General features: G+C 57.0%; 50 protein-coding genes. 20 read left to right on the top strand and 30 right to left on the bottom strand.

Going from position 1 to position 53,381, the window contains the following annotated elements:
- Positions 1 to 638 precede the first annotated feature (638 nt).
- Positions 639 to 959 (top strand): hypothetical protein, encoded by a 321-nt coding sequence (locus tag BM395_RS22455; protein ID WP_090515795.1) that lies wholly within the window; start codon positions 639 to 641, stop codon positions 957 to 959.
- Positions 960 to 1,067: 108 nt separating this feature from the next.
- Here BM395_RS22455 and BM395_RS22450 read toward each other — a convergent pair whose 3' ends face one another.
- Positions 1,068 to 2,666 (bottom strand): GMC family oxidoreductase, encoded by a 1,599-nt coding sequence (locus BM395_RS22450; protein WP_090515793.1) that lies wholly within the window; start codon positions 2,664 to 2,666, stop codon positions 1,068 to 1,070.
- 125 nt (positions 2,667 to 2,791) lie between these two features.
- On the opposite strand from BM395_RS22450, the gene BM395_RS22445 reads away from it, so the two are divergent.
- Positions 2,792 to 3,820: an AraC family transcriptional regulator gene (locus tag BM395_RS22445; protein ID WP_090515797.1), complete on the top strand. Its 1,029-nt coding sequence runs from the start codon at positions 2,792 to 2,794 to the stop codon at positions 3,818 to 3,820.
- A 19-nt stretch (positions 3,821 to 3,839) separates the two neighbouring features.
- Here the strand turns inward: BM395_RS22445 and BM395_RS22440 are convergent, their stop codons facing one another.
- The 4 genes from BM395_RS22440 to BM395_RS22425 form a co-directional block, all read right to left on the bottom strand.
- Positions 3,840 to 4,925 carry a GGDEF domain-containing protein gene (locus BM395_RS22440; RefSeq protein ID WP_090515790.1) on the bottom strand — a complete coding sequence of 362 codons (1,086 nt, stop codon included), beginning with the start codon at positions 4,923 to 4,925 and terminating at the stop codon, positions 3,840 to 3,842.
- Positions 4,926 to 5,080: 155 nt separating this feature from the next.
- Positions 5,081 to 6,376 carry a TRAP transporter large permease gene (locus tag BM395_RS22435; protein WP_069902585.1) on the bottom strand — a complete coding sequence of 432 codons (1,296 nt, stop codon included), beginning with the start codon at positions 6,374 to 6,376 and terminating at the stop codon, positions 5,081 to 5,083.
- Positions 6,366 to 6,842, bottom strand: a complete 477-nt coding sequence (locus BM395_RS22430) for a TRAP transporter small permease (RefSeq protein ID WP_069902584.1) — start codon at positions 6,840 to 6,842, stop codon at positions 6,366 to 6,368. Before BM395_RS22430 ends, BM395_RS22435 begins: the two co-directional genes overlap by 11 nt.
- A gap of 96 nt (positions 6,843 to 6,938) precedes the next feature.
- On the bottom strand, positions 6,939 to 7,934 hold the full coding sequence (locus BM395_RS22425; RefSeq protein WP_069902583.1) for a DctP family TRAP transporter solute-binding subunit: 996 nt from the start codon (positions 7,932 to 7,934) through the stop codon (positions 6,939 to 6,941).
- 337 nt (positions 7,935 to 8,271) lie between these two features.
- Here BM395_RS22425 and BM395_RS22420 point away from each other — a divergent pair, with 337 nt between their 5' ends.
- The 3 genes from BM395_RS22420 (at position 8,272) to BM395_RS22410 (ending at position 13,107) form a co-directional block, all read left to right on the top strand.
- Positions 8,272 to 9,738, top strand: coding sequence for a sigma-54 interaction domain-containing protein (locus BM395_RS22420; RefSeq protein ID WP_090515788.1), 1,467 nt, complete (start codon positions 8,272 to 8,274; stop codon positions 9,736 to 9,738).
- A 307-nt stretch (positions 9,739 to 10,045) separates the two neighbouring features.
- Positions 10,046 to 11,431 carry a GntP family permease gene (locus tag BM395_RS22415; protein WP_090515786.1) on the top strand — a complete coding sequence of 462 codons (1,386 nt, stop codon included), beginning with the start codon at positions 10,046 to 10,048 and terminating at the stop codon, positions 11,429 to 11,431.
- 113 nt (positions 11,432 to 11,544) lie between these two features.
- Positions 11,545 to 13,107: an acyl CoA:acetate/3-ketoacid CoA transferase gene (locus tag BM395_RS22410; protein WP_090515784.1), complete on the top strand. Its 1,563-nt coding sequence runs from the start codon at positions 11,545 to 11,547 to the stop codon at positions 13,105 to 13,107.
- Positions 13,108 to 13,125: 18 nt separating this feature from the next.
- On the opposite strand, the gene BM395_RS22405 is transcribed toward BM395_RS22410, so the two are convergent.
- The 7 genes from BM395_RS22405 to BM395_RS22375 form a co-directional block, all read right to left on the bottom strand.
- Complete coding sequence (locus tag BM395_RS22405) at positions 13,126 to 13,437, bottom strand: hypothetical protein (RefSeq protein WP_090515781.1); 312 nt, start codon at positions 13,435 to 13,437, stop codon at positions 13,126 to 13,128.
- 109 nt (positions 13,438 to 13,546) lie between these two features.
- Positions 13,547 to 15,541, bottom strand: coding sequence for a beta strand repeat-containing protein (locus tag BM395_RS22400; protein WP_170860640.1), 1,995 nt, complete (start codon positions 15,539 to 15,541; stop codon positions 13,547 to 13,549).
- A gap of 51 nt (positions 15,542 to 15,592) precedes the next feature.
- A complete protein-coding gene (locus BM395_RS22395; RefSeq protein WP_090515775.1) occupies positions 15,593 to 16,123 on the bottom strand; it encodes a hypothetical protein in 531 nt (176 codons plus the stop codon).
- Between the two features lie 320 nt (positions 16,124 to 16,443).
- Positions 16,444 to 17,292: a CsgG/HfaB family protein gene (locus tag BM395_RS22390; RefSeq protein WP_069902576.1), complete on the bottom strand. Its 849-nt coding sequence runs from the start codon at positions 17,290 to 17,292 to the stop codon at positions 16,444 to 16,446.
- Between the two features lie 24 nt (positions 17,293 to 17,316).
- Positions 17,317 to 17,730 (bottom strand): curli assembly protein CsgF, encoded by a 414-nt coding sequence (locus BM395_RS22385; protein WP_069902575.1) that lies wholly within the window; start codon positions 17,728 to 17,730, stop codon positions 17,317 to 17,319.
- On the bottom strand, positions 17,727 to 18,116 hold the full coding sequence (csgE, locus tag BM395_RS22380) for a curli production assembly/transport protein CsgE (RefSeq protein ID WP_090515773.1): 390 nt from the start codon (positions 18,114 to 18,116) through the stop codon (positions 17,727 to 17,729). The genes BM395_RS22385 and csgE overlap by 4 nt, the downstream gene beginning before the upstream one ends.
- Before the next feature lie 5 nt (positions 18,117 to 18,121).
- Positions 18,122 to 18,757, bottom strand: a complete 636-nt coding sequence (locus BM395_RS22375) for a helix-turn-helix transcriptional regulator (RefSeq protein WP_090515771.1) — start codon at positions 18,755 to 18,757, stop codon at positions 18,122 to 18,124.
- Between the two features lie 117 nt (positions 18,758 to 18,874).
- On the opposite strand from BM395_RS22375, the gene BM395_RS22370 reads away from it, so the two are divergent.
- From BM395_RS22370 to BM395_RS22350, 4 genes are all read left to right on the top strand, one after another.
- The gene (locus BM395_RS22370; RefSeq protein ID WP_090515769.1) at positions 18,875 to 19,147 is read left to right on the top strand and encodes a hypothetical protein; all 273 of its coding nucleotides are present in this window, start codon (positions 18,875 to 18,877) and stop codon (positions 19,145 to 19,147) included.
- A 500-nt stretch (positions 19,148 to 19,647) separates the two neighbouring features.
- On the top strand, positions 19,648 to 20,211 hold the full coding sequence (locus tag BM395_RS22360; RefSeq protein WP_090515765.1) for an NADPH-dependent FMN reductase: 564 nt from the start codon (positions 19,648 to 19,650) through the stop codon (positions 20,209 to 20,211).
- A gap of 445 nt (positions 20,212 to 20,656) precedes the next feature.
- Entirely contained in the window at positions 20,657 to 21,250 is a 594-nt protein-coding gene (locus BM395_RS22355) for a c-type cytochrome (RefSeq protein WP_090515763.1), read from the top strand.
- 11 nt (positions 21,251 to 21,261) lie between these two features.
- Positions 21,262 to 22,320, top strand: a complete 1,059-nt coding sequence (locus BM395_RS22350) for a c-type cytochrome (RefSeq protein WP_090515761.1) — start codon at positions 21,262 to 21,264, stop codon at positions 22,318 to 22,320.
- Between the two features lie 138 nt (positions 22,321 to 22,458).
- On the opposite strand, the gene BM395_RS22345 is transcribed toward BM395_RS22350, so the two are convergent.
- The 3 genes from BM395_RS22345 to ettA all read right to left on the bottom strand — a co-directional run bounded on the left by BM395_RS22345 (position 22,459) and on the right by ettA (position 26,128).
- Positions 22,459 to 22,800, bottom strand: a complete 342-nt coding sequence (locus BM395_RS22345; protein ID WP_090515759.1) for a cupin domain-containing protein — start codon at positions 22,798 to 22,800, stop codon at positions 22,459 to 22,461.
- A gap of 38 nt (positions 22,801 to 22,838) precedes the next feature.
- The gene (locus BM395_RS22340) at positions 22,839 to 24,245 is read right to left on the bottom strand and encodes an NAD(P)/FAD-dependent oxidoreductase (protein ID WP_090515757.1); all 1,407 of its coding nucleotides are present in this window, start codon (positions 24,243 to 24,245) and stop codon (positions 22,839 to 22,841) included.
- Between the two features lie 215 nt (positions 24,246 to 24,460).
- Positions 24,461 to 26,128 (bottom strand): energy-dependent translational throttle protein EttA, encoded by a 1,668-nt coding sequence (ettA, locus tag BM395_RS22335; RefSeq protein ID WP_069902567.1) that lies wholly within the window; start codon positions 26,126 to 26,128, stop codon positions 24,461 to 24,463.
- Positions 26,129 to 26,564: 436 nt separating this feature from the next.
- Between ettA and glyA the strand changes: the two genes are divergently transcribed.
- The gene (gene glyA, locus BM395_RS22325) at positions 26,565 to 27,818 is read left to right on the top strand and encodes a serine hydroxymethyltransferase (RefSeq protein ID WP_069902565.1); all 1,254 of its coding nucleotides are present in this window, start codon (positions 26,565 to 26,567) and stop codon (positions 27,816 to 27,818) included.
- 63 nt (positions 27,819 to 27,881) lie between these two features.
- Here the strand turns inward: glyA and BM395_RS22320 are convergent, their stop codons facing one another.
- The gene (locus tag BM395_RS22320) at positions 27,882 to 28,388 is read right to left on the bottom strand and encodes a DUF3015 domain-containing protein (protein ID WP_069902564.1); all 507 of its coding nucleotides are present in this window, start codon (positions 28,386 to 28,388) and stop codon (positions 27,882 to 27,884) included.
- Positions 28,389 to 28,588: 200 nt separating this feature from the next.
- On the opposite strand from BM395_RS22320, the gene BM395_RS22315 reads away from it, so the two are divergent.
- Positions 28,589 to 28,960: a PilZ domain-containing protein gene (locus tag BM395_RS22315; RefSeq protein WP_090515755.1), complete on the top strand. Its 372-nt coding sequence runs from the start codon at positions 28,589 to 28,591 to the stop codon at positions 28,958 to 28,960.
- 16 nt (positions 28,961 to 28,976) lie between these two features.
- Here the strand turns inward: BM395_RS22315 and radA are convergent, their stop codons facing one another.
- The 3 genes from radA to BM395_RS22300 all read right to left on the bottom strand — a co-directional run bounded on the left by radA (position 28,977) and on the right by BM395_RS22300 (position 31,012).
- Entirely contained in the window at positions 28,977 to 30,350 is a 1,374-nt protein-coding gene (gene radA / locus BM395_RS22310; RefSeq protein ID WP_069902562.1) for a DNA repair protein RadA, read from the bottom strand.
- A gap of 62 nt (positions 30,351 to 30,412) precedes the next feature.
- Entirely contained in the window at positions 30,413 to 30,682 is a 270-nt protein-coding gene (locus BM395_RS22305; protein ID WP_090515753.1) for an HP1242/YdcH family protein, read from the bottom strand.
- An 81-nt stretch (positions 30,683 to 30,763) separates the two neighbouring features.
- A complete protein-coding gene (locus tag BM395_RS22300; RefSeq protein WP_069902560.1) occupies positions 30,764 to 31,012 on the bottom strand; it encodes an HP1242/YdcH family protein in 249 nt (82 codons plus the stop codon).
- 239 nt (positions 31,013 to 31,251) lie between these two features.
- Here BM395_RS22300 and mscL point away from each other — a divergent pair, with 239 nt between their 5' ends.
- Positions 31,252 to 31,662: a large-conductance mechanosensitive channel protein MscL gene (gene mscL, locus BM395_RS22295; protein ID WP_090515751.1), complete on the top strand. Its 411-nt coding sequence runs from the start codon at positions 31,252 to 31,254 to the stop codon at positions 31,660 to 31,662.
- Positions 31,663 to 31,739: 77 nt separating this feature from the next.
- Here mscL and BM395_RS22290 read toward each other — a convergent pair whose 3' ends face one another.
- Entirely contained in the window at positions 31,740 to 32,516 is a 777-nt protein-coding gene (locus BM395_RS22290) for a ferredoxin--NADP reductase (RefSeq protein ID WP_090515749.1), read from the bottom strand.
- Positions 32,517 to 32,693: 177 nt separating this feature from the next.
- On the opposite strand from BM395_RS22290, the gene BM395_RS22285 reads away from it, so the two are divergent.
- The 4 genes from BM395_RS22285 (at position 32,694) to BM395_RS22270 (ending at position 36,545) form a co-directional block, all read left to right on the top strand.
- Positions 32,694 to 33,818 (top strand): methyltransferase, encoded by a 1,125-nt coding sequence (locus tag BM395_RS22285; protein ID WP_090515747.1) that lies wholly within the window; start codon positions 32,694 to 32,696, stop codon positions 33,816 to 33,818.
- A gap of 151 nt (positions 33,819 to 33,969) precedes the next feature.
- Positions 33,970 to 34,767, top strand: coding sequence for a transporter substrate-binding domain-containing protein (locus tag BM395_RS22280; protein ID WP_069902556.1), 798 nt, complete (start codon positions 33,970 to 33,972; stop codon positions 34,765 to 34,767).
- A 148-nt stretch (positions 34,768 to 34,915) separates the two neighbouring features.
- Positions 34,916 to 35,800, top strand: coding sequence for an amino acid ABC transporter permease (locus BM395_RS22275; protein ID WP_239655581.1), 885 nt, complete (start codon positions 34,916 to 34,918; stop codon positions 35,798 to 35,800).
- 19 nt (positions 35,801 to 35,819) lie between these two features.
- The gene (locus tag BM395_RS22270) at positions 35,820 to 36,545 is read left to right on the top strand and encodes an amino acid ABC transporter ATP-binding protein (protein WP_170860641.1); all 726 of its coding nucleotides are present in this window, start codon (positions 35,820 to 35,822) and stop codon (positions 36,543 to 36,545) included.
- A gap of 143 nt (positions 36,546 to 36,688) precedes the next feature.
- On the opposite strand, the gene BM395_RS22265 is transcribed toward BM395_RS22270, so the two are convergent.
- Genes BM395_RS22265 through BM395_RS22255 form a run of 3 tightly spaced genes read right to left on the bottom strand, consistent with a single transcriptional unit; the run spans position 36,689 to position 39,284 of the window.
- On the bottom strand, positions 36,689 to 36,829 hold the full coding sequence (locus tag BM395_RS22265) for a DUF2474 domain-containing protein (RefSeq protein ID WP_069902554.1): 141 nt from the start codon (positions 36,827 to 36,829) through the stop codon (positions 36,689 to 36,691).
- Positions 36,830 to 36,840: 11 nt separating this feature from the next.
- Positions 36,841 to 37,848 carry a cytochrome d ubiquinol oxidase subunit II gene (gene cydB / locus BM395_RS22260; protein WP_069902553.1) on the bottom strand — a complete coding sequence of 336 codons (1,008 nt, stop codon included), beginning with the start codon at positions 37,846 to 37,848 and terminating at the stop codon, positions 36,841 to 36,843.
- 2 nt (positions 37,849 to 37,850) lie between these two features.
- Positions 37,851 to 39,284: a cytochrome ubiquinol oxidase subunit I gene (locus BM395_RS22255; protein ID WP_090515743.1), complete on the bottom strand. Its 1,434-nt coding sequence runs from the start codon at positions 39,282 to 39,284 to the stop codon at positions 37,851 to 37,853.
- 267 nt (positions 39,285 to 39,551) lie between these two features.
- On the opposite strand from BM395_RS22255, the gene BM395_RS22250 reads away from it, so the two are divergent.
- Positions 39,552 to 40,811, top strand: coding sequence for an MFS transporter (locus BM395_RS22250; protein ID WP_090515741.1), 1,260 nt, complete (start codon positions 39,552 to 39,554; stop codon positions 40,809 to 40,811).
- 6 nt (positions 40,812 to 40,817) lie between these two features.
- Here BM395_RS22250 and BM395_RS22245 read toward each other — a convergent pair whose 3' ends face one another.
- On the bottom strand, positions 40,818 to 41,372 hold the full coding sequence (locus BM395_RS22245) for a DJ-1 family glyoxalase III (RefSeq protein ID WP_090515739.1): 555 nt from the start codon (positions 41,370 to 41,372) through the stop codon (positions 40,818 to 40,820).
- Between the two features lie 179 nt (positions 41,373 to 41,551).
- On the opposite strand from BM395_RS22245, the gene BM395_RS22240 reads away from it, so the two are divergent.
- Both BM395_RS22240 and trmA read left to right on the top strand, forming a co-directional pair.
- Positions 41,552 to 42,847, top strand: a complete 1,296-nt coding sequence (locus BM395_RS22240) for an NCS2 family permease (RefSeq protein ID WP_069902549.1) — start codon at positions 41,552 to 41,554, stop codon at positions 42,845 to 42,847.
- A gap of 78 nt (positions 42,848 to 42,925) precedes the next feature.
- The gene (trmA, locus tag BM395_RS22235) at positions 42,926 to 44,020 is read left to right on the top strand and encodes a tRNA (uridine(54)-C5)-methyltransferase TrmA (protein WP_090515737.1); all 1,095 of its coding nucleotides are present in this window, start codon (positions 42,926 to 42,928) and stop codon (positions 44,018 to 44,020) included.
- Here the strand turns inward: trmA and BM395_RS22230 are convergent.
- The 4 genes from BM395_RS22230 to BM395_RS22215 all read right to left on the bottom strand — a co-directional run bounded on the left by BM395_RS22230 (position 43,988) and on the right by BM395_RS22215 (position 51,011).
- Positions 43,988 to 45,199 carry an EAL domain-containing response regulator gene (locus BM395_RS22230; protein WP_090515735.1) on the bottom strand — a complete coding sequence of 404 codons (1,212 nt, stop codon included), beginning with the start codon at positions 45,197 to 45,199 and terminating at the stop codon, positions 43,988 to 43,990. The genes trmA and BM395_RS22230 overlap by 33 nt on opposite strands.
- Before the next feature lie 142 nt (positions 45,200 to 45,341).
- A complete protein-coding gene (locus BM395_RS22225; RefSeq protein ID WP_090515733.1) occupies positions 45,342 to 48,974 on the bottom strand; it encodes a transporter substrate-binding domain-containing protein in 3,633 nt (1,210 codons plus the stop codon).
- 8 nt (positions 48,975 to 48,982) lie between these two features.
- Positions 48,983 to 49,609: a response regulator transcription factor gene (locus BM395_RS22220; RefSeq protein ID WP_069902545.1), complete on the bottom strand. Its 627-nt coding sequence runs from the start codon at positions 49,607 to 49,609 to the stop codon at positions 48,983 to 48,985.
- A 190-nt stretch (positions 49,610 to 49,799) separates the two neighbouring features.
- The gene (locus BM395_RS22215) at positions 49,800 to 51,011 is read right to left on the bottom strand and encodes an EAL domain-containing response regulator (RefSeq protein WP_170860639.1); all 1,212 of its coding nucleotides are present in this window, start codon (positions 51,009 to 51,011) and stop codon (positions 49,800 to 49,802) included.
- Between the two features lie 207 nt (positions 51,012 to 51,218).
- Between BM395_RS22215 and ypfJ the strand changes: the two genes are divergently transcribed.
- A complete protein-coding gene (gene ypfJ / locus BM395_RS22210) occupies positions 51,219 to 52,082 on the top strand; it encodes a KPN_02809 family neutral zinc metallopeptidase (RefSeq protein ID WP_090515730.1) in 864 nt (287 codons plus the stop codon).
- Between the two features lie 48 nt (positions 52,083 to 52,130).
- Here ypfJ and BM395_RS22205 read toward each other — a convergent pair whose 3' ends face one another.
- Both BM395_RS22205 and BM395_RS22200 read right to left on the bottom strand, forming a co-directional pair.
- A complete protein-coding gene (locus BM395_RS22205; RefSeq protein WP_090515728.1) occupies positions 52,131 to 53,018 on the bottom strand; it encodes a PA4780 family RIO1-like protein kinase in 888 nt (295 codons plus the stop codon).
- A 159-nt stretch (positions 53,019 to 53,177) separates the two neighbouring features.
- On the bottom strand, positions 53,178 to 53,381 hold a 204-nt coding region (locus tag BM395_RS22200), incomplete at its 5' end, for a transposase (protein WP_141124126.1).

Raw genomic sequence — 53,381 nt, 5'->3', positions numbered from 1 at the left:
CGTCGGCGAAGGTCATCTGCTTCATCGGAAAACTCGGCGGGTGGAGTCCGGGCATTTTGCCAAAATAAGGAAGTCTTCTTCAGAGTTTCCTTAGCTATATGACTCATTGATTTGGGAGGCATTACTGCAATGCCTCCCAGCATGACCTGTGCGTGTACTGCTTTACAGCTTGGACAACAGAAAATTCATGCCACGCCGAAACGACTATACCCAGCAAGCTCGAAATGAGATTGGTGCAAACCTACGTGCTGCGCTGACGCGCCGCTCATATCACGCCAAAGGTACAACAGCGGTACAGCGCCCAGCTTTTGCAGATTTCGCAAAATTACGCTTAACCCGCTCTACAGCGCTACTTCCAGCTCACTGTACCTGCGCTAAGCTACGCCCGATTTCACTGGGCTTGCAGCGTTTCTAGGCAACTAATAATCCTTTGTTCCACGGTTCTAGTCCGTGTAGGCCCAAAAGCAACACAAAGCAACACAACCCAAACGACCAGCCTAAGCGCTGGTCGTTTTCGTTACCCCAAAACATCCCCATCCCAATTCCCCCCCCCAACAACCTTTCGTCCCATTTCCAGACGCACACTCGCCACTAGATATGTAAAATCGCCGGCTTTGTTAAAAGCTGGAGATGTAACGTTGGCTATTCACTACTCGCCCTCCCCTGACGCTGTGGCTTGCGGCCGCACGGGTTCTAGCCTGAGCACTACCGGGGAAAAGGAGCAGGTTTCCTGCAAGCTTTGCCTGCGTTCTATTGAGAAGGAAGCGGCGCCTGCCGTGGCCCGCAGAACGCCTACGCTGGCTGAGTTGCGTGCGGCAGCCAAAGCTGAGAAAGCGGCGGCGGAACAGGTTAAGGCCAAGCCTGCGATGAGCGTTAAGGCTGCATGGCAACAGCGCCTGCAGGAGCTGCCGGGGCGTAATCGTCTGCCGCGTGGTGCTGCGCGCCAGAACTTCGTTTGATTTGATGTCTAAACGCGCTGTGGGGTTGTGCAATCGTTGATTGCCATTGCACAACCCCACAACCTTGCTGCAAAGCACCAACGGCTAGCGTTCAGCCGTGCTCTGTTGCTAGGCGTTCGTAGCTTGATCCTGCAATATCCACTCGGCTGCACGTTCGGCGATCATGATGGTTGGCGCGTTGGTGTTGCCGCCGATCAGCGTTGGCATCACCGAGGCGTCGACCACGCGCAGGCCTTGAATGCCGTGCACACGCAGTTTGCTGTCGACCACGGCCATTTCATCTGAACCCATTTTGCAGGTGCCTACCGGGTGGTAGATGGTGTCTGTGCGATCACGAATCAGCTTGATCAGTTGTTCGTCCTGATCCTGATTGATGCCGTACATTTCCTTTAGCTGCAGATGCGCCATCGGCGACTGGGCGATGATTTCGCGGGTCATCCTGAAACCCTTGAGCATGGTCTCGACGTCGTGATCGTCACCGAGGATATTCGGGTCGATACGCGGCGCGTCTTTCGGGTCTGGCGAATTCAGGCCCATGCTGCCGACGCTCTTCGGCCGCAATACGCAGATGTGTGCGCTGAAACCATGGCCCCAATGCAGCTTGCGGTTGTGGTTATCAATCAAGCCCACCACCGAATGCAGCTGGATATCGGGGCGGTCGAGGGTGGCGTCGGTTTTCAGGAAGGCGCCGGCTTCGGCAAGGTTGCTCGCCAATGGGCCTTTCTTGGTTCGGCTGTAGTCGTAAAGGTCTTTGGTCAGGCGTGGCGAAGCCCGCAGAGAGACGCCCATGAGTGAGCGGTCGGTGCTCTTGTAGCACTGCACCACATCGGGGTGATCCTTGAGGTTTTCGCCAACGCCCGGCAGTTCATGCTGGACCGGAATACCGTGCTTTTTCAGTTCGGCTTCCGGGCCGATACCCGAAAGCATCATCAGTTGCGGCGTGCCGAACACGCCACCGCAGAGCAATACCTCTTTGCGCGCGCTGATTATTTGTCGATTGCCTTTAACGCTCAGTTCGATACCCACTGCCTGCTTGCCTTGCAGCAGGACTCGTTCAGCCAGCGCACCGCTGATTACGGTCAGGTTTTTGCGCGCTTCACGCACCGGCTTGAGGAATGCGGTGGCTGCGCTCCAGCGACGGCCGTCGCGGATGTTGACGTCGAAGTAACCAACGCCTTCCTGTTCTTTGCCATTGAAGTCGGCATTGAAGGAGTGGCCGGCATCGGTGCCGGCTTTGACGAAGTCGTGCGTGGCTTGTTGCACATCGGCGCGGCCCACATACAGCTCACCGCCGGCGCCGTGATACTCACACTCGCCGCCGTAGTAGTTTTCACTTTTGCGGAAATACGGCAGCACATCATCGTAAGACCAGCCTTCATTGCCCAGGGCATGCCAGTCATCGAAGTCGGTTTTATGGCCACGGATGTAGATCATGCCGTTGATCGAGCTGCTGCCGCCCAGCGTCTTGCCACGCGGCTGATAGCCCAGACGACCATTGAGGCCCGGCTGCGGGACGGTATTGAAGGCCCAGTTGACATGCTTGGTCGGCAGGATGACTGCGATCCCGGCTGGCATGTGGATAAACGGAGAGGAGTCTTGTGGTCCGGCTTCGAGCAGGCAAACGCTAACGGCGGGATCGGCACTCAGGCGGTTGGCAAGTACGCAGCCAGCCGAGCCGGCACCTACGATGATGTAATCGAATGTCATCTGGCACTCCAATTGTTATTGTTTTATGCGCCATCGAACGCGACGCGAAAGCTACAGGTTCGATTTTCATCATTCAGTCTAGGTAATTATTGATCTTTGATGACTTTTATTTGATCTTTGGAACCATGACCGCACTGATCAGAACCACCTCATTCATCGGCTTTCGCGAATTGACCCGCGAACTGGGCGGCGACGCCGATGCAATGCTCGATCGCTTCCACATCAACCCCGCGCTGCTGGATGATGAAGACGCGCGCCTGCCGCTCAGCGCGCTGGTTGGCTTGCTTGAGCATGCCGCTAACAGCCTCGATTGCCCGGACTTTGGCCTGCGCATGGCCAAATATCAGGACATGCAAATTCTCGGGCCCATCGCGGTAATCGCCCTGAGCTGCGCCACTGTTGGTCAGGCGCTCACGGATATTGTGCGGTTTATCAGTTATCACAGCCCCGGCATCGAGCTTGAACTGAACACCCGCGATTCGCAGTTAACCCAATGGGTTATCACGCTCAATCTGCCGCAAGTTCGCTACAAGCGGCAGATGACCGAGCTGGCGTTGGGAGTGGCCTTGAATGCGATGAAGTTGTTGTGCGGCAGCAATTTCGCCCCGTATGCCGTCAGCCTGACCAGCTCCAGCACGCTGCCGCCCGCCACTTACCGGCGCTATTTCGCCAGCCGTGTCCTCACTGGCGAGGCGCACAATGCGCTGGTGATGACGGCTGAACAACTGGCCCGGCCGATTGAGCAGCAAAACTATAATCTGCACCGAACACTTGAAGATTATCTGCAGCAGCACAGCCTGCAAAACGGCTCTGATCTGGTGGCGCAGGTGAACAAGCTGATTAGCCGCTTGCTGCCCACTCATCGCTGCCGTCTGCCCACGGTAGCCGAACAACTGGGTCTGCACCCACGCGTGCTGCAGCGCCGGCTCGCGGAGCTGGATATGCATTTTGACGAGTTGCTTGAGGGCATTCGCAAGGAGCTGACTGAGCAGTATCTGGCCGAGCGGCACATGCCGATTTCGCAGATTGCCGGCCTGTTGGGTTACAGCGAACAGAGTGTGCTTAATCGGGCTTGTAAGCGTTGGTTCGGGCTAACGCCGCTGGCTTTCCGACGCAAACTGCTGAGCATGGAAGCGTCACACAATCAGCTTTAAGCGTAAAAGCTACGCCACGCTAGAGCGACGGATTTAATGAGTGCGCAGGCATTTCCGCCCCGCGATAATCGCGCCCGACCAACTGATTACGCCCGCGACTTTTGCCAAGATAAAGACGTTTGTCCGCACAACGATAAAGTTCGTTGGAGGTGCGGCCATCATGCGGCCATTCCGCCAGACCAAAAGTGGCAGACAGCGGCACGATATCTTCACCGTATTGCAAAGGCGTGCTGACGATTTGCACGCGCAACGCTTCAATCAGGTTGGCGGCACGGTCGCTGTCGGTATTGCGCAACAGCACGCCAAATTCCTCCCCGCCCAAACGGCCAACACTGTCAGTCACGCGCAGGCGCTGTTTAAGCAGCGTGCTCATGTGTCTCAAGGCCTGATCACCGGCATCGTGGCCCCAGTCATCGTTAACGCCCTTGAAGTGGTCGATGTCCATGATTACCAGTACCAGCGGCGCCTGGCTGCGCTCCGCTTCGGCAATGCTGCCATCGAGCACCTGCTGAAAACTGCCACGGCTCATTACCCCGGTTAATGCATCTGTCTGGGCGATGTGTTCAAGCTGCGCATGAGCCGCTGCGCGCAAGGTTTCGTAAATGTGCACAAAGGCAATGATCAGCAGGCCGCAGGCCACGGCGTTGCCAAGATCGATCAATCCCGCCGTATCCAAGGCCACCTTGTGTTGCTCAAAGTAGAGCACCGTCGGAATAATCATCAAAGGCGTGGAAAGCAGGAAGCCACGCGCCCGGCCCAGCAAGAGATACGACATCAGCGGAATGGTGTACACCCACACAAATGCCGCCTTGGAGGCGTCGGGCATGATAATGATGTACGTGATAAACGCCGATGTCGGGATGATGTACAGGTAGATCCAGGGCGTCATGTTGCGCACATGCACAATCCGCCATGCGCCGTATAACAGCACAGCGGTCATCACCACTTCGAGCAGCGCAAACAGGTGGTTGCCGGCCAGAAACTGCAACACAGAAAAGCCGCCCAGCGTGACACCCGTCGACGCCAGAATGACCCGCATCAACGTTCGTTTGCCAGTTTCAGCCAGCCCGCTATTCGAGCGTTTCTCAATACTGGAGGATGGCATCCATTTCCCTGCGCTTCGTAATCAGGAGGTCTGACAACATTGCGAACTCTGCAACGAGTCGTCAGCCCCTGAACAGCCTAACGCAACAATATAGCCTGATTACCGGCTTTTACACCGGCAATCTGAAAATACCTGACTACGGGTTCAACAATAGCTTAAACCGAGTAACCCAGCACACGCGGCAACCACAAGGCGATTTCAGGGAACACCGCTACCAGCACCAGCGCACTGCCCATGACCACGACAAACAGCAGCGCCCAGCCCACGGTTTGCTCCAGGCGGATTTTTGCCACCTCAGCAGTTACCATCAAGTTGATCGCGACTGGCGGTGTAAATTGGCCGATGGCAATGTTCATCGCCAGCAGAATACCGAACCAAACCGGGTTCCAGCCGAAGTGCTGCATCACCGGAATCAGGATCGGCATCAGAATCAGATAGATCGAGATGGCATCCAGCAGCATGCCCGCCAGCAGCACCGCGACCATGACCAGTATCAGCAACACCGTGCCGTTATCCGACAACGAAATCAGCCACTCGGCCAAATGGCGGAATGTGCCGAGCATGGTGCCGGCCCAGGCAAAAATGCCTGCCAGCGCGATAATCAGCATGACCACGCCCGAGATCACCGCTGCTTCACCACACAAGCGCCACAAACTGCGCAAGTCCAGCTCGCGGGTTAGCCACAAGCCAACCAGTACGCCGTAAGTCACACCGGCCACTGCCGCTTCGGTTGGGGTGAACAGGCCGCTGCGCAGACCACCGAGAATGATCACCGGGGCAAACAGTGCCGGTAACGCCTGCTTGAAACTTTCCCAAACCGCCGGGCGCTCGACCTCATCGGGCGACTCCCAGCCGTAATGGCGTGACAGCAACCACGCGGGCAGCAGCAAGACCAGCCCGGCGATGATTCCCGGAAACAGGCCAGCGGCAAACAGCGCGCGCAGATCTACACCGGGCACCACAATCGAGTAGAGAATCAGCGCGATTGAAGGCGGGATCAAAATCGCGGTGGAGGCCGACGCCGCAATCAGCGTTGCCGAGAAGGGTTTGGGGTAGCCGGCCTTGGTCATGCTGGGCAGCATCACCATCGCCACCGCCGCCGCATCCGCCGGGCCGGAACCACTCATGCCGCCCATGATCAGGCACACGAGAATCGCTACCAGCGCTAAGCCACCGTGACGCGGGCCGATCAGCGCTTGGGCAAAGCGCACCAAGCGCAGCGCAACACCGGCTTTTTCAAACACCAAGCCGGTGAGGATGAACAGCGGAATGGCGATCAGCGGGTATTTGGCCACGCCGTTGTAGGTATTGGTGCCGAGTGTTGCGAGCATGTCCGGTGACAGCCCGGCGATGATGCCAATAGCACCCGACAATCCCAGCGCGAAAGCCACCGGCACACCCAGTATCAGCAGCGCCAGAAAGCTCAGAATCAACCACATATCAGGGCTCATCGCTGATCCTCCCGCGCAGACGGTCGAGGCTCATTTGAGTCACCCGCCACAGCATCAACAGGCCGAGCAACGGCAGCCAGATTACGTACCACCAGTTAGGCAACCCCAAGCCCGGTGACTCGGAGTCCCATTGGAATTCTTCCCAGGCGAATTGACCGCCATAAGCAACCACCAGGCCGAGCACCAGCACAGCTGCCAGCCATTGCACGATGATTAGCGGCGTGCGCAGACGCGGAAACATCCGCTCCAGCATGCCGATGCGAATGTGGCGGTTACTGCGCAGCGCAACCGATGCGCCGGCAAAGGTCAGGATAACCAGCAGGAACACGGAAAACTCTTCGGTAAACGCAAAAGATGCATTGGTGAAGTAACGCACCACCACGTTGGCCAGGCTGATCAGGCTAATGATCACCAGCGCCAAGGTAGCCAGCGCACGCTCGAAGCGCGCGTCCGGTTGTTTTTTCATAAAGACCTCAAACAACCGCAAGCCCGGAGGCTTGCGGGTAAAACTCGATCATGGGGACGTATCGCAGGGCGCCGCAAACTGCGCCCCGCACAAGCGTTATTGGGCGATTGCCGCTTCAGCAGCCTTGATCAGATCAGCACCGATTTTCGGCGCCCATTGTTCATGCACGCTGCGGGTTGCCTCGACAAATGCCTGACGCTCTTCGGCGCTCAGCTCGACGGTTTCTACACCGCGCTCACGGATATCAGCCAGCCGCTTGGCTTGCTGGCCACGCGACAGTTCGGTTTCCCACTTACCGGCGTCCAGTGCAGCCTGGCGCAGCAGTTCGCGGTCTTCTTCCGGCAGGGTTTTCCACACGCGCTGGTTAACCGCGAAGATCAGCGGGTCGGCCATGTAGTGCCAAAGGGTCAGGTACTTCTGGCCGACTTGATCGACACGGGCAACGTCGAATACCGAGATCGGATTTTCCTGGCCATCTACTGCGCCAGTGGTGAGAGCCGGTTTGGCATCAGACCAGCTCATCTGCGTCGGGTTGGCGCCCAGTGCAGTGAAGGTGTCCTGGAACAATGGCGAGCCGACCACGCGAATTTTCAGGCCTGCCAGATCGGCCGGAGTGCGCAGCGGCTTGACCGAGTTGGACAGCTCACGGAAGCCATTCTCGCCCCACGCCAGCGGCACGATGCCGCGCGACTCAATAGCGCTGAACGACAGCTTGCCCGCTTCGCCCTGAGTCAGCGCATCGAGGTCTTTGTCGTCTTTCATCAGGAACGGCAGTGAGAACAGGTTGAGTTCTGGCACTTGCGGCGACCAGTTGATGGTCGAGCCGACAGCCATATCAATCAGGCCAGAACGCATGGCCGAGAATTCTTTGGTTTGGTCGCCCGCTACCAACTGGGCATTGGGATACACGCGCAGGGTAATACGACCCTCGGAGCGCTCGGCGACCAGATCAGCCCACTTCTGCGCTGCCTGCCCCCACGGGAAAGCGTCCGACAGAACGGTCGAAACCGAGTATTCGCGAGCTTGCGCGGAAACGGCAAGGGTTAAAGCGGCAGCAGAAGCCAGCAAGGTGAAGCAACGGGTGAATTTCATGGGACGTCCTTGGATGGATCGAGACTTTTTAATTTTTTGAATGCACGAACGTCAGCCATGTGGGCTGTGCACGGCAGATCCAGCAGCGCGCGGATAGCTCGCCAACGTGTGTCAGATAGACACCATGAGGGAGTGACGCGATAGGCGTCGACGCTTGCAGTTGGCCTTTTGAGCCTCGCGCAGGCGGATAGCCGGCTAACTATCTCAAAACAATGGCATAAACGCCATTAGCGCAAAGCATGAGAAGACCAATTGCATCAGGCTACGCCCGCGCCTTGCTGCGGGTCGGCTCAGATGCCCATAATCGCCCCACCCTCAATCCGGAAACCTTTCAGGCATGGCTATCTCGCACGGCGACCTCGACCAGAACGGGCTGATTATCGGCGTATCGCAGGAGCGTTTTCGCTCGGTGGCCATGCCGCTGCTGTTTGATCACCTGAATGCTCAATGCGAGGGCACCATTGCGGTCAACCGGCAGGCACGGATTGTCTGGATCAACGATAAATACGCCGCCAAGGTCGGCATCAGCGATCCGCGCAGCGTACTCGGTAAAGAGATTGAAGCGGTGCTGCCCGCCAGTCGCTTGCGCGAAGTGGTCGAGAGCGGCCAACCGAGCATGCTCGATCTGATGGCGTTTGGCAGCGAGCATTTTGTGGTTACGCGCATTCCGCTGAGTGACGAAGACGGCACCGTGGTCGGCGCGCTCGGCTTTGTGTTGTTCGATCAGGCGCGACATCTGAAACCCTTGATGGCCAAGTTCAATGTTTTGCAGAGCCAGTTGCTGGCGACTCAGAACGAACTCGCCAAAGCCCGCCGGGCGCGCTACACCATCGCCGGATTTATCGGCTCCAGCGCACCGGCCAGCGAGGTCAAACGTCAGGCCAGACGCGCCGCGCAGCTTGAATCCACAGTACTGGTGCGCGGCGAAACCGGCACCGGCAAAGAGTTGCTGGCGCAGGGTATCCACAACCTGTCGCCGCGTGCCAACGGCCCATTCGTGGCGGTGAACGTGGCTGCCATTCCGGAAACGCTGGTGGAAGCCGAGTTGTTCGGTACAGCGCCTGGCGCGTATACCGGCGCTGACCGCAAGGGCCGCATCGGCAAGTTTGAAGTCGCCAACGGCGGCACCTTGTTCCTCGATGAAATCGGCGATCTGCCGCTGCCTTTGCAAGCCAAGCTGCTGCGCGTGCTGCAGGAGCAAGAGATTGAGCCACTCGGCTCGAATCAGGTGAAACCGCTCAATGTACGGGTGATTGCCGCCACTCACATTGACCTGGAAGCCAAGGTCGCGGCTGGCCAGTTCCGTGACGACTTGTATTACCGCCTCAATGTGCTCGGCCTGAGAGTGCCTCCATTGCGCGAGCGCCGTGAAGATATTCCGGCGCTGGTTGAACACCTGCTGGACGACATTGCCAATCGCTCGGCTCAGGCGCCGATGGAGCTGACCGAAGAGGCACTGAAACTGTTAGGCGAGCAACCGTGGAGCGGTAACGTGCGTGAATTGCGCAACCTGCTAGAACGCGTGCAATTGGCAACCGAAGGCAGCGTGCTCGACGTCGCGCTGATTCAGCCATTATTGCGCGGCGCGGCGCCAGCATCTCCAGCGCCAGCTGTTGCGGCGGATACCCAGCAGCCGATACCGGAGCTTGCCACCAGCATGGCTCACGCCGAACTGGCTGCGCTTAAAACAGCGCTGCGAGCCTGTGACGGTAATCGCCGGCAAACCGCAATCCGTCTGGGGATTTCACGGGCAAGCCTGTACAACAAGTTGCAGCAACACGGCCTAAGCGAGCGCGACGCTTAACGAAAGTCCACTGCGCACATGTCCAAATTACTGGACACAAAAACGACAGATCCTTCCAAAAAATCATACATGTCCAATTTTTTGGGCATACCGCGACATATCAAAACCCTCGCCAAATCGCCCCGCGCAATCGCCTGATGGGCTGTAAGTCACGACCCGCCTGCCATGCAGGCCCGTCCGACTAAGGTCTTACGACAACTGGCACACCTTTCGCTCTATCACGCCAATGCTGCGCGCTGCTGACTGCGCGTAGCGCTACCCGGCGCGCCAAAGAGCACGACCTCAATAACAACAAAAGGAATTTACGATGGGTACCCTTGGTATTCTGATTTCCCTCGCACTGCTGATGTACCTCGCGTATCGCGGCATTAACGTGCTGATACTCGCTCCCCTTCTTGCGCTGCTCGCCCTGCTGTTCTCCGGCGAAGTGGCCATGCTGCTGCCCACGTACACCCAAGTGTTCATGAAAGCCATGGGCGGCTATGTCATCCAGTTCTTCCCGCTGTTTTTGCTCGGCGCATTGTTCGGCAAACTCATGGATGACTCCGGCTCTGCCCGCGCCATCGCCCACGGCATCGTTGCCAAGTTGGGCAGTGAGCGGGCGATTCTGGCGATTGTGCTGGCGTGCGGCATTCTCACCTACGGCGGCGTTTCGCTGTTTGTAGTGGCCTTTGCGGTGTACCCGATTGGCGCAGCGTTGTTTCGCGAAGCCGATATTCCCAAGCGCCTGATCCCCGGCGCGATTGCGCTGGGTTCGTTCACTTTCACCATGACCGCCCTGCCCGGCACGCCGGCCATTCAGAACGCGATTCCCAACCCTTTCTTCGGCACCGATGCCTTCGCAGCGCCCGGCCTTGGCATCATCGCGGGCCTGATCATGTTCGGCCTTGGTTCATGGTGGCTCACCAGCCAGGCACGCAAACTGAAAGCGGCTGGCGAAGGCTACGGCGACCACCGCGAAGACCCAATCGAACAGGACTACAGCCACACTCCCGGCTTCTGGTTGGCGCTGCTGCCGATTCTGATCGTGATCGGCCTCAACTATGTAATGGCCAAGCAAATCCTGCCGGGTATCGACGCCAGCTATCTGGCCAAGCCTGAATTTGGCGGCCTGGCTGATGCCAAATCACTGATCGGCATCTGGTCGATCATTGTTGCGTTGGCGTCGGCCATCGTCTTGCTGATCGTCATGCACTGGCGTCGTTGGATGGACCTGAAGAAAACCGTCAACGATGGTGCTTTCGGCTCCATGTTGCCGATTCTCAATACCGCCGCCGAAGTCGGTTACGGCACCGTCATCGCCTCATTGGCGGGCTTTGTGGTTATCCGCGATCTGGTGCTGGGTGTGTCGGATAACCCGCTGATCTCGGAAGCGGTGGCGGTGAATATTCTCGCGGGTATTACCGGCTCGGCTTCGGGCGGCATGTCGATTGCGCTGAAAACCCTCGGCGAGCAATACATGACACTGGCCACCACGGCCGGCATCAGCCCCGAACTGTTGCACCGCGTCGCAGCAATGGCCTCTGGCTGCATGGATACCCTGCCGCATAACGGCGCGGTTATCTCGCTGCTGGCCATTTGCAAACTCACGCACCGTGAGTCGTACAAGTTTATTTTCGTCAACACCGTGGCCTTCCCAATGATGGCTCTGGCGGTGGTGATTGCCCTCGGAACACTGTTCGGTAGCTTCTGACCCGAGGCGACAAACGTGGCGCTTTCGACTTGCTGCCTGCCTCTGCGTGCAGCGCCAGCAAGTCCTTAGCGCTGCGCAGTTCCGTTATTGCGTATTGATTTGAGTAAAACCGCATGAGCAAAATCATGACGGCCGCCGCTGCGGTGGCCCGCATACAGGACAACAGCAACGTCGCCACCGGCGGTTTTGTAGGCATTGGCTTTGCCGAGGAAATCGCCGTGGCGCTGGAGCAACGCTTCATGGCCCAACAAGCCCCGCGCGACCTGACGCTGGTGTACGCCGCCGGTCAAGGCGATGGCAAACAGCGCGGGCTGAATCATCTGGCCCATGAAGGTTTAGTGCGCCGCGTGATCGGCGGCCATTGGGGATTGGTGCCCGGCTTGCAGAAGTTGGCTGTGGATAACCTGATCGAAGCCTATAACTTGCCGCAAGGAGTTATCTCTCAACTGTTTCGCGATATCGCGGCGGGCAAACCGGGGCAACTGTCCAAGGTCGGTCTGGGCACCTTTGTTGACCCGCTGTTTGGCGGCGGCAAGTTGAACGCCAGAACCACAGTGGATCTGGTGCGGCGCATGCCGATAGATGATCAGGACTATCTGTTCTATCCGGCGCTGCCGATCAACGTTGGCATCATTCGCGCCACCAGCGCCGATGCCGACGGCAACCTGAGCATGGAGCGCGAAGCGCTGACAATCGAAAGCCTGGCCATCGCCATGGCCGCGCATAACAGCGGCGGTTTGGTGATCGCGCAGGTCGAACGGATTGTCGAGCGCGGCTCGCTGAATCCGCGCGACGTTAAAATCCCCGGCATTCTGGTCGACTGCATTGTTGTTGCCGACCCCGAAAACCATCAGCAAACCTTTGCCACCGGTTACAACCCGGCCTTCTCTGCCGAAACGCGGGTGGCAATGGACAGCCTGGCGCCGCTGCCGCTCGATGTGCGCAAGCTGATCGCCCGCCGCGCCGCGCTGGAGCTTAAGGCCAACTCGGTGGTTAATCTGGGCATCGGCATGCCGGAAGGTGTGGCTGCAGTTGCCGCCGAAGAAGGCGTGAGTGATTTACTCACACTCACGGCAGAGCCCGGCGTGATCGGCGGCGTACCGGCATCTGGGCTGGACTTCGGCGCGGCGAGCAATCACAGCGCCTTGATCGACCAACCCTATCAGTTCGATTTTTACGACGGCGGCGGGTTGGATCTGGCCGTACTCGGGCTGGCGCAGGCCGATGCAGCGGGCAACCTGAACGTCTCGAAGTTTGGCAGTCGGCTGGCAGGCGCGGGCGGTTTTATCAACATCAGCCAGAACGCCAAGCAGGTGGTTTTCGCCGGTACATTCAGCGCTGGCAAACAAGACATCCGTATTCACAATGGCTTGCTGCAAATCATCACAGACGGGCAAATGCGCAAGTTCGTCGGCGAAGTCGAGCACCGTACATTCGCGGGTAAACAGGCAGCAGAACGCGGCCAGCCCGTGCTGTATGTCACTGAGCGCTGCGTATTCGAACTCACCACCGAGGGACTGGAGCTGATCGAGGTGGCGCCGGGGATCGATATTCAGCGCGACATCGTTGAGCGGATGGATTTCGAACCGATCATTCGCCAGCCCAAACTGATGGATGCGCGCCTGTTCCAACCACAAGCCATGGGCTTGAGTGCGCAATTGGCGACAACGCTTTAGCGCAAGAAATCAGCGCCGCTAAGTCGGCTCACCAGCACGGCCATTGCTCTGCTGGTTTTCAGGAAAGCGCTGCTGCAGCGGCGCTTGTTCCTGACCATCAACCCACCAGTGCACGGTAGCCTCGACGCTGCGATCTGCGCTGGTACCCATGCGATTAAGTATCGGACACGCGCGCGTTGCGGTCGCCAGCAACGTACCGCCTTGTCGCGAGCGTTGCTTGCCCGCAGCCGACACCGTGAGTACTTCGAGATCGTAGCGCACCTGTTGGCCGTCGCCGGTGAAACACAGGCGCAGCTCCAACTGGGTTGCCGAAACCGGCTGCAGAAACAAAGAAGCCCCAGCCGGTGAGGCTGAGGCAAGGAGTAGGGACGTTAGTGCAATCGATAACACATTCGTTTCCTGCCAGAAGCCGCCCCGTTGCCGAGGCGGCTGACGGCGCTTAGTTTTGGTTGATGGTGCTCACGTTGCTCGCGCCAACCTGACCGACCATCGCGATGTTGCTGCTACCGCCCTGCGTCACGTTGCTGAGGTTAGCCGCGCCAACCTGACCCACCCAGGCCGAGTTGCCAGTGCCGGTTTGCACGATGTTGGCATCGTTACCCCAGCCGATCTGTGCAACCTGAGCGTAATGACCACCATTCTGGTCCACCGACGCGTCGTTGTTCTCACCAAGCTGACGAACAGTCGCATCGTTACCATTACCCACCTGGTCGATATCGGCCACGTTGTAATTGCCAGTTGAGAAACCATCAATCATGTTGCCGTTGCCAGACTGATCAGCAGTCAGCTCGTTACCCGTTCCATTCTGGCTGAAATACAGCTCGTTGCTGCTGCCATTCTGGTTGCCGGTCGCGTTGTTCCAGTTTCCGTCCTGGGTCAGTTCGGCAACGTTGCCTGAGCCGTTCTGAGTGGTCTTGGCAGTGTTCCAACCGCCAGTTTGATCAATCGTCGAGGCATTGCCGTTGCCGCCAAACTGATCAACTGTCGCATTGTTACCAGTCCCGTCCTGAGTCACATCAGCGATATGGTCATTACCGTTCTGAGTGGTTGTGGCCACGTTCCAGTCGCCGGACTGGCTTGTATCCGCCTGATTGCCGCTACCCGTTTGCAGAGTAGTCGCCTCGTTCCAGTTACCAGCTTGAGCAACAGTAGCGCCGTTCTCAGAACCATATTGCTTAATCGATGAAACGTTCCAGTCGCCGACCTGCTCAACCGCTGCAACGTTGAACGAGCCATCAGCCTGATACACACCAGAGGTGTTGCCAGTGCCATCTTGCGAAACGTCAGCCCGGTTGTGCTCGTTGCGCTGATCAACGGTGGAGTTGTTCCAGTCACCGGACTGAGTTACATAGCCCTCGTTCGCCTTACCTCTTTGCACGGTGTCGGCGGTGTTCCAATTGCCGTCTTGATTGATGCTGGCGATATTGTCGTTACTCTCACCCTGGCTAGTCGTCGCGGTATTACCAACGCCATTCTGGTCGATATCGGAAGTCTGACGATTGCGCGTTTGGCTAACGGTGGCCTTGTTCCAGTCGCCCGTCTGGTCGACAGTGGCAACGCTGCCGCTGCTTGGCTGGCTAATGCTTGCGGTGTTGAAGTCACCGCTCTGGTTGGCCGTAGCATTGTTGCCGTTATTGCTTTGACGCAACGAAATCAGGTTGCTGTCACCCGTTTGCTGCAGGCTCGCCACCTGGTTTGAACCCGACTGGCCGTTGCCGCTTGGTGATTTGCTGGTGCCTGCCAGAATTCTGTTGTCGTTACCGACCGAAGAAGTGGTTGCTGTGTTGCCGGTCCCGGTCTGGCCAACATAAGCCTTGTTGCGGTCGCCTTCCTGGTAGGTATTAGCCTGGTTGCTGGAGCTTGGGCTTAAACCGAGGAATCCTGAGCTGTTCTGTGTCACCAGAACATCGTTAGAGTTACCGACTTGGGTAGCGCTAGCCGAGTTGCTTGAACCCACAATTTGTTGCTGCAGCTCAGCAGTGTTGCCATTACCGTACTGATAGGTCGCGGCAGTACTGCCGGTCTGCCCTGTTTGAGTGGTAACCGCCTGGTTGCTGGTGCCTAGCTGTACTTGGCTAGCCCCTGCGCCAATCGTAAGCGTCTGAGTGACCTGCGCATCGTTGCCAGTACCACCCTGGAGTTGGAGCGCCCCTGAACCACCGGCGAGGTTTTGCTTAACAGCCGCGACGTTATCGAACCCAGCTTGCCCCTGAACAGCTAAGTTAGCGCCGCTGTTCTTTTGCGTAATGGTTGCATCGTTGCCAACACCCGCCTGCCCTTGCAGCGCGTAGTTGCTCAATGAACCGGTGGTTTGATCAACTTCGGCTTCGTTTTCAACACCCGCTTGAAGTTGCAGTGCATAGTTGTCTGCTGCCATGGCCTGGGCGCTGGAAAGTGCGATCAGTGCCGCTGCAATTGCGTTGAGCTTGAGCATGGTATTTCTCCTTTGATGCATCCGTTGCATGAGTCAAGTTAGTTGCCAATCTCAGCGGTACTGGCGTACTACGACGCTTCTGCCACTGCCGTTACCCCACTGGGTAACGCTACTTTGCAGGGCGTAACCGTCCTGCATGATCTGGGCGTTATTGCCCACACCGTTCTGTGTAATAAGTGCCTGATTGAAAGCGCCGTTCTGGATGATCAGCGCATCGTTGCCGCTACCGAATTGGATGATGCCGGCAGCGTTAGCTGCGCCTTGCTGGAGGATGTAGGCTTCCTGATCACTGCCGACCTGGACGATTCCGCCCAACAAATCAGCGCCGTTTTGCAGCATCACCGCTTGGTTGCTGCCGATCTGGGTGATCTTGCCGACGTTGCTGTAGCCCTGCTGCAATAACAGGGCTTTTTGCTCGCCAGACAATCCTGCCAGTTGCGCCGAGAGGTCCTGGCCAAGCTCTGTGCCCGCCATCAGGTCCTGGTTATCTTGCAGATCTGCAGCCATCACGGCACCGCCTGCCAAGCCAAGGCCAAGCATGGAAGCCATGAGTAATGCGTTGATCTGTGAACGGAGGGACATGGGCGTTGCTCCACTTCAATTGAGCAACATTGTTGCCGCGGTAGTGGCACACCAACATCGCCCAATCGGTGTAAAAATCCGGCCCTCGTCATACAACAGGGATTAAGCCCCCTATCCAACCGATTAATACCGAGTTGTAGCCGCGCACAATGTGTCCGCGCAATCGTGCCGCGACGCTACAGGCGCGTATTCAGGATTCAGGGAGTTGGGGTGTCAGCGAAGCCGGGTCGCTGCAGCGCTCAGCTTCACACTGCCCAGAAACCATTTGGCCCCACCCGCTGAAAGCGTACGGGGCCAAATGGTGGCGAACGGTTTAAGTCTCAGAGGCTGGTTTGCTGCTGGTCGAGAAACTTCACCAGATTGGTTTGCTCGATAGGTACGTTGTCTGCCATCACCCAAAGATTACGCTCGACACCCTGCGCAACCAGATGCGCGACTGCCGACTCAATGGCCGACAACACGCACAGCTGCGCGGGTTCATTGGTGGTGTAGCCCGCCTCTATCTCAAGCAGTTTCTTGAACTCGATAAACTTGAAGACCCCCGCGCTGCGGTCGACCGAGTAGATGGTTTTGGTCGTCATCACGTTAGATAACACCTGCCCACCGCGCACATCGACGGCACGCAAGTTCACCGTCACCTGATCAACCTGATATTTCTCGGACACTCCAATGCCCAGGTAGCGCGCGCCTTCACCACCCGTTCGCACGTTGGTGTCGTAGGCCACAATACCGCCCTCAAGAATGATGTTGGCCGCCATCAACGAAGGCAGTTGCGGCATTTGCGGGTTATTGCCGCCTTCAGACTTATTCTGCGCAGCGCGAATAATCTTGCGTTCGGTCAGCACGTTTTGCAGGCCTTCACGCTCCAGCACGCTGAACCAGCCACTGGCCTGTAATGCGTCGACCAGCATACTGCCGCCACCTTGGGTTACAGCGGTCGAAAACGAGCTTGAAGGCAGGGGTTTGTACTGGCCGGTCTGGTCGCGAAAACCATAAACGGCCGCGACCAGCTTGCCTCTCGGCTTGGGCAACTGCAGCAAGTCGTAATAGGTTGAGGCCCGGGGCGTCAGTGTCGGGGTATCGGCATCATGCTCGGCGGGCATCGGCTCGCGGACGGCACAACCTTGTAACGCAACCAGCATCAAAGCCGTCAATACGTAGCGTTTCATGTTTCAGACTTCCTTATCGGCAATTCAATAAGTGGCGTTGAGGCCGCTCACTTCAATAACTGAAACTTCACCTGTGAGCTTGTCGGTCACCTCAACACTGAGTGCGCCCGAGTCATCCACGATATTGATCAGGAAGCTGTCGGTAGACAGGCTGCCGGTGTTGCCATTACCGACATCTGTTAACAGTTGACTGAGAAGCCGTGACTGCAACTGATCGGTAAACCGATCCAGCGCGCTGGGCTGCTCATAGGAAAAGTCCGGGGTATCCGGGTCCTTGTAGTCGTTTTGCGCCTGAGCATTGCCGAGCAAGTAACTGCCATTGATCGGGTTGCCGCCAAACGAAGGGTTCACGGGTGTGTAGACCAACTCGGTTGCCGAAACCGCTGTCGAACAGCCCAGCAACACCCCCGCCGCGAGAGTCAATGTACGCCTAGTCATATTTCGTCCTTGTCCATATCAAACGTGTCATCAAAAAGTTGCTCCAACTTTTGCCGGGCAATGCCCTCCTGCACAAAGTCTGCGGCCTGATAAGCCGTCTCTTGCAGTTGCGAGGTGTTGGGCTGGAGGAAACTGCGGTAGAGCATGCGCCGCTCGAACTCGACCCAAATCAAGCTGCCCCAACGTGCAGACGGCCGCTCGACTACCACCAGATTGAAATCCATCGGGCTGGTATCGCGCAGGCGGTCAGTGAAGTGCTGGTAGAACTCGTGGCCAATTCGCGAAATGGTCTGATCCACCACGAAGCCCTTGATCTCGTCTTCCTGATTTTTGGCAACCGCATTGGCTGCCAGCAGACACGTCAGAACGAGCCATACAATCCGCATAGCCCTCATTCCCTGCCCAACTGATCACGCAACAGATAAACAGCTTCAGCACGATTGGACACGCCGAGTTTGCGCAGCAGGTTATGCACATGGCTTTTGATGGTGTGCGGGCTCAGATTGAGCAATGCCGCCACATCGGTATTGGATAAGCCCTTGCCCACCAACTGCATGATTTCCAGCTCGCGGCGGGTTAACTCAGCCTCTTCGCGCTCTTGCGGCGCCCCGCGCAAGGAACGTAACTGACCGACCAGCCGTTCCATCAAAGGACGCGGCAACCAGTCATTCCCGGCGAGCAAGGCGCGGATACCCTGCAGCAAATGCTCCCGCGTGACGTGGCTGTAGAACACCCCGCGCACCCATGGAAACTGCTCAAGAATCTGCTCAGCCTGCTCGGGACTGGTATTCACCAGCGCCACTGCGCAGCCGTCATCGACCAGAGCCAAAACACGAGAAAGTTCAGCGCAATCTACGCTTGCGGTATCCAGCAGCAGGAGGGCATTTCCGCTGCCAATATCTTCAGGCAGAGACTGCAGGGACAGACTCAGGTCCGGCAAATTAGCCAGAAAATGCTGAAGCAATTGGCCCAAGAGTTGATGACGGGTTAGCAGCACTACAACTGCCCGATCTGACAGACCGAGCATAGGGTTGGACTCCACATCCATGTGATATCACCGTGACATCTTTTTTAATAATGTCTTGGAATGTAGCAGGATAATTTTGTCGCGAAAGTTCAATTTGGTATTAATACCATCTCGAAAATGAAAAAATGGAATATACAAAATCACATTTTTATCAATGACTTAACCTCGCAGATTGTCTATCTCAGGCGTTTCGTCAAAAAACAAGCACTGTCACAGCCGGCTGTTTTGCAGTTGAACGAAAAGCATTTTTATTTGCATAAATCGCGCTTGAGCACCCTGTCGCCCTCGCGCCTGCCGACCAAAACCGATGCCGTTGCAGCATCAGTCACTCGCTCGAGAGTCTTCCACATGCGCTCATGCGCCAACCAGAAGACCAGCGAAACAACCTGACCGACTCAAGCCTCGGCTCAGTCAGGCTGCATGTGTGGCGAAGGACTAATCCCTGCGCTCGCCGCTGGGTTTAACCGGCCTCTTCAACTGCAATAACGCCGCATCAATGGCCGCAACCGTGCAAGTTATCTGCCCATGAATATGCGGCGCAGGCGGGTTTGAGGCTATTACGCGCGGTTCATCCTCAGCCTCAAGCTGTGAATCCGGGTCATAGATATTAAGTAGCGAGAAAGCAGCTAATGGACGCATATAAAACTCCTTCCGGGATTAATCGGATGCTCTGTCAGGGGTCAGAAGGCAGATCGAAAGGCCAAGCGGCCTGAGGAGATGATTGTTATAGCGTCAGCATCCGCCATTAAAATGACAATCAGATGGCATGCTGCTCGGCTAAACATTCGGCTGGTGAAGACAGAACGTCAAGCCTGCGTCGCCATAGTTCGACCGGAGGCGTCTATAGTTTGTGTAGTTTAACCATTGAGCTTTCGATTTGAGGAGTTTGTATGAGCGATGTACGTCATGTTGCAGTTTTGGTCGGCAGCCTGCGCCGCGGATCGATCAACCGCAAACTTGCATTGGCGCTGGCAGATCTTGCGCCCGCATCACTGCAACTGGAAATCGTCGAAATTGGCGCGCTACCGCTCTATAACGAAGACATCGACGGCACTTCTGCGCCCGATGCCTATAACGTGTTCAGAGCAAAATTGAACGCCGCAGATGCCCTGCTGTTTGTGACGCCAGAGTACAACCGCTCAGTGCCAGCGCCACTGAAAAACGCCATCGACGTGGGCTCCCGGCCTTATGGCAAGAGCGGCTTCAGCGGTAAGCCTGGCGCTGTTCTGAGCGCATCACCGGGCGCTGTTGGCGGTTTTGGGGCTAACCATCACTTGCGCCAGTCCATGGTGTTTCTCGACGTCATGATGATGCAACAACCCGAAGCCTATCTGGGTGGCGCAGGGAGTTTCTTTGATGACGAAGGCAAGCTGACAGAGGGAATCACACCGTTCCTGCAGAAGTTCATCAACGCCTACGCGCAGTGGGTTGAGATGCATCCGAAACAGGCTTGAGCCGCAAAAACCACGTGCCTGGCTATTGATCTCGGATCAGGCTGGGCGCGCTTGTTTGAATTTGGCGAATGCCAGATAAAAGAAAACCCCGCAGAGCGGGGCCTTATGCAGACTGTAGCTGACTTCCATGATCCGCTTGCCATCCGTGGCTGCAATCCATCGTTTCCATGCGGTACGGTGAAGCTGTACTTAGCGCTTCCTGCGCTGCGCGTCCTGCGCGATGTCCATGAGCAAAGATTACGCTCGCCGCTGGACGCCAAGTAGTCGTCTTTCCCGTCATAGCTTGTAAGCCTTTTCCTACACAGCATGCTCGATAGCAGCTATCAACCCGCAATCTCAGCCAATAAAACGCAAAAGTCCGCGAAACTTTCCGCATTGCAAACAACTGAAGCATCGCTCACCTATGCTGTGACTAACGCAGGCGTGTGACTGACGGGGACGTGTAATGCGAAATCTAATAATAGCGAGTGGTCTGCTAACACTGATGGCGGCAACCGCTCAGGCGGCTGATATACCCACAGAGGCGCAACAATGCGTGACATGCCATGGCGACAAAGGTCAGGGAACAGCGCAAGGCCCCATGATCGGCGGCATGAGCGAGCAATACCTTGATGCGCAAATCGAGAATTTCATTGCTGGCAGACGCAACAACACCTTGATGACACTCATGGCGCAGAGCTTGGTTGATCTGCCCGCACGCAAGATTGCACTGAGTTACTTTGCAGCGCAGGGCAGCCCACTCAAGGGGCAATTGCGCGGCGACAAGATAGCCTTGTCCGGCGCTGAAAAACTCTATTACCAGGGCGACTTGAAGCGTGGCCTGCCGGCTTGTTACAGCTGTCATGGCCCGGCTGCAGTTGGCGGAGGCAGCTTCCCGAGACTCGCTGGCCAGCAGGCTGACTACTTGGCGGAGCAATTGATTGCATGGCGCAAACTTGAGCGCAGTGGTGACCACGACAACACCATGGGCCACATCGCCGCCAAGCTCAAGGAAGACGAAATCAAGTCCCTTGCCACCTACCTGTCAGCCATCCAATAGGGGTTAATGCCATGATGATCAAAAAAGCTTTGCTGGCACTGACACTGTTAGGCGGCACCGGGGTGGCGATGGCCGATACGTACTTTGCCGACATGCAGGAAGAAATTCCGCCGCAGCCAAAAGCGACCAACCTGGGCTACTTCGCTCCACGGGACTTGAGCGAAATCCCCAAGGGCGCATTTGGCGACAAGATTCGCAAAGGCTATGAATTGTTTGTGAACACCCAGCAACTCAACGGCCGCTCGGTGGGCAACCAGCTCAATTGCACCAACTGCCACCTCGACGCTGGTGCCAAAGCCTATGCAGCGCCAATGTGGGCAGCCTATCTGGCGTACCCGGCATTTCGTAAAAAGAATAACCACGTGAACACCTTTGCCGAGCGCGTTCAGGGCTGCTTCAACTTCTCCATGAACGGCAAGGCACCAGCAATCGACTCTCCCGAGCTGGTCGCCATCTCGGCATATTCTTACTGGCTGTTGATGGGTGGGCTGCTCGATATGTTCGGCATGCAGAAAACCGCTGTGCCTGAGCTGAGCGATACGGCGCTGCAGCAAGGCGGTAACATCGACGACTTCAAATTACCCGGGCCTTTATCAGACAAGGTCAAGCTGGATAAACGCGGCCAAATGCCGGGCCGCGCCTTTGCCAAGCTGGATAAAACCGATCAAGCGCCCTCGCCCGAGCGCGGCGCCAAGATTTATGCCGAGCATTGCGCGCTGTGCCATGCCGAAGATGGCCAAGGCATAAAAATGGCAGACGTCACTGTACTGCCGCCACTCTGGGGCGCGCAGTCTTACAACTGGGGCGCTGGCATGCATCGGGTAAACACTGCGGCGACGTTTATTTACGAAAATATGCCGCTGGGCAAGGCCGTGCAGTTGAAGCCGCAAGAGGCATGGGATGTCGCGGCCTACATCAACAGTCGCGAACGTCCGCAAGACCCACGCTTTGAAGGCGATGTCGCGGCCACTGCAAAGCAGTATCACGCCGACGACGATGGCTTCTACGGCAAGGAAGTCGAGGGTGAAATACTCGGCACTAAAGCCTTTCCAGCGACCACCGTAAAATAGCCCCCCCATAAAAAATGCCGGAGCGTTATGCGCGACCGGCATTTTTTATTCACTGAATAACTCAGGCACCCCGACGCGAGCGTGAACGCAGCTTGTAGCGATCCCCCGGATGAATCAAACGGGCGTAACTGACCCGCGTTAAAAAATCAGCACATAGCTCTTGCGCAGAGTTTCCTGAATATCCCAGATGCCCATCGAGTTGGCCGGCAGCAGGATCGCATCACCGGCCTCGATCATGACGGGATCACCGTCATCCGGGGTAAACGTGGCGCGCCCCGAGATGAAGTGACAAAACTCCTGCTGGACGATCTGCCGCCGCCAGCGGCCGGGCGTACATTCCCAGACGCCAGTCTCCACACCATCACTGCGCTCAACGCTATGAGTCGAGGCGATTGCCACTGGCTCGCCGATGGGCACCGCGACAGGGTTGGACTCATCCAGCAGCAGCGTCGCGGTCTGTTTGAATTGGGTGATGCTCATCTTACGGCTCCAGTACTTTGCTTATTAGTGTGCTGCGCTTAGCGCATCAGGCTTTCCATGAAGCCCGCCAGGTGCTCGGCGAACTTGCGTTGCCACGGCGCCGATGCACGCTTGGCCAGCACCTTGTCTTCATGCACAAAACTTTTGATGATCGCGTTGTAACCCAGCCAGCGCAGTGGCTCCGGTTCCCAGCCAGACAGGCTTTTCAGCGGCTTATCAGCAAGCACCCACGGCTGTTGCGTCAGCTCGTTGCTCTGGCCGAGGATCAACGCAGCCAGGGTACGCCCGCCCAAATTGCTGGCGCCCACACCTTCGCCGCCATAACCTCCGGACAGTGCAATGCCGGCACTGCGGTCGACCAGCATGTGCGGGTGAAAGCGTCGGGCCATGCCTAGATTCCCACCCCAGGCGTGGGTCAGCTCGACATTGCGCAGTTGAGGAAACAGCTCGCCAAACAAGTAGCGACGCAACTCGACTTCGTGCTCCTTGAGCGTGAAATCGCTGCGCAAACGCCCGCCAAACTGATAACCACCCCGCGCGCCGAATACCAGTCGGTTATCCGCCGTGCGCTGGCCATAGGTCACCTGCCGACTGTTCTCGCTAAAGGCCTGGCCGTGTTCCAGCCCGATCTGCGCCCACGTGGCGGCAGACAACGGCGCGGTCGCCACAATCAGGCTTTGCACTGGCAATTGATAACGCCCCAAAGGCGGCAATGAGCCGGCGTAACCTTCCACGGCCGGCACCAGCCAGTCGGCTTTCACCGATCCCTGAGCCGTGCGCAGCAAACCGGACTGCCAATGCGTTACGCGGCTTTGCTCGTAAATCTGCACGCCCAGACGCTCGACACACTCGGCCAGGCGACGCACCAGCCGCGCCGGTTGGATGGTCGCGCAATGCGGGCTGAAGAGTGCGCCGTAGGGGTTGGCGATGCGTAACTGGCCCGCCAGTTCTTCCGGCGCCAGCCAGCGATAATCGTCCTCGCTCAATCCCAGTTTGCGGGCGTCTTGCAACTGAGCACGCAAGGCGACTTCCTGCTCGGGATAGCGCGCCGCGCAATACAGCGAGCCGCCTTTGCGATAATCACAGTCGATGGATTCACGCTGAAGCACGTGCCCGACTTCATCCGGAATACCGTGCAACAAGTTGTAGGCCGCATGCCGCGCCTCGGCGTCAAGGCCTGACAGCAGGCGTGCACTGCCGAGAATGTCACCAATCAGCCAGCCGCCATTGCGCCCGGAGGCACCGAAGCCCGCGGTCTCGGCCTCAATAATGACGACTTTAAGATGCGGCGCCTGACGCTTGAGGTAATACGCCGTCCAGAGGCCGGTATAACCGGCGCCGATGATGGCGACGTCCGCCTGCAGGTCTTCACCCAACGCGGGGCGCGGGCGCAGCGGCTGCTCAAGCTGATCCATCCACAGGCTAATCGTGCGCCAGTCAGTCACGGCGTTTCTCCGCTCAATATCGAATTGAGTGCAGAGTATTCATTTCGTCTGGGGCTTGTCGTGCGTGCGGGTACGCAAGGAATTTTCGGCCAATACCTCGCAGAGAATTACTCGCGGGTAAACGATTCGGGGATTAATTCAGGGCATAAAAAAACCGGTCGACTTGCATCGACCGGCTTTCTATTCACGCGGTACTGCTGTGAGAAGCCTGCGCGTTACTGCGCGAGCTTCTTGTGACGCACGCGGTGCGGTTGCGCCGCCGCATCACCCAGGCGTTTCTTACGATCCGCTTCGTACTCGGTGTAGTTACCTTCGAAGAACTCAATGTGCGAGTCGTCTTCGTACGCCAGAATGTGCGTGGCAACGCGGTCGAGGAACCAGCGATCGTGCGAGATCACAATGGCAGCGCCAGGGAAATCGAGCAACGCTTCTTCCAGCGAGCGCAGAGTTTCTACGTCGAGGTCGTTTGACGGTTCGTCGAGCAGCAGGACGTTGGCGCCCTCTTTCAGGGTCAGCGCCAAGTGCAGACGACCGCGCTCACCACCGGAGAGGTCTTTGACGAACTTCTGCTGATCGCCGCCCTTGAAGTTGAAGCGACCTACATAGGTACGCGACGGCACTTCATAGTTACCGATCTTGATCATGTCGGAGCCACCGGAAACGGCTTCCCAGACAGTCTTGCTGCCGTCGAGGTCTTCGCGGCTCTGATCGACGCAAGCCAGCTGCACGGTTTCACCGAGTTCGATGCTGCCCGAGTCTGGCTGTTCTTTGCCCATGAGCATGCGGAACAGGGTCGACTTACCGGCACCGTTACCGCCGATCACGCCGACGATGGCGCCTTTCGGCATGCTGAACGACAGGTTGTCGATCAATGCACGGTCGCCATAACCTTTGCTGACGTTAACGAAGTCGATGACTTTGTCACCCAGACGCGGGCCAGCCGGGATGTAGATCTCGTTGGTTTCGCTGCGCTTCTGGAATTCCTGCGATTGCATTTCCTCGAAGCGTTGCAGACGTGCCTTGGATTTCGACTGGCGGGCTTTGGCGCCTTTGCGCACCCACTCCAGTTCGTCCTTCATGGCCTTCTCGTGAGCCGACTGCTGCTTGGACTCTTGCGCCAGACGATCCGACTTGGCCTCAAGCCAGCCCGAATAGTTGCCTTCGTACGGGATGCCCGCACCGCGGTCGAGTTCGAGAATCCAGCCCGCTACGTTATCCAGGAAGTAACGGTCGTGGGTGATCGCAACCACAGTGCCCGGGAAGTCGTGCAGGAAGTGCTCAAGCCAGGCAACGGAGTCGGCGTCCAGGTGGTTGGTTGGCTCATCGAGCAGCAGCATGTCGGGGGCAGACAGCAGCAGACGGCACAGTGCCACGCGACGCTTTTCACCACCGGACAGGTGCTCGACCTTGGCATCCCACGCTGGCAGGCGCAGAGCGTCGGCGGCAACTTCCAGCTGACGCTCAAGGTTGTGGCCGTCGGAGGTTTGCAGAATGGCTTCAAGCTTGGCTTGCTCAGCAGCCAGCTTGTCGAAATCGGCATCCGGCTCGGCGTAAGCGGCATAGACTTCATCAAGGCGCGCCTGTGCATCCTTGATCGCGCTGACCGCTTCTTCAACCACTTCACGCACGGTCTTGCTTGGGTCGAGCAGCGGCTCTTGCGGCAGGTAGCCGACATTCAGTTCCGGCATCGGGCGGGCTTCGCCGTCGAATTCGGTATCAACGCCAGCCATGATTTTCAGCAGCGTAGATTTACCCGAGCCGTTCAGGCCGAGCACGCCAATTTTGGCGCCCGGGAAAAACGACAGGGAGATGTTTTTCAGAATTTCCCGCTTCGGCGGCACAACTTTGCTCAGCCGATGCATGGTGTAGACGTATTGAGCCATGGATAACCTTGGGTCTCTATGTGGAAACTGATGGATGGCTGTCAGCTGTCGGACTGCTCACAGGGGGCGGATTGTGCGCCCGTGTGTCGCCCGAGAGTGTCCGCTGGTGGTTTACTGCACCTTTACAGCCGGCCTGCGGCGCCAGACATGAACAGTTTGCGCGCGCGTGCGACAAAGCTACCGGAACGGGGGCTTGAGGGCAAACGACAGCCGACGATTCGGCGCATTTTCAGCATCTTTTTGCGCATTATCGGCCTTGCTTCAACGGCGCTCTGCAGGCGCAAGAATCCGCCGCCGAATAAAACCTCGGCCGGCAACGCGCACATGAGGGCCGCTTGTCCGCAATATGACTGTGTTTCATACCCCTGAAACGGCTAGATAAGGTAATATTCGCCCCCTCTTTTAACAGCCCAGCTGATTTTCTCAGGGGATAGCCATGTTCAGCCGTGATTTGAATCTTGCCCGTTTTGACGCCGATTTGTTTGCCGCGATGGAGCAGGAAGCCCAACGCCAGGAAGAACACATCGAACTGATCGCCTCGGAAAACTACACCAGCCCAGCGGTGATGGAAGCGCAAGGTTCGGTACTGACCAACAAGTATGCCGAAGGCTATCCGGGCAAGCGCTACTACGGTGGCTGCGAGTACGTTGATGTCGTCGAGCAACTGGCAATCGACCGCGCCAAAGAGCTGTTTGGTGCCGACTACGCCAACGTGCAGCCGCACTCCGGCTCCCAAGCCAACAGCGCCGTTTACATGGCGTTGCTGAACCCGGGCGACACTGTTCTGGGCATGAGCCTGGCGCACGGCGGCCACCTGACTCACGGTGCCAGCGTCAGCTTCTCCGGCAAGATCTACAATGCCGTGCAGTACGGCATCAACGACAGCGGCCTGATCGACTACGACGAAGTCGAGCGTCTGGCGGTTGAGCACAAGCCGAAGATGATCATTGCCGGTTTCTCGGCCTACTCGCAGGTTCTGGATTTCCCGCGCTTCCGTGAAATCGCCGACAAAGTGGGTGCTTACCTGTTCGTCGACATGGCTCACGTAGCCGGTCTGGTCGCTGCTGGCGTTTACCCGAACCCGGTTCCGTTTGCCGATGTGGTAACCACCACTACTCACAAAACCCTGCGCGGTCCACGCGGCGGCCTGATCCTGGCTCGTAGCAACGAAGCCCTTGAGAAGAAGCTGAATTCGGCTGTTTTCCCGGGTGGTCAGGGCGGCCCGTTGGAGCACGTAATCGCCGCTAAGGCCGTGTGCTTCAAAGAAGCTCTGCAGCCTGAGTTCAAGGCTTACCAGCAGCAGGTTGTGAAGAACGCTCAGGCCATGGCCAGCGTGTTCATCGAGAACGGTTATGACGTCGTTTCCGGCGGCACCGAAAACCACCTGTTCCTGCTCAGCCTGATCAAGCAGGACATCACTGGTAAAGACGCCGACGCTGCACTGGGTCGCGCCTTCATCACCGTCAACAAGAACTCGGTTCCGAACGATCCGCGTTCACCGTTCGTAACTTCGGGCCTGCGTATCGGCACCCCGGCTGTTACCACCCGCGGCTTCAAGGAAGAAGAGTGCCGTCAGCTGACCACCTGGATCTGCGAAGTTCTCGCCAATCTGGGCGACGAGTCAGTTGTCGAGCGCGTTCGCGAGCAAGTCAAAGCCCTGTGCGCACGCTTCCCGGTATACGGTAAGTAAGCACTGGCAGACATGAAAAAGCCCGCCGATTGGCGGGCTTTTTTGTGGCTCACAATCGTACGATTAAGCCGGCGTCTTGGCGTAGGTAGCCAGTTGCGGATCACGGCTCATGACATCCATGGTCGCCGTCAGCACTTGCTCACTGGTGACATCCGGTGCCGAGAAGATCTGGTTGAAATTATCGTGGGTGACTTTGGCAAACTGGGCGCGGTGCTCGGCAGGTACGCCAAGCAATACGGCGTAAGCGTCCAGCGCCTCACCCTGACCTTGCGCCATATCGACTGCGATCGAGTCGAGCATGCCGTTCATGGCCAGCATCGAGCGGCCGCTGTAGCCGATTCGCGCACCGGCGGTGCAACCATTGGTGCCCGAGGTCACACCGAATGTAGCGTTGCCCGAAGTCCCGTTGGTGGTCATGCCCAACACGCTTGGCGCCAAACCGCGCTGGCCGTCAAACAGCATGTTGCCCCAACCACAGCCATTGCCTCCGGGCGCGTCCGCATGCGCCGCGACACTGGCTACAGTCAACAAACCAAAAATCAAACCTTTGCTCAGCATTCGCTTGTCCATTTTTCTTGTGCTCCGCAAAAAATATTAAAAACTGCACATGCATAGTTGGCGACAGATCCGGTCCTGTCAAATGCGACTCATCCGTTAGAAACCCGCTCTAAGTCAAGATTACCCTCCAGAAGTGGTGGGACTTTTGTCGAATTACCAAACAATCTATCGGCCTTTGGCTATAGTCAGTTGATCGCAAAAGGAATACTTGCATGAGCGAACACGCTAACGATCGTCGGCGCTTTCACCGTATTGCGTTTGATGCCCCTACACAGATACTGCAAGGGAACGCAAATTGGGCCACAGAGCTGCATGATTTATCGCTGCGCGGCCTGTTGGCCGTGCGTCCGGCGGACTTCAGCGGCGACTCAACGCAGGAATTTACCCTGCGTGTCGAGTTGGGAGCGGAGACAGTGGTCGAGATGGAGGCGACGCTGGCGCGCGATGATGGCGAACTACTTGCCTTCACCTGCCAGCATATCGACCTGGACTCAATCAGCCATCTGCGCAGACTGGTTGAACTCAATCTGGCAGACAGCGATCTGCTCGAGCGCGAACTCGCCGCCTTGGGCGAGAGCGCCTGAAACGCTGACTGAGCCTTCAGTCAAACAACGCATCCAATGCCTGCTCCAGACGCGTAACTGCAATAACCTGCAGGCCGTTCGGAGCGTCTTTGGGAGCGTTGCCCTTGGGCACGATCGCCCGCTTGAAGCCATGTTTGGCAGCCTCTTTCAGGCGCTCCTGACCGCTTGGTACAGGGCGTATCTCACCGGATAAACCAACCTCGCCAAACACCAGCAAATCATTGGCCAAGGGACGGTTGCGCAGGCTCGAAATTACCGCGGCCATCAGCGCCAGATCGGAGGCAGTTTCCAGTACTTTTACGCCGCCCACCACGTTGAGAAAGACATCCTGATCATAGGTCGGAATGCCGCCGTGGCGATGCAGAACCGCGAGTAACATCGCCAGCCGGTTCTGATCCAGTCCCAGCGTTACCCGGCGGGGATTGCCCAGATGGCTGGTATCAACCAACGCCTGCACCTCGACCAGCATCGGCCGCGTACCTTCCCATGTCGCCATCACCACACTGCCAGGGACTTCTTCCTGAGCGCGCGTGAGGAAAATGGCCGAGGGGTTGGTGACCTCTTTCAGACCCTTGTCGGTCATGGCGAATACGCCTAACTCGTTGATCGCGCCGAAGCGATTCTTGACTGCGCGTAGCAGTCGCAAGCGGCCGTCCGATTCACCTTCGAAATACAGCACGGTATCAACCATGTGTTCAAGCACACGCGGTCCCGCCAATGCGCCTTCTTTGGTGACATGACCCACCAGAAAGATAGCCGTACCGCTTTGCTTGGCGAAGCGCACCAGCAACGCAGCACTCTCGCGAACCTGAGCAACACCGCCCGGCGCAGACTGCAATTGCTCGGTGAAGATGGTCTGGATCGAGTCGATCACCATGACCTTGGGTTTTTCGTGACGCGCGGTGGCGATGATGCTTTCAATGCAGGTTTCGGTCATCACCTTGAGTTTGTCTTCCGGCAGTCCCAAGCGCCTTGCGCGCATGGCAACCTGCTGCTGCGACTCTTCACCGGTGACGTAAAGCGCCGGGAAACGCATGGCAACGCTGCACAGGGTTTGCAGAAGAATGGTGGATTTACCGATCCCCGGATCACCGCCAATCAAAACCACAGAGCCATCGACGAGGCCGCCACCGAGAACGCGATCCAGCTCGCCGGAGGCGGTGGAAAAGCGCGGCATTTCCTCGACGCTGACTTCGGCCAGGGTTTTCAGCTCGGTGTGTTGACCGGTCCAACTGGCGCGCCCACCTGCGCCGCTGCCACCAGAGGGCGTGGTGTCGAGAACGGTTTCAACCAGGGTATTCCAGGCGCTGCATTCGCCACATTGGCCGGCCCATTTGGGAAAGGTTGCACCACATTCGGTGCAACCATACATGCGCTTGGCCTTGGCCATCACCCGACTCCTATGAACAAAGCCGTCATGATAACGCGCCGCAGCCTAATCGCGGCAAACTGTCAGCCGCCACAACCACCGCAACAGGTTTTAGTGGAAGCGTTAAGCTTACTGGCCACTTCATCCTTGAGGCTCACGCGGCGCTGTTTCAGCTCTGATAACTGCTCATCCGTGAGCAGGTCGATACCGTCTTCGGCACGGCAAATCTGTTTATCCAGCGCCTCATAATCACTGGCCAGTCGTGCAAAGCCGGCATCGGCCAGGCGCAAGTTATGCAGCTCCTCGCGCAGTTGCGGGAAATCATGAATCAACGGGTGATGTTCAACGTGCATAACGTAGCTCCTTTGGATAACTACCTTGAGCCTATCCATACGCGCTACTTTGCTCATTGATCCCAATCAATAGCCTACCCGTTAGGCTTGGGCTTGTTTTTCCAGAGTCTGCAGGAGTTCGTCTTTAAGCGTAACCCGGTGCATTTTCAGACTGTGCAAAGCGCTATCGTCCATTGCTTCACGACCGTCCTCTACCGCAAAAATCTGCTTGTCGAGGCGCTCGTATTCTTCAGCTTGGCGGGTGAAGCGGCCATCGGCCTTGAGTAAAGCGCTCATCTGCGCTTCATACTGCGGGAACTCACGTTTCAGTGAATGTAGTTGCAACGGCATGGTGGCATCCTCCTCGCGTGTGTGTAGTAGGAGATTAGCTCAGGGAGCACGGTTCAACAGCCACCCCTTCTGCCGGGCCGCCAACCGGCCTCTTCTCGCCAATTTGCTAAGCACATGAAAATGGCTGACAGGCCCGGCTCAGCCACAAAAAATAAAATCTCGCTCGACTGTTGGTCATAACTGGAAACAATCATCTACTCGTTTAAACTGCGTTTATAACTAAGACCGAGGGACTGCAAATGAGTATGTTGAGCGAATTCAAAACGTTTGCCATGAAAGGCAACGTGGTCGACATGGCCGTGGGGATTATCATCGGGGCGGCCTTTGGCAAGATCGTCTCCTCATTTGTCGCCGACCTGATCATGCCATTACTTGGCATGGCCGTTGGCGGTATGGACTTCTCTGACCTGGCGATCGTACTCAAGCCTGCAGTCGGTGAAGTGCCAGCGGTGACCTTCGGTTATGGCAAATTTATCCAAACCGTATTCGACTTTCTGATCGTCGCGTTCGCGATTTTCATGGCGATAAAAGCCATGAACAGCCTCAAGCGAAAAGAAGAAGCCGCACCTGCAGCGCCGCCAGCACCAACCATGGATCAGGAGTTGCTCACTGAAATCCGTGATCTGCTGAAAAAGCAGCAGAACCCGTAATCCCCGCCTGTAGGCAAACAACAATGGCGCTGATTAAAAGCGCCATTGTTGTTTTTGCAGGGTGTTCGTTTAGGCAATTACCAATAATTTTCGACTGCCACTTGGCCCGGCCTGCGCGTCAGACTGAGTTGCATATCGCGCTGCCTCAACAAGGCGCGAGTATCTTCAATCATCTGCGGATTGCCGCAAATCATCACCCGCGAATCATCCGGGCTCAACACCGAGCCCGCCGCGGCTTCAAGCTCGCCCTCGTCGATTAGCTTGGTGATACGCCCGTACAGGCAGCCGGGCAACTGCTCACGGGTCACCACTGGCAAATACTTGAGTTTGTGAATGTACGGCGCCAGATGTTCAAGTTGGCCAAGGCCGTTGATCAAAGGCTGATAGGCCAGTTCAGCGCCCGTGCGAGCGCTGTAAACCAGAACGATCCGTTCAAAGCGCTCCCAGACTTCCAGCCCCTGCAATATCGAAAGAAATGGCGCTAATCCGGTGCCACTGGCCAGCAGCCAGAGATCTCGCCCATCTGCGAAACGGTCGAGCGTGAGAAACCCGAATGCCTGTTTATCGACCAGAAGCGTGTCGCCAACCTGCAAGCGATTAAGCTCACTGGTGAACTCGCCGCCCGGCACCACAATCGAGAAGAACTCCAGGTAATCATCATGCGGCGCCGAGACCATCGAATAGGCGCGCCAGACCACAGAACCGTCGGCTTTATGAACACCCAAACGGGCGAATTGGCCCGCATTGAAGCGAAACCCCGGATCACGCGTACAGCGTAAACTGAATAAGCTTGGCGACCAGACCTGCACGTCGGTCAAGGTTTGACGGGTGAATTTCTCTTCGCTCTGGCTCATGAGTTCCCCCTGCTGAATACGCCACCAGTTTCCTCCAATTGAGCCGCGATAAACACCGCTAGCTTTTAGGGTTACTGACCGATTGCGCCGCGGACTGTCGAGCCCCGAGACATTTGCCCGCGTAACACCGACAATACCCGCTATATATTGTTGTCCGCCTGCAGAACCGAGTATTCGATGCCTCAATTTCAAACGCCTTACGCCCAGCTCGATCTAATCCGCCAGCCCGAGCAACAGAATGATCCGCTGCAGGCATTTGATGCAGCCGATGAATACCTGCTCGCGCACTTGCACCCACAAGCTCTTGCTAGCGATACACGAGTGCTGGTTCTGAACGACAACTTCGGCGCGCTGGCCTGCTCTCTGGCAATCCATGTGCAGGTCACCAGCAGCGGTGATTCGCATCTGGGTTTGCTCGGTTTGCAAGCCAACTTGCGGCGTAACCAGCTCCCGCTTGAGGCGGTTAACTTTGTGCAGGCCGACCAGCCACTGCAAGGTTCGTTTGACCGCGTGCTGATCCGCGTACCAAAAACTCTGGCCCTGCTTGAAGAACAGTTGATTCGCTTACACGGCCAGCTCGCGCCCGGCGCTGAAGTGATTGCTGCGGGCATGGTCAAACACTTGCCGCGCGCCGCCGGCGATTTGCTGGAGCGTTATATCGGCCCGGTAAATGCCTCATTGGCGGTTAAAAAGGCCCGCCTGTTATTCGCTACACCAGAGCCAAAAGCGCAGCCTACCTCGCCCTATCCGAGCCAGTACTCACTGGATAAACCGGCCCTGCAGCTGGTCAATCACGCCAATGTGTTCTGCCGCGAAGGGCTCGACATCGGTACTCGCGCCTTCCTGCCGCACTTGCCCAAGCACCTCGGTAAAATCCGCGTAGCGGACCTCGGTTGCGGCAATGGCGTGCTGGCGATTGCCTTTGCTCTGGGCAGCCCGCAGGCGGAAGTAACCTTGGTGGATGAGTCGTACATGGCCGTGCAGTCAGCGCGCGAGAACTGGGCCAGCGCATTGGGCGATCGACCCGCAACCTTCCTCGCAGCCGACGGGCTGGCGCAGCAGGAAGCTGATTCGCTGGATCTGGTGCTGTGCAATCCGCCTTTCCATCAGCAGCAAGTTGTCGGCGACTTTCTCGCCTGGCGGATGTTCCAGCAAGCGCGCGCCGCGTTGGTCAAAGGCGGTGAGCTGTGGATAGTCGGCAATCGCCACCTTGGCTATCACGCCAAACTCAAGCGCCTGTTTCGTGGCGTTGAGCAGGTTGCCGCCAATCCCAAGTTTGTCATCCTCAAGGCCATCAAGTAATTTCCAGAGTTCTGGTGGCATTAATTTTGCTGACCAAATAGTCGTGCTTTTTAATTAGAAGCCGAAACTGCTATAACAAACGTCACCTAGTCGTAGGTGCATGAAAATAAATAAAGATAGCCAACGCGCTATTCAAAATAAGGGGCTCACAATGCGCAAGCTTTTTACCGGTCTGGCGATTACCGCCAGCTTGTTAGGCGCTTCACTCACAGCACAGGCAGGCCCTGTTCTTGATGAAATCGTAAAATCCGGGGAACTCAAGGTTTGCTTCGACGCAGGCTACATGCCCTTCGAAATGAAGAGCAAAGCCGGCCAGTTCATCGGTTTCGACATCGATGTTGGCAAGCTGCTGGCCAAGCAGATGGGCGTTAAGTATGTTCCGGTCAACACCGCATGGGACGGTATTATTCCGACCCTGCTGACTGGCAAGTGCAACATGATCAACGCGGGCATGACCATCAACACCCAGCGCAACATGCGCGTAAACTTCTCGGACCCGTACATCGTTATCGGTCAGAGCATCCTCTTGAGCCCCAAGCTCAAAGGCAAAATCAAAGACTACAAAGATCTGAACGACCCGCAATACACCATCACCACCAAGCTTGGCACCACTGGCGAGCAAGCCATCAAGCGTCTGCTCAGCAAAGCCAAGATCAACGTCTTCGAAACCCAGTCCGACGCCGTACTTGAAGTCACCAACGGCAAAGCCGATGCCTTCATCTACGACCTGCCGTTCAACGCGATCTACACCGCGCAGAACAAAGACAAAGTGGTTCACCTCGATCAGCCGTTCACCTACGAGCCTCTGGGCTGGGCTGTTGCCCAGGGCGACCCGGAAATGCTCAACGTGCTGAACAACTTCCTGCGTCAGATCAAGGGTGAAGGCACCTACGATCGCCTGTACGCGAAGTGGTTCCAGAGCGACACCTGGCTCGATCAGGTTCAGTAAGACCCTCAGGCCAGACTCACCCTCTGGCCTGATTTCTATCCGCAGTATTGCGTAGACCGTAAAGACTTATTTTCAGGAGGTCACTTTGTTGACCAGTCCACGACGCTGGCTTTGGCACGGCTTATCAGTGCTTATCATCGCAGGCCTGATGGGCTCGCTGTACATCGCCTCAAAGCAAATCAACTACAGCTGGCAATGGGGGCGCGTTCTCCCCTACATCGTCAACACCGCTCCTCTCGATCTACGCGCAAGTGGCAATGGCACTGTTAGCCAGGTAACCGAAAGCGCCATCACCGTAACGCTGGATGACGGCGGCAAGAATCAGGTATTCAAGGATTATGACCAGGCGGTTGCCGTTCAAGGCGACCTGGTTTTTGAAGGCGACGTTATTGCCCGCACCACACAATGGCGCGCCGGCCCGCTGCTTAACGGCTTATGGGTAACACTCAAGATTTCGCTGATCTCGTTATTCTTCGCGACGCTTCTGGGCCTGGCTGCCGGCCTGATGCGCGTGTCGAGCAACCCGGCTTGCCAGAATCTGTCATTCATCTATATCGGGCTGATTCGCGGCACACCGCTACTGGTACAGATTTTCATCATGTACTTCTTCGTGGGCACCATGCTCAACCTCGACCGTTTTTCGGCGGGTGTAATGGCGCTGTCGATCTTCACCGGCGCTTATATTGCAGAGATTGTCCGCTCGGGCATCCAGTCGATTTCACCCGGCCAGATGGAAGCAGCCCGCTCGTTGGGCATGACCTACACCAAGGCCATGACCCATGTAATTCTGCCGCAGGCTTTCAAACGCACACTGCCGCCCATGGCTGGCCAGTTGATCAACCTGATCAAGGACTCGTCGCTGGTTTCGGTGATCGCAATTACCGACCTGACCAAAGCAGGACGCGAGGCCATCAGCGGCAACTTTGCGACGTTCGAGGTATGGATTACCGTGGCCGGCTTGTACCTGATTCTGACTACCCTGCTGTCCTGGATCATTGGACGCATTGAAAAGAGGCTCTCCGCCAGTGACTGAAGCCTATACCGGCAAAGACATGATCATTGCCACCAACGTCAATAAGATCTACGCCAACGGCTGCCATGCTCTGAAGAACGTCAGCGCGACCATTTCTCGCGGCGAAGTGGTGGTCATTATCGGGCCATCCGGCTCGGGCAAGTCGACCTTCCTCAGAGCGCTCAATCAGCTTGAGCAGATCAATAACGGCGACATCGTGATCGACGGCATCAACATGTATGCCTCGGGCACCAACATCAACAAACTGCGTGAGCGGGTTGGCATGGTGTTTCAGTCGTTCAACCTGTTCCCGCACAAAACGGTTAAAGGCAACGTGATGCTGGCTCCGGTCAAAGTATCGGGCCGGGATCCCAAGCAAGCCGAGCAGGACGCCGAAAAACTGCTCAAACGTGTAGGGCTTGGCGACAAACTCAATGTATACCCGGCGCAGCTTTCGGGCGGCCAGCAACAACGCGTGGCGATTGCCCGCGCGCTGGCGATGAATCCGGATGTCATGCTGTTTGACGAGCCAACCTCGGCGCTCGACCCGGAAATGGTCGGCGAAGTTCTTGATGTGATGAAGAGCCTGGCCAATGAAGGCATGACCATGGTCGTGGTGACCCACGAAATGGGCTTTGCCCGCGAAGTGGCGGATCGGGTGATGTTCATGGAAGACGGCGAGTTGCTGGTCAGCGATACGCCAGACAATATCTTCAGCAGCTCCAAGCACCCGCGTCTGGAGCAGTTTCTCTCGAAACTGCTGTAGTGATGGCGTACTAGCCGGTCTGAGTCGATGTGTCGATGTGTCGATGTGTCGAACCATCGAACGCACAGAAAGCACAGAAAGCACAGAAAGCAAAAAGCCTGCAGAGATTGCAGGCTTTTTGCATTGCGCGGCAGGAAACAGGATCAGGTCGTCATGCCCGCAGCGTTCATAAACCAGCGCAGCAACAGCGATACCACGCCAAGCGCCAGAACGCTGCCCGCCCAAATCGCGACCAGCCAAGCCAGACGCTTGGCCAGTGGTTTTTGCTGGTGAGAGTCATCCATTGTGCAAGCCCTCAATGATAGCCATCTTCAGCGGTGACTTTGCCGCGGAACACGTAGTAGCTCCAGGCCGTGTACATCAGGATGAACGGGATAATGAACAGTGCGCCGACCAGAATGAAGGCCTGACTTTGCGGCGGCGATGCAGCGTCCCAGATGGTCACGGACGGCGGAATGATATTCGGCCACAAGCTGATGCCCAGGCCGCTGTAGCCGAGGAAGATCAGCGTCAGGGTCAGCAGGAACGGCGCGTAGTTGGCGTTATTGCGCACCGCGCGCAGCAGCGCCCATGTGCACAATACCACCAACCCCGGCACCGGCAAGAACCAGAACAGGTTAGGCAGGCTGAACCAGCGATGTGCAATTTCGGCGTGGGCCAGCGGCGTCCACAAGCTGACAATCCCGGTGACAGCCAAGACCACAAACACCAGCGGGCGCGCCATGTCGTGCATGTGCTGTTGCAAGCGACCTTCGGTTTTCATGATCAGCCAGGTGCAGCCGAGCAAGGCATAAGCGGCAATCAGCGCGACGCCGCAGAACAGCGAGAACGGCGTCAGCCAATCCAGCGCAGCGCCCGCATACGTGCGGTTTACCACGGGAATACCGTCGATGTAGGCACCCAGCGTGACACCCTGAAAGAAGGTGGCGGTCAGCGAGCCACCAATGAAAGCCTTGTCCCAGATGTGCTGTTTGTCAGCCTTGGCCTTGAAGCGAAACTCAAAGGCCACACCGCGAAAAATCAGCCCGAGCAGCATGAAGATCAGCGGCAGATACAGCGCGTCCAGCACCACTGCGTAGGCCAACGGGAAAGCGCCGAACAATGCTGCGCCACCCAGTACCAGCCAGGTTTCGTTACCGTCCCAAACCGGTGCGACGGTGTTCATCATCACATCGCGCTCACTCTTGTCCTTGATAAACGGGAAGAGAATGCCGATGCCCAGATCGAAACCATCCATGACCACATACATCATGACGCCGAAGGCGATGATGATGGCCCAGATCAGTGAAAGATCAATGCCCATGTTCAAGTCCTTTCAGTCTGAGAGTCGGTTGCATCCATGTCTTCGGATGCAGCAGACAATGGCCGCGAGGGAGTACGTTTTTGGCCGGGGCCGCCGTCGCTAGCCTGCGAGCCTTCACCCACAACCGGACCTTTACGCACCAGGCGCATCATGTAACCAAGACCTACGCCGAACAGCGCGAAGTAAACCACCACAAACAGAATCAGGGTCAGGCTCATGTGCCCAACGCTATGGTCTGAGGCCGCATCAGCGGTGCGCATCAACCCGTAGACAACCCAGGGCTGACGGCCGACTTCCGTGGTGAACCAACCGGCGAGAATGGCGATTAAACCGGATGGTCCCATCCACAGCGCCATGTTCAGGAACGCGCGATTTTCAAACAGCTTGCCACGCATGCGCAGCAACAGCGCCCAGCCACCCATCAAGATCATCAGCAGACCCAAGCCCACCATGATCCGGAAGCTCCAGAACACGATGGTCGAATTTGGCCGGTCTTCTTTGGGAAACTCTTTGAGCGCCGGAACCTGCTTATCCAGACTGTGGGTCAGAATCAAACTGCCCAGCTTGGGGATTTCAACCTTGAAGCGGGTTTCCTCACGCTCCATGTCCGGCCAGCCGAACAGGATCAGTGGCGTGGCTTCACCCGGCGGGTTTTCCCAATGGCCTTCAATCGCCGCAATTTTCGCCGGTTGATGCTCCAGTGTATTGAGCCCGTGGAAATCCCCGATGACCGCCTGAACAGGCGCCACGATCAGGGCCATCCACATCGCCATCGAAAGCATTTTGCGCACTGCCGGGTTATCCCGCCCGCGCAACAAGTGCCAGGCAGCCGATGCACCCACAAAGAACGCAGTTGCGAGGAATGCTGCGGTTGCCATGTGCAGCAGGCGGTAGGGGAATGACGGATTGAAGATCACCGCCAGCCAGTCCACCGGAATCACCCTGCCATCGACAATTTCAAAGCCCTGCGGGGTTTGCATCCAGCTGTTGGAGGCGAGAATCCAGAACGTCGAGATCAGCGTGCCGACCGCCACCATCAGCGTTGAAAAGAAGTGCAGGCCCGGGCCTACGCGATTCCAACCGAAGAGCATGACGCCAAGAAAGCCGGCTTCAAGGAAGAACGCGGTGAGCACTTCATAGGTCAGAAGCGGCCCGGTAACGGCTCCGGCGAAGTCGGAGAACGCACTCCAGTTAGTGCCGAACTGATACGCCATGACCAGACCGGAAACCACGCCCATGCCGAAGTTGACCGCGAAGATTTTCGACCAGAAATGGTAGAGGTCACGGTAAACCGGCTGCTCGGTTTTCAGCCACAAACCTTCGAGCACAGCCAGATAACTGGCGAGACCAATGGTGATCGCGGGGAAGATAATATGGAACGAAATGGTGAAGGCGAACTGGATACGGGCCAGATCTATCGCCTCTAAGCCGAACATAGAGCATCCTCGTAGAGTTCACCGAACCTGACAATGAACGACCAGGTTTACGGTTCAAACATTCAGGCGCGGCACACAGTGCTGCGACGCTATACGGATAAAGCTGGGCAGTGGGTGTGAAGTCACCCGGCGCAAAGTTTTGACTTGTATCAATATGCCTTAAAATAGTAGCGCTTTGTTTCCGCGCACTTGCTGTGGTCTATTGTCGCGTAAGTCTAGACCAGCACCAGCGCTCCTCCCCCATCTAAACGCTTGAAGATGCCCTCAATGCCAAATCACGGCAAATTGCTCCTGCGCCAGCAAAAACCATTCATCGCTTTTTGGCTGGCGCGAGTCTGCACCGCCAGTGGCTTCCAGATGCTCACCGTGGCGATTGGCTGGCATATGTACCAGCTCACCGGCAATGTCCTCGACCTGGGCCTGGTAGGTCTGGTCGAGTTTCTGCCACGGGTGCTATTTATGCTGCACACCGGCCATGTTGCTGACCGATTTGACCGGCGCATGGTCGCGGCGCTGTGTCAGGCGGGGCAGGCGCTGATTGCTCTGAGTCTGGCACTTGGCAGCAGCAGCGGCGATATAAGCCGTGAAATGATATTCGTGCTGGCGTTCTGCCTGGGCACTGCCCGCGCCTTTGAAATGCCCGCAACCCAAGCATTGCTACCCAGTTTGGTGCCGGCAGCGCTATTCCCCGCAGCCGTTGCAGCGTCTGCTTCAGCCATGCAAACGGCGACCATTGCCGCCCCCGCGCTGGGCGGTTTTCTGTATGCCTTGGGCAGTATTTGGGTGTATGCGCCCACCACGCTGATATACGCGGTGGCTTGCGCCTTGATGCTCAGCCTGCCTGCACGACAAACCGCGCTGAATAAACAGCCGGCCACGCTGAAGTCACTGATGGCTGGAATCCAGTACATTCGCAGCCGCCGCGATATCTTCGGCGCAATCTCGCTCGACCTGTTTGCCGTGCTGCTGGGCGGAGCGACAGCGCTGCTGCCAGTGTTTGCCAAGGATATCTTGCTGACCGGCCCGTGGGGCTTGGGGCTGCTGCGTTCAGCCCCGGCAGTTGGCGCCCTGCTGATGTCGTTCTGGCTGGCCCGTTACCCGATCCAGCGCCAGGTTGGCCGTACCATGTTCACTGCGGTCGGGGTATTTGGTGTGGCCACCATTGCCTTTGGCTTATCGACTTCGTTCTGGTTCAGCCTGTTGGTTCTGGTGGTGCTGGGCGCTGCTGACATGATCAGCATGGTGATTCGCGGCGCGTTCGTGCAATTACATACGCCGGATGAGATGCGCGGACGGGTAAGCGCGGTCAACGGGCTGTTCATCGGTGCATCCAACCAACTCGGCGAGTTCGAGTCCGGGCTCACGGCCCACTGGTTCGGCACCGTACAAGCCGTGGTGCTGGGCGGTGTCGGCACGCTGTTGGTCACCGGCGTCTGGATCAAGTTGTTCCCGACTCTGGCGCAGCGTGACACCCTGGAGAAAACCGCCGCTGAACAGGCGGCCGATGATGCCCAGTCGCGGCCCTGAAAATGGTTACTGAACCAACATGGCCTCGGCCACGCGCTTGCGCTGGCCTTTGCCTGCTACCTGCTCAACCAGCGTCAGGGCGAATTCCAACGCTGTGCCTGGCCCTTGGCTGGTAATGCAGTTGCCGTCTACGACCACTGGCTGATCGACAAAACTGCAACCCGACAGGCGATCGCTGAACGCGGGGTAACAGGTCATGCGGCGCTGGCGCAGCACACCGTATTGCTGCAAAGCGACGGCCGGTGCTGCACAAATCGCGGCAAATAGTCGCCCTTCCTTGGCCTGCTGGCGCACGCGCTCGGCCAGCGGTTCATGGTCAGCAAGACGCTGGGCACCCGGCATGCCGCCTGGCAATACAATCAGGTCAAATGCCTGCGCCAGTACATCGACCAGCATGGCATCGGCCGTTAAGCGAGTGCCGTGCGCACAGGTGACCATGCGCCGCCCTTCAATACTGGCGACGACCACTTCGATGTCGGCGCGGCGAAGCACATCGATCAGGGTTACGCATTCAATGTCTTCAACGCCGTCGGCAATTGTAATTACGGCTCGATGAGTCATGCCCACTCCTTATATAGAACGTTGGCCGGGCGTCCGGTCATAAATTCACCAGCAGATGGCTTACTGGTATGATGCGCGCCTTTTTCCGAACCACCAGCAAAATCATGCACAACAGCGTGTATGTGCTTTGCTTTCGGTCAGGATATTCAAGGCGTCGGTGACGCCACGGGGAGCCCAGTATGCTGGAAAGATTGTTCCAACTTAACGCACATAACACTACTGTACGCACAGAAGTGCTGGCAGGCCTGACAACCTTCCTGACGATGGCTTATATCCTCTTCGTCAACCCGAGCATTCTCGGCGAAACCGGCATGGATAAAGGCGCAGTGTTTGTCGCGACCTGTCTGGCAGCGGCTATCGGCTCGGCCATCATGGGCTTTATCGCCAACTACCCGATAGCACTGGCGCCGGGCATGGGCCTAAACGCCTTCTTCACCTACACCGTGGTGCTGCACATGGGCCACACCTGGCAGGTGGCGCTGGGCGCGGTATTCCTTTCGGCCTGCATGTTCTTTCTGCTGTCGATCTTCCGTATCCGCGAGTGGATCATCAACAGCATACCGCTGGCCCTGCGTTCGGCAATTGCCGCGGGTATTGGTTTATTCCTGGCCCTGATCGCACTCAAGGAGTCCGGCATTGTTGTGGCTAATCCGGCCACATTGGTGGGCATGGGTGATCTGGGCAAACCCGAGCCGCTGCTGGCGATTCTGGGTTTCTTTGTCATCGTCGCCCTTGAAGCGCGCAAAGTTACCGGTGCAGTGCTGATCGGCATTCTGATCACCACTGGCATCGGCATCGCGATGGGTGTTTCGCAGTTCGGCGGTTTTGTCTCGATGCCACCGTCGCTGATGCCAACGTTCATGCAACTCGACGTCATGGGCGCGCTGGATATCGGTTTGGTGAGCGTGGTATTCGCCTTCCTGTTTGTCGACCTGTTCGATAACTCGGGCACCCTGATCGCCGTTGCGAAGAAAGCCGGGCTGATGCGCGCCGACGGTTACATGCCGAAAATGGGCCGCGCTCTGATCGCGGACAGCAGCGCCGCGATGGTCGGCTCGGTACTCGGCACGTCTACCACCACCAGTTATATTGAGTCTGCCGCCGGCGTCAGTGCCGGAGGCCGTACTGGCCTGACTGCTGTCGTGGTCGCCCTGTTGTTTCTGCTGGCCCTGTTCTTCTCGCCATTGGCGGGCAGTATTCCGGCATTCGCCACCGCACCTGCGTTGTTTTTCGTAGCCGTACTGATGACCGCTGGTCTGGCTGAAATCGACTGGAACGACCTGACCGTCGCCGCGCCAGTTCTGGTCACGGCTCTGGCCATGCCGCTGACGTTCTCGATTGCCAATGGCATCGCGTTTGGTTTTATCGCTTGGGCAGGTATCAAGCTGCTGGCCGGCCGCTGGCGTGAACTGAACCCGGCACTGGTCATTCTGGCCGTGTTGTTCGTCATGAAGCTGGGTTGGTTCAACGCCTGATCCAATCATCACAGCCACTTTATTATCGCCGCGGCTCAGTGATGACTTTCACTGAGCCGCAACAGCAAAGAGTTTGCCATGAGCGCGCCACAATTCGACCCAGCGGTATACGCCACTCAGCTGGAAGAGAAGAAGCAACGACTGATCGACCTGCTCGCCCCTTTTGGTGCACCTGAGCCGCAAGTATTCGATTCCGCCCGTGAACATTACCGGCTGCGCGCCGAGTTCCGTCTGTGGCGCGAAGGTGATGACCGTCATTACGCGATGTTCGCTCAGGGCGACAAACACACACCTATTTTGCTGGAAGATTTCCCCATCGCCAGCCGCCGCATCAATCAACTGATGCCGCGACTCAAAGCAGCCTGGCAGGGCAGCAAGGTGTTGGGCTTCAAGCTGTTCCAGGCTGAGTTCCTGACCACATTGGCGGATGATGCGCTGATCACACTGTGCTATCACCGACCTCTGGATGAAGAGTGGCAAGCCGAGGCTGAAAAGCTCGCGGCCGAGCTTCAGGTCAATATCGTTGGTCGCTCGCGGGGTAAGCGCATTGTCATTGGCCGCGACTTTGTCGAAGAGAAACTGACCGTTGCGGGCCGGGTTTTCACCTATCGCCAGCCGGAAGGCGCGTTCACCCAGCCAAACGGCGAGGTCAATCAGAAGATGCTCAACTGGGCGTATGAAGCCCTTGGCGAGCGACAGGATGACTTGCTGGAACTGTATTGCGGCAATGGCAACTTCACCCTGCCGTTGGCAACCCGGGTACGTAAAGTGCTGGCGACCGAGATCAGCAAATCATCGGTGTACGCGGCATTGGCCAACCTTGCTGACAACGCGGTGGATAACGTCACGCTGGTGCGTTTATCGGCAGAAGAGCTGACCGAAGCGCTGAATGAGGTTCGCCCGTTCCGCCGCTTGGCTGGCATCGATCTCAAGAGCTATGAGTTTGGCAGCGTGTTTGTCGATCCGCCGCGTGCCGGCATGGACCCCGACACTTGCGAACTGACCCGTCGCTTCGAACGTATTCTGTATATCTCGTGCAACCCGGAAACGCTGGCCGAGAACATTGCCCAACTCAGTGATACTCACGAGATCACGCGCTGCGCAATGTTTGACCAGTTCCCCTACACCCACCACATGGAATCAGGCGTACTGCTGACTCGCCGCAAGGCCTGAGCCGACCAGCCAATCACGCAGCTCAAGTGTCGACATCGGCCCCGCGAACACTCGACCTTGAGCGGTGACACTGGCCATGCCGGCCAGCTGCGAACGCTGGCCCACGGAATCAACACCTTCAACAACGATGTCGATGCCCTGACTCGCCGCTTCACTAAGCACCAGATTGTCTCGCGCTTTTTTCTGCACACTCTGCTGCTGAATCCGAACAGGGCCTGCATCGAGCCGGATCGCCGAAAAAGTCGAGGCGACATGCTTGTTCATCGCGGAGTAGCAGGCCTTGAAGCTGTCGATCGCCAGCCCACAGCCGAGATTATGTAACCGCACCAGATTCGCCTGTGTGCGGGTTGGGGCTTGCAGATAACAGTTTTCGCGGACCTCGAACATCAAGCCATCGGCTGGCAACTGATGCAAAGCGAGCGAAGCGGCAATGTATTTACACAGATCATCCGAGATCAACTGCGCGCTTGGCAGGCTCATGGCCAGTTTGACCTGATAACCATCCAGACCAATCAGCTGTTGAGTGGACAACCCCTGACGCAGCAACTGGATGAACAGATCATCGCCCAAGCCATAGGATTCAAGCAGCGGCAGGAAGTCACTTTCCTTGATAAAGCCGCGCTGCGGATGCATCCAGCCCATAAACATTTTCAGCCCGCAGACCTGGCCGCTCTGCATGCACACGCGCGGCTGAAAGTAGGCGTTGAATTCCCCCGCTTGCAGGCCCTGCTCGACCTCTGCCTGCGTAGGCTTTTGCCGACGGACGATTTTGGCCACGCCTGCCGGCAATGTCTCGTCCTGCCCGTAGCGCTGGAGTAATGCCTTGAGGCTCTGGATAACCAGCGGTCTGCCAATTTCACCCAACAGATGAATGGAGGATGCGAACAACCGGGCTTGTTCCGGCGTTGGGGCGCTATGGTCCTTGCCGCTGAACATGATCATCGCTGCTACGTTTCTGGCCTGAGCCATCTGCTGGATTACTGCACCCGTGTCGAGCCCCGGCAGATCCGGCTCGCAGATCACGATATCAAGCCTGCCAGCCTCAGCCAGAACAGCCATCGCCTCTTGCTCTGAGCTGGCCTGATGAATGTGCTCAACCCCGAGAGATTCAAGTGCATCCACGGTGTTGGAGCGCTGCAAATCTCGGTTATCAATGACCAGTACGCTGAGTTTAAACATGGCTAGGAGCTCCGAATCTGGGGTAAATCAACATAACCCCAGACTAACAACGCAGCGCCGCGAGACCGACTAGTGCGCACCCCTCACCACTGTCGGACTTGTCTAGCGGCGCTGTAGGACGCTTCACTGCGTATTCACTGGCCTAATGGCTCTCCGGCCCGCAACTGGTTGCGCGTTTGCTGCGCAATACCCGGTCCAGTTCAATCATGGCCTGGCGCAATTCCCGCGAGCGACTCTGCAAAATTGCCGCCTGCGGTTGCCGGCAGGCCGCTTCAAGTGCCTCGCACGCGGCGATCAAAGGCAAGGCACGAATAACCCGCGCAGCACCTTTAATGCGGTGAGCGAGGTCAGAAAGGCCCAGGGGCTCGAGTGTCTCGGACAACCCTTCAAGCACCGTGAGATCCTGGGCATTGCTGTTAATCAGCTCATCGAGCAGCCGTTCGACCAGCACGCTATTGCCGCCAGTGAGCTTATCCAGCGCCACCGCATCAAATAACCCGCTGCTGGCATCAGGAATAGCGTCGGGCGGGGCAGGCACGCAACGTTGCAGATGTGCGCCCAGCGCGGCTAGCTCGATGGGCTTGAAGATGCAGTCATTCATACCCGCCTTGAGGCAGCGCTCGCGCTCCTCCTCCTGCGCATTGGCGGTGAAACCAAGAATCCAGGTGGCATAACGCTCGGTGCGCTGTTCTTCTTCACGTATCCGCAGGCTCAGGGTATAGCCGTCCATCACCGGCATGCGGCAATCCGTTATAACGATATCGAAGTAGTCCTGCTGCCAGGCCGAAAGCCCTTCGGCACCATTCACCGCCTGCGTTACGCGATGCCCCAGAAACTCCAGCTGCTGGCTGATCAGCATGCGATTGGCCGGATGATCATCCACCACCAAGACATTAAGTATCGGCCTGGCAGACACCGGCGCATCCGCCACAGGTTCAGTTTCGGCCACTTGCAGCGGTTCCAACACCGGCAGGGTTAATTGCACCATCACCTGGGTGCCAAGGCCGACCGTGCTGCGCAATTGCAGATTACCGCCCATCATTTCGCACAGGGTCCGGCTGATCAGCAAGCCAAGTCCCGCGCCACTGCCGGTTATGCTGCCGGCGACCTGAGCAAATGGCTTGAACAGTTTTTCCTGATCCGCCTGCGAGATTCCCACCCCCGTATCAGCCACATAGACCCGCACAGTGATGTGTTGGGCAGAGCAGGCTTCGATGTGGGCGCTGACGCTGACGGTGCCGGACTCGGTGAACTTGATGGCATTGCTGATCAGGTTGGACATGACCTGCTTGAACCGGATCGGGTCGATCAGCACATCCCGCTCATCAAGGCCCTCGGTATCAAACTCCATCAGCAGGTTTTTCTGGGTGGCCAGCCCGCCAAATACCCTGACGACCGAGCCTACCAGATCGGCCAGATTGGCCCGTTCGGGCATCAGGCTCAGGCGCCCGGACTCGATTCTCGAAATATCCAGAATATCGCCGATCAATTGCAGTAATCCCCGCGCTGAATCGTGCGCGACCTCCAGTGATGAGCGATCGAACTGGCCGCGATCCGCCCGTTTGATGGCAAGTTCCAGCATGCCGATGATGGCATTCATCGGTGTGCGAATTTCATGGCTCATGGTCGCCAGAAAGGTCGATTTGGTGCGGCTGGCCTCATCGGCCTGCTCCTTGGCGGCGCGCAGTTCCACAACAAGTGCCTTGCGTTCACTGATGTCGATCCAGCCGCAAATGACCCCGCGCACAACGCCTTTGGAATCATTGAACGGCAAAATCCAGTGATAGATGGTGACGTTCTGCCCCTGAATAACCACCTGCCGATCACAGATCACCGGCTTACGCTCGTGCATCACCCGGTGGTAATCGTTCTCGACAGCGTCGGCATCGACATCCTGAACTTTCAGGTTCTCGAACACGGTTTTGCCCAACACCGCTTTGCGGGTGGTCGAGAACACCTGCAAGTAACTGTCGTTGCAGGTCAACATGCAGCAACGGCGGTCACGCACATAAATCGGGTGCGGAGTACCGTTGATCAGCACCTCCATGAACTGCAACTGATCGCTCAGCGCCTGCTCTGCACGGCGTCGCTGACTCACCTGCCGGCGGAGGTAGAAGTTCCACACAAACACTGCAAACAGGAACACCAGCGAAATGCCAACGGCCTGATAAATCAGGCGTTTGTAGTTGCGCCAGGAGGGCTCGATGATGAGTGCATTGGTGCGCCAACGGTTACTCAGAATGCTCATCTGGTCCGGGGTAAACGACAGCAATGCCTGCTCCAGAATACCCAACAGTTCGGCATCCGCAGGGCGCACCGCAAATGCCGCCTTGGTCGGTGCAACGTCCAGCACACCGCTGACTCGCAGATTGTCTTCAAACGATCTCGCGATGTAATAGCGGGCAATGTTTAGCGGGTGAATGGTTGCGTCTGCATAACCCTGCGCAACCAGCGTCAAAGTTTCTGGGACGCTTGCGGTTTCCAGTAACTTGATCTGTGGATAACGCTGCTTGATATAGGTTTTCAGCGCATGCCCACGTGGAATGGCCAGAGTTCTACCGGCCATGTCTTCAAGGTGCATGACTCCCTTGAAGCTCTTGCGGGCCACCATCACCAGCGGCGAAATCAAATAGGGCCGGGTGAAACCGAATTTTTGTTTGCGCTCAGGCGTCAGCGAAAAGTCGGCAATTACATCCACCTTGCCGGATAACAGGGCTTGGGTTGCCTGATCGATATCCGAGAACTTGACCACCTGAATACCGATGATCGACTCCTCATCAATCATCGACAGCAAATCGGCAGTAATGCCGCGATAGTGACCGTTCTGATCAAAATAGGAAAAAGGCGCCAACTGATCATTCACCGCCACCTTGACGATGCGCCGTTCCTTTATCCAGTCGAGTTGTTCGTTCGACAACGAAGGCAAATTGCTTTTGAGTATGCCGCCACCGCCCCAGCGCTCGAAAATACTGTGGCGCTGCTCATCATCAATCACCGCCAAGGCTTTATTGACCACATGCAGCAAGCTTTTGTTATCGGCCCTCACGGCAAACACAAAGCCCCAGGAACCCTTGCCGGAAATTCGCGAGGCGCGCAGGTCATTGGGGAAGTAGCGATTGATCAGATATCGACCTGCCGTAACATCACTGAGCATGGCATCTGCCTGACCAAACACGACCGCCGCCACGGCGGTCATTGAGGAGGTAAACGGCACTGCAATCGCGTCGGGATAACGTTTAGCGACATCCGCTTGGTTCAGATATAAGGTGCTGAACGCCAAGCGCTTGCCGCGCAAATCGCCGGAGGCCGGGGACGTCTCACCGATACGCTGCAATAACACCGGCCAATCCGGCGTGTACTTGATGCTGGCGCTGACATCACTGCCGCCCAACTCTCGCTCACTTGAAGTGCCGAGCAGGTCGATAGTGCCATTGCGCAGTGCTTCCAACGCCTCGGCGCGACTCTCAAACCGGCGCACATCGACGTTGACCGCCAGCCCTTGGGCGATCAACCCCATGAAATCAGCGGTGACACCTTCGTAATCCTCACCACTCGAACTGATATCGAAGGGCGGGTAATCTGGCGCCGAAGTGCCTAAGACCAGCGTGTTTTTTTCCCGCAGCCACTGTTGCTCTTCAAGGGTAAATACCGGAGAGCCATGCACCGACGCAGAACGGCTGAAAAGCTGCAGAGCCGTACTGGAATCAGCACTCGCAGTGAGGCTGCATAGCGTTAAAAGCCAGGCAAATACACTGCGAAGTAAGACACCGTTCATCCTATCTCTCAGACCAGCGCATTGCGTTTGGCCAGCTCGATCAGCTCAACCAGATTTCCGGTATTGAGCTTTTCATGCAGACGGGTTTTATAGGTGCTGATGGTCTTGTTGCTCAGCAGCATGCTCTCTGCGATTTGCTTGTTGGTAAGGCCACGGGCGAGTTGCTCCAGCACCATCAACTCGCGGTCGGACAATCGCGTGATGCGCTCATGTTCATCCATGTGCACCTCTTTGCCCCGAACCGATTTAATAAATTGCGCCGGGAAGTAGGTGTAACCCGCCTGAATGGCTTTTACCGCATTGAGCAATTCCGCCAGTTTCTCTTCCTTGCAGACGAACCCGGACGCACCTGCCTGCATGCAACGGGCACTGAAGAAATTGGCTGACTGCGATGTGAGCACCAGAATATGGATGGGTAAACCGGACAGTTTCAGGCGCGATATGACCTCAAAGCCATCGAGCCGCGGAATACTGATATCCAGAATAATAATGTCAGGTCTCAACTCCTTGGCCATTTGCACGGCATCCACGCCGTTATCGGTCTCCCCGGTTACGCTCAGGCCGTGTTTTTCCAGGAGCATCCTGACTGCCATGCGAACAACAGGATGGTCATCAACAATTAAGACTTTACCCACGACTAAGCTCCATTAATTTGCGCAAACTATTCAGCATTACTTGGTATATCGACAGCTATCGGATTGTTACGCAGCTTAATTTATGACAAATAATTTATATCGTTTCAAAACCATACTTTATATCGGGCAAAGACAAACCAACGCACTCAGATACAATTGATCACAAGTAACGAGTTTTCAGCCCCAAGCACTATATATATTTATTGAACCCCAAACCTTTGACACTAACTAACGACCAGTTATTAATAACCAACTGTTCCGCAGGCATGGGCTTTCCATACAAATAACCTTGAACCAAGTCACAGCCCATCTCAAACAACAACTCTTGCTGTTGCAGCGTTTCAACCCCCCCGGCCACCAGCGATATATTCAAAGAGCGCGCCAGTGCGACAGCGCTGCTGATCATTGACATATTGCTGGAGTGACGGCGACGCGAGAGAAGAAACGAGGTATCCAGCTTTACTTGGCTGAACGGAATTTCGAATAGATTCAACAGCGATGAGTAGCCAACCCTGAATCCTTCCATTGCCAGGCCGCAGCCCATGAGCCGCAGGCGTATGAGGTTTTCCAAACCACGATCAGGAACCTCTGAACTGCCCAAATCGCTTATTTCAAAGATCAATCCGTTAAGCGGAAGCTGGCAAGCACAGACCAGATCTTTAATTTGATCGACCAGATAACTAGAACCCAACTGCTGAGCAGGTAAATTGAATGACAATTCAATATGTCGGTTATTAGCCTGCAACGATTGCTGCAAACTCAAACCTTGCTTGATTATGACCCAGAACAACTCATCAAGCAGGTCATTGTCCTCAATTAGCGGCAAAAATTGCTGCGCTGAAATAAGCCCATGAATCGGATGCTGCCAACGCGCTAATACTTCCGCGCCCTTAACCTCGCCAGTTTTAAGGCTCACCTTGGGCTGATAAAACGCCTTGAACTGCCCAACATGCAATCCTTTAATAACTTCATCAACTGTGAGCGGGATCGCATTTGATAAATCGTCAACAACAGGGCCGGCATTATCAAAGCGTCCTAATAATGCTTCGAGTTGTTCAAAACTGAAGGGATGGCTCAAGTCACCCAACAGATTAAGGCCGAATGCATCGATAATACTGACAACCGCATTGCGCAGGCTGGCATCGACTTCGCAGCTCAAAATGAGGGAGTTGATCAGCCCGGACTCGGCTGCATGCCGAAGAAATACCAGGCCGTCCATCTCAGGCATGCGCAAATCGCAAATGACGATATCGACACCACCGGCTTCCCTCAAAAGCGTCAGCGCCGAAGCACCGTCACGCGTTTCAAGCACCTCACGGACTCCGGCCTTTTTCAGCGCGGCAACCGTAACCGCGCGCTGAAATGCATGGTCCTCGATGACGAGAACAGATAAAGAAGCCATGAGATACCTAAGATGAGAGCGAAAGAATAGATTTTCCGAATCCTCATCGAACAAAACTACAAGTAGATACTGGCATGCCTGTAGGAGCATTCTGGTCTAACAGGTGATGTTCACAGTTTCACGCGCCAGATTGATAGACGACCGGACTGGCGCAATGCTATTGCACAGACAAGAATGAATGCCTAACAAGGCACTGGGAGCCACGACATGCGCTGGGAAAGAGGACGACGCAGTGACAACGTTGTAGACGCACGCTCGGGCGGTGGCCGACGGGTTGGTCGCTTGAGCTTGGGCGGGATCGCAGCAGTGGTCGTGATCGGCCTGTTAATGGGCCAGGACCCGCTGCAAATTCTCGGGCAACTGGCCGGCCAGGCAGTTCAGCCCGGCGCACCCAGCAGCCAGCAAAGCAGTGAACCGGCAGCCAACGATCAGCAATCGGAATTCGTGCGCGCCATTCTTGGCGACACCGAAGACACCTGGGGAGAAATTTTCCAGAATGCCGGTCAGCAGTACCGGGACCCCAAGCTGGTACTTTTCCGCGGGCAGGTTCGCTCGGCCTGTGGCGTTGCCAGCTCGGCAGTAGGCCCGTTCTATTGTCCCGGCGATCAGCAGGTCTACCTTGATCTCGACTTCTTCAACGAGCTTGAGCAACGTTTCTCGGCCGCCGGCGACTTTGCTCAGGCTTATGTAATCGCCCATGAAGTTGGCCATCACGTGCAAACCCTGCTCGGCGTTTCCGCGAAAGTAGATGCGGCGCGTCAGCGCGGACAGAAGATGGAAGGCGACAACGGTCTTCTGGTTCGCCAGGAGTTGCAGGCCGATTGCCTGGCGGGCGTATGGGCCAACAGCGCACAGCGTCGCCTCGACTGGCTGGAAGATGGCGATCTTGAAGAGGCGCTGAATGCGGCCAACGCGATCGGTGATGACCGTTTGCAGAAGCAAACACGCGGCCAGGTCGTACCGGACTCATTCACTCACGGCACGTCCGCGCAACGCATGCGCTGGTTCAAGGCGGGGCTCGACAACGGCAACCTGAGCAGTTGCGACACCTTTAATACCGAGCGTCTTTAAGCCAAAACCAACAAGCCCCCGATATTGCTAGCGGGGGCCTGTTGTTGCTTACTGCATCCAGGGCGGAGGCGGCGGCTCATCGGCGCTGTCATCATCGGCATTGAGCAATGCCTGACGACGGGCTTCCTCGGCCAGCGCGGCCTTGATTTCACGCATCACGGCATCAACATCTGCCGAATCTTCCGGGTCGTCGAATTCACCTGTCAGCACGCTGTCCGGGGTGAGTTCACCGGCTTCATAGAGTGCCCACATTTCCTTGGCGAACTTGCTGTAGCGCAACTCCGGGGCAAATTGGCCGAAGTACGCGGCCATGTTGCCGACATCACGCTCCAGCATCTTGAACGCGTGGTTGTTGCCCGCTGCATCGACGGCCTGCGGCAAGTCGATAATCACCGGGCCTTCAGGGCCAAGCAGTACGTTGAATTCGGACAAGTCGCCGTGAACCAGCCCGGCGCAAAGCATTTTGACGATTTCCTGAATCATGAACGCGTGGAATTCGCGGGCGTCTTCGGGCAACAAGTCGACGTCATTCAAGCGCGGCGCCACACCGCCCTCGCCGTCAGTCACCAGTTCCATCAACAGCACACCCTCGAGAAAATCGTAGGGTTTGGGCACGCGCACATTGGCGTTGGCCAGTCGGAACAGAGCACCGACCTCGGCATTCTGCCAGGCGTCCTCCTGACCTTTACGGCCATATTTAGAGCCCTTGGCCATCGCCCGCGCATCGCGGGAGTTACGCACCTTGCGGCCTTCCTGATATTCCGCGGCCTGACGAAAGCCACGCTTGTTGGCTTCCTTGTAGACCTTGGCGCAACGCAACTCTTGACCACACCGGACCACATAAACTGCCGCTTCCTTGCCACTCATAAGCGGGCGTATCACCTCGTCGACAAGACCATCCTCGACCAAGGGTTCAATACGTTTTGGCGTCTTCATCAGTTTTTCTTAAGGATGGTCTGAAGTAGCCATGCATTTCTGGCTGACTTCACCCTCTGCTGATTTTAAAAGCGGCAAATCGATCAAAAACGATCAGATCACCCGCTCATTTGGGTGTTTCTGGCCGCCGCGATAACCTCGCAGCTGCCATTTCCAACATTACAGGCGCACCTCTCCTGCATTCGCCAGCAAATGTCGGCGTGCCATCCACAGATTCGACAGCGCGAACAGAGTCACCAGTTGTGCGGTGTTCTTCGCCAGGCCACGGAAGCGCGTTTTCACATAACCGAACTGGCGCTTGATCACCCGGAACGGATGCTCGACCTTTGCACGCACCTGGGCCTTGGCTTTCTCGATCCTGCG

It is taken from the genome of Pseudomonas marincola (assembly GCF_900116605.1).
GTDB classification, from domain to species: Bacteria; Pseudomonadota; Gammaproteobacteria; order Pseudomonadales; family Pseudomonadaceae; genus Aquipseudomonas; species Aquipseudomonas marincola.
This window is presented reverse-complemented; position numbering and strand designations above follow the sequence as displayed.

Excerpts from the sequence above, each read along its gene's own strand:
- BM395_RS22450 (WP_090515793.1), bottom strand. The coding sequence starts at position 2,666 with ATGACATTCGATTACATCATCGTAGGTGCCGGCTCGGCTGGCTGCGTA.
- BM395_RS22445 (WP_090515797.1), top strand. The coding sequence starts at position 2,792 with ATGACCGCACTGATCAGAACCACCTCATTCATCGGCTTTCGCGAATTG.
- BM395_RS22440 (WP_090515790.1), bottom strand. The coding sequence starts at position 4,925 with ATGCCATCCTCCAGTATTGAGAAACGCTCGAATAGCGGGCTGGCTGAA.
- BM395_RS22435 (WP_069902585.1), bottom strand. The coding sequence starts at position 6,376 with ATGAGCCCTGATATGTGGTTGATTCTGAGCTTTCTGGCGCTGCTGATA.
- BM395_RS22430 (WP_069902584.1), bottom strand. The coding sequence starts at position 6,842 with ATGAAAAAACAACCGGACGCGCGCTTCGAGCGTGCGCTGGCTACCTTG.
- BM395_RS22425 (WP_069902583.1), bottom strand. The coding sequence starts at position 7,934 with ATGAAATTCACCCGTTGCTTCACCTTGCTGGCTTCTGCTGCCGCTTTA.
- BM395_RS22420 (WP_090515788.1), top strand. The coding sequence starts at position 8,272 with ATGGCTATCTCGCACGGCGACCTCGACCAGAACGGGCTGATTATCGGC.
- BM395_RS22415 (WP_090515786.1), top strand. The coding sequence starts at position 10,046 with ATGGGTACCCTTGGTATTCTGATTTCCCTCGCACTGCTGATGTACCTC.
- BM395_RS22410 (WP_090515784.1), top strand. The coding sequence starts at position 11,545 with ATGAGCAAAATCATGACGGCCGCCGCTGCGGTGGCCCGCATACAGGAC.
- BM395_RS22400 (WP_170860640.1), bottom strand. The coding sequence starts at position 15,541 with ATGCTCAAGCTCAACGCAATTGCAGCGGCACTGATCGCACTTTCCAGC.
- BM395_RS22395 (WP_090515775.1), bottom strand. The coding sequence starts at position 16,123 with ATGTCCCTCCGTTCACAGATCAACGCATTACTCATGGCTTCCATGCTT.
- BM395_RS22390 (WP_069902576.1), bottom strand. The coding sequence starts at position 17,292 with ATGAAACGCTACGTATTGACGGCTTTGATGCTGGTTGCGTTACAAGGT.
- BM395_RS22385 (WP_069902575.1), bottom strand. The coding sequence starts at position 17,730 with ATGACTAGGCGTACATTGACTCTCGCGGCGGGGGTGTTGCTGGGCTGT.
- csgE (WP_090515773.1), bottom strand. The coding sequence starts at position 18,116 with ATGCGGATTGTATGGCTCGTTCTGACGTGTCTGCTGGCAGCCAATGCG.
- BM395_RS22375 (WP_090515771.1), bottom strand. The coding sequence starts at position 18,757 with ATGCTCGGTCTGTCAGATCGGGCAGTTGTAGTGCTGCTAACCCGTCAT.
- BM395_RS22370 (WP_090515769.1), top strand. The coding sequence starts at position 18,875 with ATGAAAAAATGGAATATACAAAATCACATTTTTATCAATGACTTAACC.
- BM395_RS22360 (WP_090515765.1), top strand. The coding sequence starts at position 19,648 with ATGAGCGATGTACGTCATGTTGCAGTTTTGGTCGGCAGCCTGCGCCGC.
- BM395_RS22355 (WP_090515763.1), top strand. The coding sequence starts at position 20,657 with ATGCGAAATCTAATAATAGCGAGTGGTCTGCTAACACTGATGGCGGCA.
- BM395_RS22350 (WP_090515761.1), top strand. The coding sequence starts at position 21,262 with ATGATGATCAAAAAAGCTTTGCTGGCACTGACACTGTTAGGCGGCACC.
- BM395_RS22345 (WP_090515759.1), bottom strand. The coding sequence starts at position 22,800 with ATGAGCATCACCCAATTCAAACAGACCGCGACGCTGCTGCTGGATGAG.
- ettA (WP_069902567.1), bottom strand. The coding sequence starts at position 26,128 with ATGGCTCAATACGTCTACACCATGCATCGGCTGAGCAAAGTTGTGCCG.
- glyA (WP_069902565.1), top strand. The coding sequence starts at position 26,565 with ATGTTCAGCCGTGATTTGAATCTTGCCCGTTTTGACGCCGATTTGTTT.
- BM395_RS22320 (WP_069902564.1), bottom strand. The coding sequence starts at position 28,388 with ATGGACAAGCGAATGCTGAGCAAAGGTTTGATTTTTGGTTTGTTGACT.
- BM395_RS22315 (WP_090515755.1), top strand. The coding sequence starts at position 28,589 with ATGAGCGAACACGCTAACGATCGTCGGCGCTTTCACCGTATTGCGTTT.
- radA (WP_069902562.1), bottom strand. The coding sequence starts at position 30,350 with ATGGCCAAGGCCAAGCGCATGTATGGTTGCACCGAATGTGGTGCAACC.
- BM395_RS22305 (WP_090515753.1), bottom strand. The coding sequence starts at position 30,682 with ATGCACGTTGAACATCACCCGTTGATTCATGATTTCCCGCAACTGCGC.
- BM395_RS22300 (WP_069902560.1), bottom strand. The coding sequence starts at position 31,012 with ATGCCGTTGCAACTACATTCACTGAAACGTGAGTTCCCGCAGTATGAA.
- mscL (WP_090515751.1), top strand. The coding sequence starts at position 31,252 with ATGAGTATGTTGAGCGAATTCAAAACGTTTGCCATGAAAGGCAACGTG.
- BM395_RS22290 (WP_090515749.1), bottom strand. The coding sequence starts at position 32,516 with ATGAGCCAGAGCGAAGAGAAATTCACCCGTCAAACCTTGACCGACGTG.
- BM395_RS22285 (WP_090515747.1), top strand. The coding sequence starts at position 32,694 with ATGCCTCAATTTCAAACGCCTTACGCCCAGCTCGATCTAATCCGCCAG.
- BM395_RS22280 (WP_069902556.1), top strand. The coding sequence starts at position 33,970 with ATGCGCAAGCTTTTTACCGGTCTGGCGATTACCGCCAGCTTGTTAGGC.
- BM395_RS22275 (WP_239655581.1), top strand. The coding sequence starts at position 34,916 with ATGGGCTCGCTGTACATCGCCTCAAAGCAAATCAACTACAGCTGGCAA.
- BM395_RS22270 (WP_170860641.1), top strand. The coding sequence starts at position 35,820 with ATGATCATTGCCACCAACGTCAATAAGATCTACGCCAACGGCTGCCAT.
- BM395_RS22265 (WP_069902554.1), bottom strand. The coding sequence starts at position 36,829 with ATGGATGACTCTCACCAGCAAAAACCACTGGCCAAGCGTCTGGCTTGG.
- cydB (WP_069902553.1), bottom strand. The coding sequence starts at position 37,848 with ATGGGCATTGATCTTTCACTGATCTGGGCCATCATCATCGCCTTCGGC.
- BM395_RS22255 (WP_090515743.1), bottom strand. The coding sequence starts at position 39,284 with ATGTTCGGCTTAGAGGCGATAGATCTGGCCCGTATCCAGTTCGCCTTC.
- BM395_RS22250 (WP_090515741.1), top strand. The coding sequence starts at position 39,552 with ATGCCAAATCACGGCAAATTGCTCCTGCGCCAGCAAAAACCATTCATC.
- BM395_RS22245 (WP_090515739.1), bottom strand. The coding sequence starts at position 41,372 with ATGACTCATCGAGCCGTAATTACAATTGCCGACGGCGTTGAAGACATT.
- BM395_RS22240 (WP_069902549.1), top strand. The coding sequence starts at position 41,552 with ATGCTGGAAAGATTGTTCCAACTTAACGCACATAACACTACTGTACGC.
- trmA (WP_090515737.1), top strand. The coding sequence starts at position 42,926 with ATGAGCGCGCCACAATTCGACCCAGCGGTATACGCCACTCAGCTGGAA.
- BM395_RS22230 (WP_090515735.1), bottom strand. The coding sequence starts at position 45,199 with ATGTTTAAACTCAGCGTACTGGTCATTGATAACCGAGATTTGCAGCGC.
- BM395_RS22225 (WP_090515733.1), bottom strand. The coding sequence starts at position 48,974 with ATGAACGGTGTCTTACTTCGCAGTGTATTTGCCTGGCTTTTAACGCTA.
- BM395_RS22215 (WP_170860639.1), bottom strand. The coding sequence starts at position 51,011 with ATGGCTTCTTTATCTGTTCTCGTCATCGAGGACCATGCATTTCAGCGC.
- ypfJ (WP_090515730.1), top strand. The coding sequence starts at position 51,219 with ATGCGCTGGGAAAGAGGACGACGCAGTGACAACGTTGTAGACGCACGC.
- BM395_RS22205 (WP_090515728.1), bottom strand. The coding sequence starts at position 53,018 with ATGAAGACGCCAAAACGTATTGAACCCTTGGTCGAGGATGGTCTTGTC.